Source organism: Kribbella sp. NPDC051587, from assembly GCF_044453945.1.
Classification (GTDB): Bacteria; Actinomycetota; Actinomycetes; order Propionibacteriales; family Kribbellaceae; genus Kribbella.
In genome coordinates this window covers 950,484-1,007,671 of the sequence record NZ_JBITDE010000002.1, presented here as the reverse complement: position 1 = coordinate 1,007,671, position 57,188 = coordinate 950,484, and the positions used below count along the sequence as shown (strand labels likewise).

Annotated in this window: 50 protein-coding genes (2 of these 50 cut by a window edge); 28 read left to right on the top strand and 22 right to left on the bottom strand. The window is 68.0% G+C overall.

The window, feature by feature from the left end; all coding sequences use genetic code 11:
* On the top strand, positions 1–116 hold the 3' portion of the coding sequence (locus tag ACIA49_RS11205; RefSeq protein WP_396376973.1) for a DUF4429 domain-containing protein. Its footprint begins 628 nt before the window's first position; the window shows 116 of its 744 coding nt (coding positions 629–744); the start codon falls outside the window, past its left edge; it ends in the stop codon at positions 114–116.
* Positions 117–118: 2 nt separating this feature from the next.
* On the top strand, positions 119–760 hold the full coding sequence (locus tag ACIA49_RS11200) for a DUF4429 domain-containing protein (RefSeq protein ID WP_396376972.1): 642 nt from the start codon (positions 119–121) through the stop codon (positions 758–760).
* Here ACIA49_RS11200 and ACIA49_RS11195 read toward each other — a convergent pair.
* The 3 genes from ACIA49_RS11195 to ACIA49_RS11185 form a co-directional block, all read right to left on the bottom strand.
* Complete coding sequence (locus ACIA49_RS11195) at positions 757–2,073, bottom strand: MFS transporter (RefSeq protein ID WP_396376971.1); 1,317 nt, start codon at positions 2,071–2,073, stop codon at positions 757–759. The two genes, ACIA49_RS11200 and ACIA49_RS11195, sit on opposite strands and share 4 nt — an antisense overlap.
* The gene (locus ACIA49_RS11190; protein WP_396376970.1) at positions 2,070–2,519 is read right to left on the bottom strand and encodes a MarR family winged helix-turn-helix transcriptional regulator; all 450 of its coding nucleotides are present in this window, start codon (positions 2,517–2,519) and stop codon (positions 2,070–2,072) included. Before ACIA49_RS11190 ends, ACIA49_RS11195 begins: the two co-directional genes overlap by 4 nt.
* 65 nt (positions 2,520–2,584) lie before the next feature.
* Positions 2,585–6,598, bottom strand: coding sequence for an RICIN domain-containing protein (locus tag ACIA49_RS11185; protein WP_396376969.1), 4,014 nt, complete (start codon positions 6,596–6,598; stop codon positions 2,585–2,587).
* A 125-nt stretch (positions 6,599–6,723) separates the two neighbouring features.
* Here ACIA49_RS11185 and ACIA49_RS11180 point away from each other — a divergent pair, with 125 nt between their 5' ends.
* A complete protein-coding gene (locus ACIA49_RS11180; protein ID WP_396376968.1) occupies positions 6,724–7,830 on the top strand; it encodes a hypothetical protein in 1,107 nt (368 codons plus the stop codon).
* Here the strand turns inward: ACIA49_RS11180 and ACIA49_RS11175 are convergent.
* Complete coding sequence (locus tag ACIA49_RS11175) at positions 7,791–9,257, bottom strand: NCS2 family permease (protein WP_396376967.1); 1,467 nt, start codon at positions 9,255–9,257, stop codon at positions 7,791–7,793. The two genes, ACIA49_RS11180 and ACIA49_RS11175, sit on opposite strands and share 40 nt — an antisense overlap.
* Before the next feature lie 80 nt (positions 9,258–9,337).
* Between ACIA49_RS11175 and ACIA49_RS11170 the strand changes: the two genes are divergently transcribed.
* Positions 9,338–9,643, top strand: coding sequence for a DUF2530 domain-containing protein (locus ACIA49_RS11170; RefSeq protein WP_396376966.1), 306 nt, complete (start codon positions 9,338–9,340; stop codon positions 9,641–9,643).
* Positions 9,644–9,717: 74 nt separating this feature from the next.
* Positions 9,718–10,554, top strand: a complete 837-nt coding sequence (locus ACIA49_RS11165) for an SDR family NAD(P)-dependent oxidoreductase (protein ID WP_396376965.1) — start codon at positions 9,718–9,720, stop codon at positions 10,552–10,554.
* Here ACIA49_RS11165 and ACIA49_RS11160 read toward each other — a convergent pair.
* Together ACIA49_RS11160 and ACIA49_RS11155 are read right to left on the bottom strand one after the other, a co-directional pair.
* A complete protein-coding gene (locus tag ACIA49_RS11160; protein WP_396376964.1) occupies positions 10,551–11,057 on the bottom strand; it encodes a MarR family winged helix-turn-helix transcriptional regulator in 507 nt (168 codons plus the stop codon). The two genes, ACIA49_RS11165 and ACIA49_RS11160, sit on opposite strands and share 4 nt — an antisense overlap.
* A 63-nt stretch (positions 11,058–11,120) precedes the next feature.
* Positions 11,121–12,002: a DUF3027 domain-containing protein gene (locus tag ACIA49_RS11155; RefSeq protein WP_396376963.1), complete on the bottom strand. Its 882-nt coding sequence runs from the start codon at positions 12,000–12,002 to the stop codon at positions 11,121–11,123.
* Positions 12,003–12,068: 66 nt separating this feature from the next.
* On the opposite strand from ACIA49_RS11155, the gene ACIA49_RS11150 reads away from it, so the two are divergent.
* Positions 12,069–13,889, top strand: coding sequence for an MFS transporter (locus ACIA49_RS11150; RefSeq protein WP_396376962.1), 1,821 nt, complete (start codon positions 12,069–12,071; stop codon positions 13,887–13,889).
* An 18-nt stretch (positions 13,890–13,907) separates the two neighbouring features.
* On the opposite strand, the gene ACIA49_RS11145 is transcribed toward ACIA49_RS11150, so the two are convergent.
* Positions 13,908–15,428 (bottom strand): MFS transporter, encoded by a 1,521-nt coding sequence (locus tag ACIA49_RS11145; RefSeq protein ID WP_396376961.1) that lies wholly within the window; start codon positions 15,426–15,428, stop codon positions 13,908–13,910.
* A 106-nt stretch (positions 15,429–15,534) separates the two neighbouring features.
* On the opposite strand from ACIA49_RS11145, the gene ACIA49_RS11140 reads away from it, so the two are divergent.
* Positions 15,535–16,251 carry a TetR/AcrR family transcriptional regulator gene (locus tag ACIA49_RS11140; protein ID WP_396376960.1) on the top strand — a complete coding sequence of 239 codons (717 nt, stop codon included), beginning with the start codon at positions 15,535–15,537 and terminating at the stop codon, positions 16,249–16,251.
* A gap of 1 nt (position 16,252) precedes the next feature.
* On the opposite strand, the gene ACIA49_RS11135 is transcribed toward ACIA49_RS11140, so the two are convergent.
* Both ACIA49_RS11135 and larE read right to left on the bottom strand, forming a co-directional pair.
* On the bottom strand, positions 16,253–16,636 hold the full coding sequence (locus ACIA49_RS11135; RefSeq protein WP_344144973.1) for a cold-shock protein: 384 nt from the start codon (positions 16,634–16,636) through the stop codon (positions 16,253–16,255).
* A 100-nt stretch (positions 16,637–16,736) separates the two neighbouring features.
* Positions 16,737–18,206 carry an ATP-dependent sacrificial sulfur transferase LarE gene (gene larE / locus ACIA49_RS11130; RefSeq protein ID WP_396376959.1) on the bottom strand — a complete coding sequence of 490 codons (1,470 nt, stop codon included), beginning with the start codon at positions 18,204–18,206 and terminating at the stop codon, positions 16,737–16,739.
* A gap of 108 nt (positions 18,207–18,314) precedes the next feature.
* Between larE and ACIA49_RS11125 the strand changes: the two genes are divergently transcribed.
* The 3 genes from ACIA49_RS11125 to ACIA49_RS11115 are packed head-to-tail and all read left to right on the top strand — an operon-like array spanning position 18,315 to position 20,837.
* On the top strand, positions 18,315–19,244 hold the full coding sequence (locus ACIA49_RS11125; RefSeq protein ID WP_396376958.1) for a TauD/TfdA dioxygenase family protein: 930 nt from the start codon (positions 18,315–18,317) through the stop codon (positions 19,242–19,244).
* A gap of 55 nt (positions 19,245–19,299) precedes the next feature.
* Complete coding sequence (locus tag ACIA49_RS11120) at positions 19,300–19,887, top strand: TetR/AcrR family transcriptional regulator (protein WP_396376957.1); 588 nt, start codon at positions 19,300–19,302, stop codon at positions 19,885–19,887.
* Entirely contained in the window at positions 19,887–20,837 is a 951-nt protein-coding gene (locus ACIA49_RS11115) for a R2-like ligand-binding oxidase (protein ID WP_396376956.1), read from the top strand. Before ACIA49_RS11120 ends, ACIA49_RS11115 begins: the two co-directional genes overlap by 1 nt.
* Before the next feature lies 1 nt (position 20,838).
* On the opposite strand, the gene ACIA49_RS11110 is transcribed toward ACIA49_RS11115, so the two are convergent.
* Both ACIA49_RS11110 and ACIA49_RS11105 read right to left on the bottom strand, forming a co-directional pair.
* Positions 20,839–21,408, bottom strand: a complete 570-nt coding sequence (locus ACIA49_RS11110) for a collagen-like protein (RefSeq protein WP_396376955.1) — start codon at positions 21,406–21,408, stop codon at positions 20,839–20,841.
* A gap of 117 nt (positions 21,409–21,525) precedes the next feature.
* Positions 21,526–23,148 carry an AMP-binding protein gene (locus tag ACIA49_RS11105; RefSeq protein ID WP_396376954.1) on the bottom strand — a complete coding sequence of 541 codons (1,623 nt, stop codon included), beginning with the start codon at positions 23,146–23,148 and terminating at the stop codon, positions 21,526–21,528.
* Positions 23,149–23,301: 153 nt separating this feature from the next.
* On the opposite strand from ACIA49_RS11105, the gene ACIA49_RS11100 reads away from it, so the two are divergent.
* The 5 genes from ACIA49_RS11100 (at position 23,302) to ACIA49_RS11080 (ending at position 27,902) form a co-directional block, all read left to right on the top strand.
* Positions 23,302–24,762: a restriction endonuclease gene (locus ACIA49_RS11100; protein ID WP_396376953.1), complete on the top strand. Its 1,461-nt coding sequence runs from the start codon at positions 23,302–23,304 to the stop codon at positions 24,760–24,762.
* Between the two features lie 20 nt (positions 24,763–24,782).
* Entirely contained in the window at positions 24,783–25,403 is a 621-nt protein-coding gene (locus ACIA49_RS11095) for an SIMPL domain-containing protein (RefSeq protein ID WP_396376952.1), read from the top strand.
* Positions 25,404–25,465: 62 nt separating this feature from the next.
* Entirely contained in the window at positions 25,466–26,701 is a 1,236-nt protein-coding gene (locus ACIA49_RS11090; RefSeq protein ID WP_396376951.1) for an Nramp family divalent metal transporter, read from the top strand.
* 1 nt (position 26,702) lies between these two features.
* Complete coding sequence (locus ACIA49_RS11085; RefSeq protein ID WP_396376950.1) at positions 26,703–27,488, top strand: metallophosphoesterase; 786 nt, start codon at positions 26,703–26,705, stop codon at positions 27,486–27,488.
* Positions 27,489–27,524: 36 nt separating this feature from the next.
* Complete coding sequence (locus ACIA49_RS11080; RefSeq protein ID WP_396376949.1) at positions 27,525–27,902, top strand: DUF427 domain-containing protein; 378 nt, start codon at positions 27,525–27,527, stop codon at positions 27,900–27,902.
* On the opposite strand, the gene ACIA49_RS11075 is transcribed toward ACIA49_RS11080, so the two are convergent.
* Positions 27,889–28,677, bottom strand: coding sequence for an alpha/beta fold hydrolase (locus tag ACIA49_RS11075; RefSeq protein WP_396376948.1), 789 nt, complete (start codon positions 28,675–28,677; stop codon positions 27,889–27,891). The genes ACIA49_RS11080 and ACIA49_RS11075 overlap by 14 nt on opposite strands.
* A gap of 123 nt (positions 28,678–28,800) precedes the next feature.
* On the opposite strand from ACIA49_RS11075, the gene ACIA49_RS11070 reads away from it, so the two are divergent.
* The 3 genes from ACIA49_RS11070 to ACIA49_RS11060 are packed head-to-tail and all read left to right on the top strand — an operon-like array spanning position 28,801 to position 33,609.
* A complete protein-coding gene (locus ACIA49_RS11070; RefSeq protein ID WP_396376947.1) occupies positions 28,801–29,577 on the top strand; it encodes a GNAT family N-acetyltransferase in 777 nt (258 codons plus the stop codon).
* Positions 29,578–29,621: 44 nt separating this feature from the next.
* Positions 29,622–31,910, top strand: coding sequence for a helicase-associated domain-containing protein (locus ACIA49_RS11065; RefSeq protein ID WP_396376946.1), 2,289 nt, complete (start codon positions 29,622–29,624; stop codon positions 31,908–31,910).
* 58 nt (positions 31,911–31,968) lie between these two features.
* Positions 31,969–33,609: a DNA repair helicase XPB gene (locus tag ACIA49_RS11060; protein ID WP_396376945.1), complete on the top strand. Its 1,641-nt coding sequence runs from the start codon at positions 31,969–31,971 to the stop codon at positions 33,607–33,609.
* Positions 33,610–33,654: 45 nt separating this feature from the next.
* On the opposite strand, the gene ACIA49_RS11055 is transcribed toward ACIA49_RS11060, so the two are convergent.
* The 4 genes from ACIA49_RS11055 to ACIA49_RS11040 form a co-directional block, all read right to left on the bottom strand.
* Complete coding sequence (locus tag ACIA49_RS11055) at positions 33,655–33,957, bottom strand: hypothetical protein (RefSeq protein ID WP_396376944.1); 303 nt, start codon at positions 33,955–33,957, stop codon at positions 33,655–33,657.
* A 90-nt stretch (positions 33,958–34,047) separates the two neighbouring features.
* Positions 34,048–34,746 (bottom strand): FadR/GntR family transcriptional regulator, encoded by a 699-nt coding sequence (locus ACIA49_RS11050; protein ID WP_396376943.1) that lies wholly within the window; start codon positions 34,744–34,746, stop codon positions 34,048–34,050.
* Between the two features lie 25 nt (positions 34,747–34,771).
* A complete protein-coding gene (locus tag ACIA49_RS11045) occupies positions 34,772–35,680 on the bottom strand; it encodes a dihydrodipicolinate synthase family protein (RefSeq protein ID WP_396376942.1) in 909 nt (302 codons plus the stop codon).
* A 16-nt stretch (positions 35,681–35,696) separates the two neighbouring features.
* Positions 35,697–36,722, bottom strand: a complete 1,026-nt coding sequence (locus tag ACIA49_RS11040; protein ID WP_396376941.1) for an exo-alpha-sialidase — start codon at positions 36,720–36,722, stop codon at positions 35,697–35,699.
* Between the two features lie 48 nt (positions 36,723–36,770).
* On the opposite strand from ACIA49_RS11040, the gene ACIA49_RS11035 reads away from it, so the two are divergent.
* The 5 genes from ACIA49_RS11035 to ACIA49_RS11015 all read left to right on the top strand — a co-directional run bounded on the left by ACIA49_RS11035 (position 36,771) and on the right by ACIA49_RS11015 (position 43,105).
* Positions 36,771–38,369 carry an ABC transporter substrate-binding protein gene (locus tag ACIA49_RS11035; RefSeq protein ID WP_396376940.1) on the top strand — a complete coding sequence of 533 codons (1,599 nt, stop codon included), beginning with the start codon at positions 36,771–36,773 and terminating at the stop codon, positions 38,367–38,369.
* The gene (locus tag ACIA49_RS11030; protein ID WP_396376939.1) at positions 38,366–39,274 is read left to right on the top strand and encodes an ABC transporter permease; all 909 of its coding nucleotides are present in this window, start codon (positions 38,366–38,368) and stop codon (positions 39,272–39,274) included. The genes ACIA49_RS11035 and ACIA49_RS11030 overlap by 4 nt, the downstream gene beginning before the upstream one ends.
* A gap of 5 nt (positions 39,275–39,279) precedes the next feature.
* Positions 39,280–40,158 carry a carbohydrate ABC transporter permease gene (locus ACIA49_RS11025; RefSeq protein ID WP_396377185.1) on the top strand — a complete coding sequence of 293 codons (879 nt, stop codon included), beginning with the start codon at positions 39,280–39,282 and terminating at the stop codon, positions 40,156–40,158.
* A 111-nt stretch (positions 40,159–40,269) separates the two neighbouring features.
* A complete protein-coding gene (locus tag ACIA49_RS11020; RefSeq protein ID WP_396376938.1) occupies positions 40,270–41,049 on the top strand; it encodes a phosphatase PAP2 family protein in 780 nt (259 codons plus the stop codon).
* A 37-nt stretch (positions 41,050–41,086) separates the two neighbouring features.
* A complete protein-coding gene (locus ACIA49_RS11015) occupies positions 41,087–43,105 on the top strand; it encodes a HelD family protein (protein ID WP_396376937.1) in 2,019 nt (672 codons plus the stop codon).
* Here ACIA49_RS11015 and ACIA49_RS11010 read toward each other — a convergent pair.
* A complete protein-coding gene (locus ACIA49_RS11010; protein ID WP_396376936.1) occupies positions 43,044–44,198 on the bottom strand; it encodes a fatty acid desaturase family protein in 1,155 nt (384 codons plus the stop codon). The two genes, ACIA49_RS11015 and ACIA49_RS11010, sit on opposite strands and share 62 nt — an antisense overlap.
* Positions 44,199–44,211: 13 nt before the next feature.
* Positions 44,212–45,309: a ferredoxin reductase gene (locus ACIA49_RS11005; RefSeq protein WP_396376935.1), complete on the bottom strand. Its 1,098-nt coding sequence runs from the start codon at positions 45,307–45,309 to the stop codon at positions 44,212–44,214.
* A gap of 84 nt (positions 45,310–45,393) precedes the next feature.
* On the opposite strand from ACIA49_RS11005, the gene ACIA49_RS11000 reads away from it, so the two are divergent.
* Positions 45,394–46,662 (top strand): PucR family transcriptional regulator, encoded by a 1,269-nt coding sequence (locus ACIA49_RS11000; protein ID WP_396376934.1) that lies wholly within the window; start codon positions 45,394–45,396, stop codon positions 46,660–46,662.
* Here ACIA49_RS11000 and ACIA49_RS10995 read toward each other — a convergent pair.
* From ACIA49_RS10995 to ACIA49_RS10985, 3 genes are read right to left on the bottom strand one after another with little or no spacing between them, the layout of a single operon-like run.
* Positions 46,639–48,039 carry a hypothetical protein gene (locus ACIA49_RS10995; RefSeq protein WP_396376933.1) on the bottom strand — a complete coding sequence of 467 codons (1,401 nt, stop codon included), beginning with the start codon at positions 48,037–48,039 and terminating at the stop codon, positions 46,639–46,641. The genes ACIA49_RS11000 and ACIA49_RS10995 overlap by 24 nt on opposite strands.
* On the bottom strand, positions 48,036–49,058 hold the full coding sequence (locus tag ACIA49_RS10990) for a hypothetical protein (RefSeq protein WP_396376932.1): 1,023 nt from the start codon (positions 49,056–49,058) through the stop codon (positions 48,036–48,038). The genes ACIA49_RS10995 and ACIA49_RS10990 overlap by 4 nt, the downstream gene beginning before the upstream one ends.
* Before the next feature lie 15 nt (positions 49,059–49,073).
* Complete coding sequence (locus ACIA49_RS10985) at positions 49,074–50,267, bottom strand: MFS transporter (RefSeq protein ID WP_396376931.1); 1,194 nt, start codon at positions 50,265–50,267, stop codon at positions 49,074–49,076.
* A gap of 89 nt (positions 50,268–50,356) precedes the next feature.
* Here ACIA49_RS10985 and ACIA49_RS10980 point away from each other — a divergent pair, with 89 nt between their 5' ends.
* The 4 genes from ACIA49_RS10980 to tuf all read left to right on the top strand — a co-directional run bounded on the left by ACIA49_RS10980 (position 50,357) and on the right by tuf (position 56,950).
* Positions 50,357–50,668, top strand: a complete 312-nt coding sequence (locus ACIA49_RS10980; RefSeq protein ID WP_396376930.1) for an ArsR/SmtB family transcription factor — start codon at positions 50,357–50,359, stop codon at positions 50,666–50,668.
* 22 nt (positions 50,669–50,690) lie between these two features.
* Complete coding sequence (locus tag ACIA49_RS10975; protein ID WP_396376929.1) at positions 50,691–52,949, top strand: PQQ-binding-like beta-propeller repeat protein; 2,259 nt, start codon at positions 50,691–50,693, stop codon at positions 52,947–52,949.
* A 159-nt stretch (positions 52,950–53,108) separates the two neighbouring features.
* Positions 53,109–55,490 carry a hypothetical protein gene (locus tag ACIA49_RS10970; RefSeq protein ID WP_396376928.1) on the top strand — a complete coding sequence of 794 codons (2,382 nt, stop codon included), beginning with the start codon at positions 53,109–53,111 and terminating at the stop codon, positions 55,488–55,490.
* A gap of 272 nt (positions 55,491–55,762) precedes the next feature.
* A complete protein-coding gene (gene tuf / locus ACIA49_RS10965) occupies positions 55,763–56,950 on the top strand; it encodes an elongation factor Tu (protein WP_396376927.1) in 1,188 nt (395 codons plus the stop codon).
* 16 nt (positions 56,951–56,966) lie between these two features.
* On the opposite strand, the gene ACIA49_RS10960 is transcribed toward tuf, so the two are convergent.
* Positions 56,967–57,188: the 3' portion of a DUF4031 domain-containing protein gene (locus tag ACIA49_RS10960; RefSeq protein WP_396376926.1), read on the bottom strand. It continues 51 nt past the right edge of the window; 222 of the gene's 273 nt are visible here — the last part of the coding sequence; its start codon lies beyond the right edge, outside the window; the stop codon is at positions 56,967–56,969.

The following is a 57,188-nucleotide window of genomic DNA, read 5'->3' as shown; positions in this document are numbered from 1 at the left end:
CTGCCGTCCGCGGGTCGGAGATGCACGATCCGGAGACCATCCTGACCAAGGCTGTCGGTGGCGAGCTCGACGCGCTGTTCTTCGGCGCCAAGTTGCTGTCGCTGATCAACTGGTGACTATGCGACTGCAGACCAACCACGGCGTGCTGGTGTGGGACGGCACCGGCACCATCAGAGTCCGGTACGACGGCCCGCTGGGCGAACGGGTGATCCCGGTCGAGGCTTTGAGCGGCGTACGGGTGTCGACCGACCTCCGGCTCGAACTGCGTGAGCATGCCGATCCGCTGTTGAGCGTGAGCGGCGGATCGTATGCGTCGATCTATCACTTCGAGGTCGCCGATCTGGCGGCGGCCGAGCGGCTCGCGTCCGAGATCAGGATCGCCCGCGCGCGCCGCGCCGTACCGGAGACGGCCGCGTCGACCTGGTTGGTCGCGCCTCCGCTGGCGGCTGACGCGATGGAAGGGAAGGACGCCACGGTCGCGGTCGCGAACGGGTTGCTGATGTTCGCCTACCCGCGGTCGGCGTCCCGGCGGAAGAAGTCGGACGGCAATCCGCGGTCGGTGTCGCTGATGGACATCATCGACGTCGAGTGGCGCCCGCGGGACGGGCGGCATGCCGGTTTCGTCCGGGTCAGTACGGCGCGGACGCCGTTCGAGCGGCCGCGACCGAAGCACGACCCGTCCGCGGTACGGACCGCGGTCGAGGGTGAGACCGACGCGCTGTTCTTCGCCGCGCGCCTGCTGACCCGCATCCAGCCTTAGGCGACGCGCGGACCGGTCTCCTTGACCGGTACGTCGACCACGGCCTTGTCGGCCAGCAGCTCCGTCTGCGGGAGGATCTCGAGGCGCGGGCGGGGCAGCAGGCGGGGACGGATCGACAGACCGCGCCGACGCGAGAAGTACAGGACCGAACCGACCGCGCCGAGCACGGTCAGACCACCGCCGACGATCAGCGAGGACCGGGCGCCGAGCTCCTGCCCGACGAAACCGATCAACGGCGAGCCGATCGTCGAACCACCCATCAGGACCGTCATGTAGAGCGCCATCACCCGGCCGCGCATGGTCGGCTCGATGCTGAGCTGCATGGTCGCGTTCGCCGTGGTCAGCATGGTCAGCGAGGCCAGGCCAACGAACGGCAGCACCAGCGCGAAGGTCAGGTACGACGGCATCACCGCGCTCACGATCTCGAGCAGACCGAACGCGACGGCGGCGCCGATCACCATCCGGGCGCGGATCCGCACCCGGCGGGCCGCCAGGAGCGCGCCGGACAGCGAACCGATCGCGAGGACCGAGCCGAGGATGCCGTACTCCCCCGCGCCCTTGTGGAAGGCCTCGGTCGCCATCAGAGCCGACGTGAGCTGGAAGTTCAGCCCGAACATGCCGGCGAAGGCGACGGTCACCAGGACCATCATCAGATCCGGCCGGCGCCACAGGTAGCGCATGCCGTCGCGGATCATGCCCTTGTCGCGCGCCGCGACCTTCGGGGTGTGCAGCTCCGAGCCGCGCATCAGACGCAGCGACAGGATCACCGCGGCGTAGCTCAGGCCGTTGACGATGATGACCGGGCCGGTGCCGATCCAATGGATCAGGAGGCCGGCCAGTCCGGGGCCGATCAGGCGCGCGGCGTTGAACGAGGCCGAGTTCAGGCCGACCGCATTGGAGAGGTCGTCACGACCGACCATCTCGACCACGAAGGACTGGCGAGCGGGCGCGTCGAACGCCGTACCGATCCCGAAGAGGAACGCGATCACGAAGACGTGCCACGGCTGCACCAGACCGGTGACGGTCAGGATGCCCAGGGTGAGGGCGGCGACCGCCATCCAGACCTGGGTGATCTGGAGCAGCTTGCGCTTCGGGAAGCGGTCGGCGACCAGACCGGCGTACGGGCCGAGCAGGAGGGCGGGGGCGAACTGGAGGCCGGTGACGATACCGAGCGCCGTCCCGGAGTGGGTGAGCTCGAGGACCAGCCAGTCCTGCGCCACCCGCTGCATCCAGGTGCCGACGTTGGAGACGATCGCGCCCGACGCGTACAACCGGAAGTTGCGCACGCGGAAGGCGTGGAACGTGGGGCTCACTTGGCCGCCAGCCGCTCGAGAACAGGTGCTGCCTTACGCAGGATGTCGCGCTCCTCAGGGGTCAGTTGTTTCAGCTTCGCGTGCAGCCACTCGTCGCGGCGCTTGCGGTTGGCAAGGATCAGCCCGTCCGCCTTGCCGGTCAGCTCGACGGTCACCTGACGCTTGTCGGTCGGATGCGGGCGGCGGACCACCAGGCCCGCCTCCTCCATGTTCGAGACGATCCGCGTCATCGACGGCGGCTTGACCTGCTCATGGGCGGCCAGCTCGCCGATCGTCATCAGCTCGTGCTTGCTCAGCGCACCGAGCACCCCGAGCTGGTTCGCGGTCAGGTCGTGACCGGGCTCACGTTGGCGCCGGATCTGTCGCGACAGGCGCAACGTCGACGACCGCAAGGCACTCACGAGCCCCACGTCACTCTTCACCTGCTGCGCTACGACTTCCGGCATATCCTTACCTTAACTCATTACCTTTGCTAACGATAACGAGATTCCGGCAGGTGGTATTCCCGGCCTCAGCCCACCTTGTCGAGCTGCCAGCGCTGACAAGGCCCGTTCCAGTACGGCCAGACCCGGATCTCGGCGCCGTGCGTGGGCACGCAGCCGTCGACGTCGAGCGAGAGACCGGTGTCGGCCTGGTGGATGGTCCAGCCGTCCCCGGCCGGTTCGATCCGCCAGCGCTGGCACTCCGATTCGTCGACCGGGAAGGCGATCACCTGCGCGTGACCCTCGCGGCCGCAGCCGCTGGTCTGCAGCGCCGTGTTCGAGCTGGGGTCGATGATCTGGTAGATGTCGTCGCCGAGCGGCCGGAGCTGCCACTTCTGGCACGCACTGGCCTCGATGTAGTCCCAGGTCCGGACGCCGCTCGCCGGGATGCAGTCCTTGATGTCGAGTGACATGCCGCCGCCCTTGGACGTTATCTTGTACCGGCCGCCCAGCTGCGGGCTGTTCAGCGCGCCACGCAGGACGAACTGCTGCTCGGCGCCTGTCCCGCACGGCTGCTGAACCAGCTTCACACCGTTGCCGCTGGCGCCATCCGCGAGCGCACCGCACTTGCCGCTGTGCGCGAACTTCAGCCGGAAGACCGTGTCGTAACTGCTGCCCTCGACGTACTCGAGGGTGACCTGCTGGTTGCCTTGGTTCAGGCAGTGCCAGAGCAGGATCTTCTCGCCGTCGGCCACGCTCTGGTCGTTCACGTCGAAACAGCGCGCGAGCCCGTCGGCCGGCTTGGGCGCGACGTTCACGTGCACAGCCTGGATCTGGTACTGCTCGGTGCCCGCGATCGGGACGATCCGGAAGCGCTGGTGGAGGCCGCCGAAGCAGTCCCACTGCTGGATGTCGGCCGGTACGCTCTGCGCGGCGCCCGCGACCTCGAGACAGCGTCCACTCTGCCGGGAGACCAGTTCGTACGTCCGGGTCTCGATGTCGTACTTCGGTCCGGTCCCGGCCCCGACTCGCGGTTCGCGCCAAGCCGAGACGGGCGCGGCGAACGTCGTACCGGTAGAGGCCAGCAGCGACACCTCTCGCCCGCCGCCATCAAGGGCAGCGACCAGTACGGCGTCTGCCTTGCCGTCGGCGTTGTAGTCGCCGACCGCCAGGCTGGTCTTCAGCGGGTCGAAGCGCGCGGCGTCCTGCCACCACTGCGAGAGCGTGAACGCGGTACCGCTCGACCGCAGCACCTTCAGCGCGGTCGACTGCGCGCCGTTGTCGTAGACGGCGACCACGTCCTGCTTACCGTCGCCGTCGACGTCACCCGCGACCGCATTGCTCTTGTCCCAGCAGTAGCCGCCGGCGCCGCTGTCGTACCACTGCGCTGCCGCTGCGAAGCCGGTGCCGGTGGATCGGTAGACCTCACCGACCGTGCGGCAACCACCGAGGTTCTTCAGGTTGACCAGATCGGCCTTGCCGTCGCCGTCGACGTCGGCGAGGACGGGCCGGCTCAGTGACCAGTCCCCCGACGCCGCGGCGGTCTGCAGCCACTGAACAGGTGCAGACAGGTTCCCTCCGGGATGCACCATCACCTTCCAGCCGCCGTTGCCGGTGTTGATCTGGACGATGAGGTCGGTCTTGGTGTCGCCGGTGACCTCGGCTGCCAGGATCCGCACGGTTCCGACGGTCCAGGCCTTCGGTGCGCTGCGCCAGATCGGGTTGTTCTGCGTGACGAACCGGTTGCCGTCCGAGGACGCCAGGTACAGACCGACCACTCCGCCCGGCTCGTCGCGCAACACCGCCAGATCGGTACGGCGATCGCCGTCGAAGTCACCGGTGACCACACGGGACTTGGACAGCTGGAATCCACCACTCAGACCGCTGTCCCAGGTGACCGTGCCGCTCGTGAACCCACTGCTCGTCGCCAGGAGCGTCCAGGCCGCGGTCCGACCGAAGCCCTGGTCGAGGGCGAAGGTGAGGTCGGAGCGCCCGTCACCGTTCACGTCGGCCGGTGCCGGTGGGCTCGTCGAGGGTGTGGCCGACTTGGCGTTGAGGTTCTTCGGCCCGACGGGATCACTGACGTTGCCGGCCCGATCGACGGCAGCCACGTAGAGCTTGCGAGTCGGCAGACCCGTGATCGGGTCGGGCCAAACGGTGACCGGCACCGTCGCCGTACCGTCGGAGCCGGCCTTGACAATCTGTGTCAGGCGGCCCTGTTGGGAGCCGTACTGGTACTCCGCGACGTCGGTGTCGCCGTCGGCCGGGTGGAAGGTGACGTAGCCGATGGTCCGCAGCGGGATCACGGCGGAACCCGGAAAGTCGGTCGACGTGACGGTCGGGATACCGGGCGCTTTCGGGTCGACGGTGAAGTAGCAGCGTGGACTGGAAGGGCCGTAATCGGTCTTGTCCGGGTAGACCAGATCGTCGCTGCGGGCGGTGTAGTAATACGTGCCCGCCGGCAGCGTTCCGTCCGGCAGCTCGGGCCAGGCGAAGGCCGAGCCGGAGAAGGTCTGTGCCGACCGGACCGTGTACTGGACGCCGTTGTCACTGGCGCGGTTGATGTTCAACTGGGTCTTCAGCGAGCCGCCGTCCGGATCTGATGCGACGGCGGCGAATGACGGGTGCGACGTACCGATCATGACCGGGGCTGCCGCCGTACCGCAGGGCTTGGGCGAGCTGAAGTTCACCTTGGTCGGCGCCAGCGGCGGGGTGTTGTAGACGATGTCGATCGCGGCCGATTCACCCCGGAACTTCTTCCACTCCCAGCGGTGGTCGGCGTTCTCGTTCGGCGTCCGCAGGCCGAGCGTGACGGTCGCCGCCCGCTGGTCGGCCAATTGCTGGATGAGACCGTTCAGCTGCGCAGTCGCGATCCCCAGCGAGACCGGTGGAGTGTTGTATGCCGACCCCGCGACCCCACCCAGTGCTTCGTACCAGGTGGTGTTGTCCCACGTGACCGGCTGGGACCGGTCGATCGGCGAGGTGCGGTAGAGATCGACGTACGTGTCCGTGCGCGAGCTCGGGGTGTAGATGAGGTCGATCGAGAACCGGCTGCTGATGATCTGCGCGCCGCCGATCGGGCCGAGGTCGAGCCGGTACAGCGAACGGTAGATGTGACCGGAATCGTCGTAGGCCCAGCCGGTCTTTGCGCCTTCGGCGCGGTCGTAGTTCCAGTAGCTCGTCCCCCGGGTGCTCGCATCCTTACCGTTGATGTGGGTCCACATGTCGTCGGCGGCATCCGACCAGGACGGATCGATCGTGATCGGGAACTTGGCGTCCGCGGCGGACAGTAACGATAGATCGGGCCTGAGCAGCAACCGGCCGCCGGCGATCCGGGCGCCGACCGACCGCGTGATGTCGGCGGCGTCCCACATCAGCGCCTGGCCGGTGGTGTAGCGGGCGCGACCGGTCCGATCGGTCGCGGTCAGGCTGCCGTCGGCGCTTGTCGTGAACCGTAGGCCGGTGGTGCTGATCGGCAGCCCCAGCTCACGCAGAGCCGGGTTCATGGCCGCCGCTCTCGTCTTCACGACCAGGAGATGAGCGAAGCCCGCGGCCTCGGCGCGGACCTGGAGATCGACGCCGGGCAAGACTTCCGGGTACGTCGCTGTCGCCCCGGTCAACGTCGGTCGCGGCAACCGGCTGGGCCAACCGAGGCGGAGCTGCTCCTCTTCATTGCCAAGGGCAACCAGATTGGTCGTGCCGCCACCGGAGAGAGTGAGGGGACGGGCCGACGCGACCGGCTGCACCGTTCCGTCGGCGGCGAAATGGAGCGTCGTGTCGACCGGCACCCAGCCCGTGCCACGGCGGACCCGAACCGGCGCCACGCTCTGGTGCAGGGTCCGCCGACCGTCCGGGTTCACGAACACTTGCCGCGACTCGGTCGTCGCAGACGCGAGCTCGACCCGCTTCCCAGTCCGGCGCGCAGTGACCGCGGCAGTCGCCGCCTCCGTCTCCACAGCAGCTTGCTCCACCTGCGGCTGCCCGGCAGGCTGTTGCACCTGCGGCTGGCCGACCGCACGCCCGGACTGCGCGGGCACCACCACCGCGGCCAGCGCGAGGACGAACGACAGCGATCCGAGCGTCAACTTCCTCAACACCGGCATGGTTCTCCTCCAGCTACGGGCGAAATCTCCTCACGGTGGCACTTGCCCCTGCCTGGCACAGGCTTTTCGACTCCGCTCGAAGAGCCGCTTCAGGCGATCCCGAATCACCGGTTAGGGTCACGGGCATGGGGACGACGCCGCGGGAGCTGGGCCGGTACGAGCAGCGGTTCCGGCGGGCCGGGCTGCCGCTGTTCATCGAGGATTTCTCGCCGACGCACGACATCTTCAACCGGGCCGCGCCATTGCTGACGCTGGTGTTCCTGGTCGAGATGCTCGGCGCCACCTCGCTGAAGTGGCTCTGGTGGCAGAACGTCCTGGGGGCGGCCGTCGGCCTGATCATCCTGGTCGGCGCGTTCGGGCTGCTGAACCGCTACCGCCGCCGGCCTTTCTGGTCGTTGCCGACCCGCTTCGGGCTGCCCGAGCTGGCCGTCTTCGTGCTGTTACCGGCACTGCTGCCGTTGGTCCCCGAGAAGCAGTGGCACCAGTTCCTCGGCATTGCCATCGGCAACTTGTTGCTCGTCGGTGCCGTGTACGTCGTCGTGGGCTACGGCCTGATCGCGACGCTCTACTGGAGCGTACGGCGGATCGTCGGTGAGCTGGGGAATTCGCTGGCCAGCCTGGTCCGGGCGCTGCCGTTGCTGCTGGTGTTCTCGCTGGTGCTGTTCATCAACACCGAGATGTGGCAGGTGTTCGCCGGAATGCCGGTGGTGTTCATCGTGCTGTCGGTGCTCGCGTTCACGTTGCTCAGCACGCTGTTTCTGATGGTGCGGCTGCCGAAAGAGCTGGACGCGATCGAGGACGACATGAAGTCGGACCCACCGCTGCGGCGGATCCAGCGCCTGAACCTGAGCGTGAACCTGGTGATCCGGCAATGGGTGCAGGCGTTGGTGGTGAGCACCGGCGTCGGACTGTTCTTCGTTGCCTTCGGCATGCTCTCGATCAGCGCCGACATCTATGCGAAGTGGGGCATCGAGGCCGGGGCGTGGTCGGTGAGCCCCGGCCTGCTCGGTCACAAACTGCTGCTGACCGCGAGCCTGGTGAAGGTTGCCATCGGCATCGCCAACTTCACCGGTCTCTACTACTCGATCGCGCTGCTCACCGACTCGTCGTACCGGGAAGAGTTTCTGGACAACGTCAGCACCGAGCTGCGGGACCTGTTCACAGCTCGGGCCTCCTATCTGGAGTTGCGGGCTCAGGTGAGCCAGTCGGTCAGCGGGCCGATCGCGAAGTAGATCACGAACAGCGCGCTCACGACCCACATCAGCGGGTGCACCTGGCGGGCCTTGCCGCGGACCGTCTTGAGGATCGCGAACGAGACGAAGCCGGCGCCGATACCGGCCGAGATCGAGTACGTGAACGGCATCAGGATGATGGTGAGGAAGGCCGGGAACGCGACCTCGATGTCGTCGAAGTCGATGCCCTTCACCTGGGTCATCATCAGGAACCCGACCAGGATCAGGGCCGGGGTCGCCGCCTCGTACGGGACCAGGGTGACCAGCGGGGCGACCACCATCGCGATCAGGAAGCAGATCCCGGTCACCACGCTGGCCAGGCCGGTGCGTGCGCCTTCACCGACGCCGGACGCGGATTCGATGTACGACGTGTTGCTGGAGACCGAGGCGGCACCACCGGCGGCCGCGGCGACGCTGTCCACGATCAGGATGCGCTGCGCGTTCGGCGGGTTGCCGTCCTTGTCGAGCAGGCCGGCCTCGGCGCCGATCGCGGTCATCGTGCCCATCGTGTCGAAGAAGTCGGCCAGCATCAGCGTGAAGATCAGCAGCAGGGCCGAGATGACGCCGACGGACTTGAACGAGCCGAACAGGTTGAACTCGCCGACCAGGTCGAAGTTCGGCTTGGTGAAGACGTGATCGGGGAGCTTGGGGATGTTCAGACCCCAGCCCGGGTGTTCCGGCGTACCTTTGCCGACCTTCGTCACGGCCTCGATCACGATCGCCAGGATCGTCGCGGCCACGATGCCGATCAGGATCGCGCCCTTCACCTTGCGCACGTACAGGGTGATGATCAGGAGCAGCCCGAAGACGAAGACGAGGACGGGCCAGCCTTTGAGGTTGCCGCCGACACCGAGTTGGACCGGGGGCACACCGCCGGCAACGGGCCGCACGAACCCGGCGTCGACGACCCCGATGAAGGCGATGAACAGGCCGATCCCGACGCTGATCGCGACCTTCAGTTGCACCGGAACCGCTTCAAAGACCGCCTTCCGGAAGCCGGTGAGCACCAGGACCAGGATGATCAGGCCCTCCAGGACCACCAGGCCCATCGCATCGGCCCACGTCATGTCCTCCACCACACTGAACGCGATGAAGGCGTTCAGGCCGAGCCCGCTCGCGAGGGCCAGCGGGAAGTTCGCCACCAGACCCATCAGGATCGTCACGACCCCGGCCACCAGTGCGGTCGCGACCGCCACCTTGGCGATCGCGGCGCCCGCGTCCAACCCACCACCGATGAGCTGACCGTCGCTGTCATTGGTCGAGCTGAGGATCAGCGGGTTCAGCACCACGATGTAGGCCATCGTGAAGAACGTGACGAGCCCGCCGCGCACCTCGCGACCGAGCGTGGACCCCCGTTGGGTGATCTTGAAGAAGGAGTCGAAGGGATTCGAGCCGGAGCGAGCCGACGTGTCCTGGAGCGAACTCATGACGGCATGGTGCCAGGTTCAACCACTCCGGTGCGAGCACTAACGGCAACCTCTTCGAGCGGTACGACTATGGTGGTCCCGTGACGGAGGAGCAGCCCGCGCCCAAGAAGCGCACCGACCCCACCAGCCAGCTGGCCCGCGGTGAGTTGGTCCACGCCGAGGTGAAGCCCCTCGACCTGTCCGGCATTCCCACCGTCATCGTCGGGATCGCCCTGTGGGCGGTGGCCTTCGTGGTCCTGCTCTTCTTCCGCTCCACGCTCGAGCGCGACGGCCTCGAGTGGTGGATCTGGGCGGCCGCCGCCGGCTTCGGCCTCGGCTGGATCGGCCTCTGGTACTGCACCCGCCGCTGGAACAAGATCAAGGCCGGCGAGCCCGTCCGCGACTGATCCCGGCCCGGGTTCCCCGAGCGGTTGGGCTTTGTTCTCAAATACTGTCGGTGGGGACAGCTTATGGTGTCGCCATGGACACTAAAACGTGGTTGATCACCGGCGGGACGCCGGGTGGGTTCGGGTTGACGTTCGCGGACGCCGTACTGGCTCGGGGTGAGCGGGTGGCGATCACCTCGCGACGGCCGAAGGAACTCGCCGAGTGGGCGGCGCCGTACGGGGCTGATGTGTTGGTCCTTGAGGTGGACGTGACGGACGCGGAGCAGGTGCGGTCCGCGGTGGCGGCGGCCGAGGAGCGGTTCGGGGGGATCGACGTCCTGGTGAACAACGCGGGGCGTGGGTGGTACGGGTCGATCGAGGGGATGCCCGAGGAGGACGTACGGCGGTCGTTGGAGCTGAACTTCTTCGCGGTGCTGACGGTCACGCGGGCGGTGCTGCCGGGAATGCGGGCGCGCGGCGACGGGTGGATCGTGAACATGTCGTCGGTCGCGGGGCTGCGCGGGATCAACGGGTTCGGGTACTACTCGGCAGCGAAGTTCGCGCTCGAGGGAGTGACCGAGGTGCTGCGGGAGGAGGTGGCCGCGTTCGGGATCAAGGTGCTGGCGGTTGAGCCGGGCGCGTTCCGGACCCGGGCCTACGCGGGGTTTGCCGATGAGCCGTTGCGGGAGACGGTCGACGCGTACCTGCCGCAACTGGAGGCGGTACGGAAGGCGATGATCGACCAGGACGGCAACCAGCCGGGTGATCCGGTGCGCGGAGTTGCCGCCGTACTGGCTGCGCTTGAGCTGGAGTCGCCACCGCATCGGCTCGTCCTGGGCAGCGGCGGGTTCGACGCGGCGGTCGGGACGCTTGAGGCGAACCTGGCGGATATCCGGTCGGGTGAATCGCTGTCGCGAGGTGCGGACTTCTAGTCGGTACGGCGGTTGAGGCCGTCGCGGCGCATGTCCTCGGCGGCCGCGACCGCGTCGGTGGTGAAGCGTTTGGTGAGCTCGGTGTAGCGGGCGATGTCGCGGGTCGACCACCGGGCCAGCACCTGCGCGATCATGTCGTCGCCGAGGTCGTAGATGTGCCGCGCGGCCTCCGTGCCCTCGGCCGTCAACGAGATCCGGGTCGAGCGGGTGTCGTCCGGATCGGTCTCGCGGGCGACCAGTCCGCCGCTCTCCAGGCGCTTGACGATCTTGCTGATGTTCGACGCGCCGGTCCCCATCGCCTGGGCCAGCTCACCGGCCCGCATCGGCTGCGCGGCCAAGAGGTGGCGCAGCGCCTGATGGGCCGGCTGGTCGATCGGCTCACCGCTCGCGGTCAGGATCTCCCGCTGCAGACCGGGCGACTCCCACAAGAGGATCAACGCACTCAGGCTCGCCAGCAACTCCGACCGGTACGGAAAGTCCCCCGCCTCCCGCAACTCACCCATCCCCGCACCCTACCGACCCCGTCGGCAAGAACACGTAGTAGGGCTGACCGGGGCGGGCCTGGGTCAGGCTTCGGTGGCTTCTACTTCGTCGTCGGAGGTGGGTTCGGCGGCGGCTTCGACCTCGGTGTGGACGGCGTCGGCTTCGGCGGCCTCGTCGTCGGTGGCCAGCTCCAGGGAGTCGTAGCCGGTGGTGTCGAAGGCGTGGTCGGCGACCGGGGGTTCGGCGAGGTCGATGATGGCGTCGGAGTGGGCTCCGCAGCCGTAGTCGAAGGCGACGACGCGGCCTTCACCGGGGGCCATCTCGTTGGCGCAGACACCGAAGGAGCGGCCGAGGCTGTCGCCGAGGCGGATCCAGTAGCCGCAGCCGTTGCACTTGTAGGGGACGGCCTGGGCGATCGGGGAGGCCGGGCCGAAGTCGCCGGCGGACCAGCGCTCGGCGGCGTCGTCGCGACCGAAGACCGACAGGACGCGCTCGCGGCCGAGGCCGAGCTCCTCGACGACCTCGAGGACGTCCTCGGGGGCACCGGTCTCGGTGAAGCCGGGCTCCAGGCGCGGGTCGTCGGCCGGCGTCGGGAACAGGTCGCCGGGGCGCAGGTCGCCGGGCTGGACGCGCTCGGACCACGGCACCCACACCGGCGCGACGATCGCCTCGTCGCCCGGAAGCATGACGACCTCGTTGACGGTGACCGTCTTCGCGCGGGAGGCGCGGGTCAGCGTGACCGCCCAGCGCCAGCCCCGGTAGCCCGGGTGCGCGGAGGCGAAGTAGTGCGTGACGAGGCGCTCACCCTCGACCAGGTGACCGAGGTACTCGCCGATCTGCGCGGCGCCGGCCTCGTCGATCGCGGCCTCACGGGCAGGGTCGACCGCCGCGACACAGACCGCGTCGGCCTTGGCGCGCACAGGTTCCGGAGTTCTGAGGGCAGTCACGGTCGCCCATTCTCGCATGCCCGGAGCGCTCTCACGAACGCGCCGTGACTGCAGTCTGTCCCCCACAGGAGGCAGGATGGAGGTATGCAGACGCCAGACCCCGCCGATCCCCGGCCGACACCCTCCGGCACACCGCCGCCCGGTGCCGCCCGCGACGGCCGTTCGGCGCCTCCACGAGGCAGTACGACGGGCGCAGCCGGCGCCAAGAAGTCGGCCGGTGAGCGGGTCGGCGCAGCCCGGGAACGACTCGGTACGGCGGGGCGCAAGTTCGGCCGGGCCTCGAAGGTAGGGGCCAACGGAGTCGCGGCAGCCTCCAAGAAGACAGCGAACGTCGGCGGCACTCTCGGCCGCTGGACCGGCCGACGCATCAGCGGCCTGACCGGAGCGCAGGGCGCCCGCGAGTCAGGCCTGCAGCGACTGATCGAGCTTGGCGCAGTGAACGCAGCCGGTGACACAGCGTTCGCCGTATCGCTCGCCGGGACAGTCTTCTTCACCGTGCCAAGCGACCAGGCACGGGACCGAGTCGCACTGTTCCTCCTCCTGACGATGGCACCGTTCGCATTGATGGCTCCGCTGATCGGCCCGATTCTGGACCGGTTCCGGCACGGCCGGCGATGGGCGATCGGCGCGACGCTCGGCGCCCGCGGGTTCCTGGTGTGGGGACTGGCCGGGTCGATTACCGACAGCAGTTCGGTCTGGCTGTACCCAGCGGCCCTCGGCTGTCTGGTCGCGTCCAAGGCATACGGCGTGACCCGGGCGTCCGCCGTACCGAGGCTGCTTCCGAAAGAGATCACCCTCGTCACCGCCAACTCGCGGATCTCGCTGGCCGGTGTCGCCGGTGCGACGATCGGCGCCGGCATCGCGGGGGCGTTCGCGGCGATCGGGCCGCAGTGGTCGCTGCGCTGGGCCGCCGTCGTGTACCTGGTCGGCCTGATCCTGGCGATCCGGCTGCCGGCCGCGGTCGACTCACCGGCCGGCGAAGAAGTCACCGGTACGGCGGGGCGCGAGATGCGGCGCAAGGCGATCACCGAAGCGGTCGCCCGGGGGATCAGGTGCAACCTCGGACTGCGGTTCGTCTCCGGGTTCCTGACCATGTACCTGGCCTTCCTGCTCCGCGACCAGCCACTGGCCGGGATCAACGGGACGGTCGCCGCCGGTGCGGTGGTCGCCGCGGCCGGGATCGGGAACAGCCTCGGCACCCTGGCCGGATCGTTGCTCAAGGCCCGTAAACCCGAGGCCGTCGTCCTGGTCGTGCTGCTCGCCGACGCCACGATCGCCGTCCTGGTGGCGGTCTTCTACGGGTTCCCGTTGCTGATCGCGCTCGGCCTGATCGCGGGCTCGTGCAGCTCGCTGGGCAAGCTGTCGCTGGACGCGATGATCCAGCGCGACGTCCCCGAATCCGTCCGTACGTCGGTCTTCGCGCGCTCGGAGACCGTCCTGCAACTCTCGTGGGTGATCGGTGGCGGCTGCGGCATCGTGCTGCCGCTCATCCCCCGCCTCGGCTTCGGGTTCCTGGCCGCGGTCCTGCTGGTCGCCGTCTTCCTCGTGCTGCGGATGAAACCGTCCGGTGTTCCCGGCGTCGGCGGCCGCAAGCCGGGCGGGCCGCGCCCCCGCGGACCGCAACCCAAGAAGCCGGCGCCGGCCTCGGACAAGCCGTCCGGTACGACGCGGACGATCCTCACCACGAGCATCGCCGAGCAACGCGCCCATCGCACCGATCACCCCGACGAACCGCTCAACGAGCCGACCATCGAAGTACCGACTGACGGCAAGCCGCCGGTCGGCCAGTGGTGGAGCGGTCAGCCCGACGACGACGCCGACGACACCCTCGAGGACCAGGCTCCCTGGTCCCAGGAGCCGACGGTGGAGAACCACCGTCGGCCCCACGATCCCCCACGCCGCTGACCGCCGTACCGAACCCGATCATTGGTCGGCGGTGGCGAGCTCCGGAGCAGCCGTCGGCTGGGCGGTACGGCGGAGGGTGAGGGTGGTGACGACCGCGGTTGCCAGCAGTAGGACAGCGCCCACCACCGAGATGGTGTTGAGGGAGTGGGTGAAGGCCTGGCGGGCGGCGGCCAGCAGGGCGTCGGCTGCGGCGGTCGGGAGGTGTGAGGCAGCGGCCGTGGCTGCGGGGAGGCCTTCGCGGAGAGGCGCGATGGCGTTGGCAGGCAGGTCGGCCCGGTAGGCCGCCGTACCGATGGAGCCGAGTACTGCGATGCCGAGCGCGCCGCCGAACTCACTGCAGGTCTCCATCACCGCAGACGCCGAGCCGGCGCGCTCCGGGGACACTGAGCCGACGATGGCCTCGGTGACCAGGGACATCACCATCACCAGGCCGGCGGCCAGCAGGCCGGCGCCGATCAGAATCACTGCGAGCGAGGACTCCACCCGGACCTGAGTCAGTACGACGAAGCCGCCGGCTCCCAGCACGAAGGCACCACCCGTCACGTACGCACGGTCGAACCGCTTGGCCAGTGCGGTCGCGAGCGGAGCCGCACCGCCGACGACCACGGACGGGGCGAGCGACCAGAGTGCTGCGTGCAGCGGCGACAACCCCTGCACCAGCTGCAGGTACTGGGTCATGAAGACCGCGTTGCCGACCAGGGCCAGCGTGCCGATCGTGTTCGCCGCCAGCGAGCCGCTGAAGGCCCGGTTGCGGAACATCGCCAGCTCGATCATCGGGTACGCCGCGGTCCGCTGCCGCTGCACGAACAGCACCCCGAAGATCAGCCCGGCCACGATCGCGACCACCGGCAGCGAAGCGAACCCGTGGGCGGCCAGCTCCTTGATTCCCCAGATGATCGGCAGTACGGCGGCCAACGACAGCACCGAGCCGAGAAGGTCGAACCGTCCACCGGTCGGCGCCTTGAACTCCGGCAGCAGCACCGGCGCGAGAACCAGCAGCAGAAGCATCGCCGGGGTGTTCGCGAGGAAGACCGAACCCCACCAGAAGTGCTCCAGGAGGAACCCGCCGAAGACCGGCCCGAGCGAGATCCCGCCCATCATCACCGCACTCCAGAAGGCGATCGCCTTCTGCCGCTGGCCGGCGTCGTGGAACATGTTGCGGATCAGCGCCAGCGTCGACGGCATCAAGGTCGCGCCACCGATCCCCAGCACCGCCCGTGCCGCGATCAGCTGCTCCGGGTTCTGCGCGTACGCCGCCGCGACCGAGGCGAGCCCGAACGCGACCGCACCGAAGATCAGCAGCCGGCGCCGCCCGATCCGGTCGCCGAGCGACCCCATCGTGATCAGCAGCCCGGCCAGCACGAATCCGTAGATGTCGAAGATCCACAGCTGCTCGGTCGCGGTCACCCCGAGATCCCCCGAGATGTACGGAACCGCGAAGTACAGGACCGACACGTCCATCGAGACCAGCAACAGCGGCAGCGCGAGTACTCCGAGCGCGATCCACTCCTTCCGCCCCGCCCGTTCCGTCGTACGCATAACCCCTCCAGAGGATCTGTATATGACGCACACTGTGTGCGCCATACGCAGACCATAGCGAGATCTGTCTATGATGTAAACAGTCGAATCGGGAGAGGGTGCACAGATGGAGCTACCGCGGGTGCTGGAGCAGCTCTGGGGCGTCGAGGGGCCGGCGCGGCCGGGGCCGAAGCCGACCTTCCAGCTGAGCGACATCGGCGCGGCCGCGGTCGAGTTGGCCGACAGCGGCGGACTGGCGGCGGTCTCGATGAGCAAGTTGGCGTCCGCGCTCGGCTTCACGACGATGTCGCTCTACCGGTACGTCGATTCCAAGGACGACCTCTACACCGTGATGATCGAGTACGCGTTCGGCGAGGCACCGCCGCTGACCGGGTCCGACTGGCGCAGCCGGATGACGGTGTGGGCCGAGGCGTTCCGCGACGGGCTGCGTCGGCACCCCTGGATCCTGCAGGTGCCGATCAACGAGCCGCCGCTGTCACCCAACCAGCTCAGCTGGATGGAGTCGGCGCTGCAGGCGTTCCACGACACACCGCTCACGGCGGACGAGAAGCTGTCGGCGATGCTGCTGGTGAACATCTACATCCGGGGCGCCGTCCAGCTCACGCTCTACCAGTTCACCAAGTCGCCCGAGGAGGCCGCGGCGGCCGACCGGCGGTACGGCGAGCGGCTGCAGTTCCTGGCGACCGACGAGCGGTTCCCGGTGATCGCCGCCACGATGCGACGGCCGGACGAGATGGGCGCCGACTTCGGCACCGACGGGTTCGCCGACGGCGGCCTGGAGACCGTGCTCGACGGCATCCAGGCCCGCATCGACAAGAAGTGACTCAGACGTCGAGTTTGTCGGCGACGCCGCGCAGTACCGTCGCGACCTGGCGGGCGGCCTTGCCGTCGGGCTGCCGGCCGCGGCGGTAGTTCTCGCCGAGGTTGTCGAGGAGCTTGATCAGGTCCTCGATGACGAGCTGCATCTCCTCCGGCTTCGGCCGCATCGCCTTCGCCACCGACGGCGGCGGGTCGATCAGCCGGACCTGCAGCGCCTGCTCACCCTTGCGGCCCTCGACGACACCGAACTCGACCTTCTGGCCCGGCTTGAGGTTGGTCACTCCGGCCGGCAGGGCCTCGGCGCGCACGTACACGTCGCCGCCCTCCTCCTTGCTGAGGAAGCCGAACCCCTTCTCGGAGTCGTACCACTTGACCTTGCCTACGGGCACGGGAACCTCTTCAGAGTCAATCGTCGGAAAACCGAAGCGAGCGGGCGGCCCGATCGGCTACCCAGGGTACGTGAACGGGGCGCTCAGCGCCCGTGGAAAATTACCGGTACTTGTCGGGATCCTTCAGCCGCTCGTTCATCGACCCGGACCGGAATCCGCGCGCGTCCACCCGGGCCGCCGTGAACCCCTCGGCGATCACCGCGTCGACCAGCTCCTGGTGGTCGACCTGAGCGATCAGCTCGTGGTCGATCTCGATACTCGCCGCCTCCCCCAGATCCCGGACGCGCACGTTCTGCACCCCGTACGACGACAGTCGCGACCGCACTGCCTCCTCGGCTCGGTCAACCCGGGCCAGCAGGTTCGGCGTGATCCGGATCCCGTACGCGATCCGGCTGGACAGGCAGGCCGCGGCCGGCTTGTCCGACGTCGCCAGCCCCCAACTCCGCGAGGCCTCGCGGATCTGCGCCTTTGTCAGCCGTGCATCCTTCAACGGGGTGATCGCGCCGCGCTCGTGCGCGGCCCGGATCCCCGGCCGGAAGCCGGCGATCGCGTCGTCGGCGTTCGTCCCGGTCGCGATGGCGGTGATCCCGAACTCGTCGGCGATCGGCTGCAGCGTCTCGACCAGCTCGGCCTTGCAGAAGTAGCAGCGGTCCCCCGCGTTGGCCTGGTAGCCCTCGCGGTCCATCTCATGCGTGTGCGGCGTGACGTGCCGAACGCCGAGCCCGTCGGCGAACCGCGCAGCCGGCTCCAGCTCCGCGTCCGGGAGGCTCGGCGAGATCGCCGTCGCGGCCACCACGTTCGCCGGGCCGATCGCCCGGGCCGCGGCCGCCAGCAGGAACGCCGAGTCGGCACCACCGCTGAACGCGACGACGAGCTTGTCGTAGCTCGACAACCGCTTCATCAACGCTTCCAGCCGCTGCTCGAGCACATACGCCTCGAGCCAGGCCGGGAACTCGGTCAGATCATTCAGTACGACGTCCGCGCCGTACGCGCGAAGTTCGTCAGCCGTGAACGGCCCGGTCGCGACCGACACGGCGACCGCACCGGCAGCATGCGCTCCGTCGATATCGGCCGTGTGGTCACCGACGTAGATACCCGCGTGATGCTCACGGAGCGCCGCACCCTTCTCGGCTCCGTGCAGGTCACCGACCGGCTCGTCGACGTCCAGCCCGAGGTGCTCGAGGTGCAGCCGCACGGACGGCGTGTGCTTGGCCGACACGACCATCGTCCGCCCGCGCAGCGCCCGGATGGCGGCCAGCGACTCGGTCACGCCGGGCAGCGGCAGGCTCCCGGTGATCGCGTGATCGGGGTAGTGCTCGCGGTACCGCGTGACCATCGCGTCGATCTGCTCCGGGGGGAACCAGTTCGACATCTCCCAGGTCAGCGGCGGCCCGAGCCGGCTCACCACCAGCTCGGAGTCGATGGGGACGCCGGTCTCCGCGGCGAGCAGGTCCCAGACCAGCTGGATCCCCGGCCGCGAGTCGATCAGCGTCATGTCCAGGTCGAACCCGACCACGAGCTCCGGGACGTCGAAGGTCGCGGGAGCGGGCTGGATCTCGGCGGTTGACACGTCCCCAACCCTACGTCCTGCCGCCGACAAGGCGATCTCGCATCCCGAAACGGCCTCAAAGTCTACTGAACCAGTTGGATTATGGGGGTCAACCCACTGGAGGCACTCATGACCGCTCAGCTCGAAGCCCCCGCGATCACCGTCAGCAAGGTCGGTGGCGCGATCGGCGCCGTGATCGGCAACGTCCGGCTCGGCGGGGACCTGGCCGCGGAGACCGTGGCCGCGATCCGGCAGGCCCTGCTCGACCACAAGGTGATCTTCTTCCGCGAGCAGGACGAACTGGACGACGCCGGCCAGCTCGCCTTCGCGCGCCTGCTCGGTACGCCGACGCTCGCGCACCCGACCTCGAAGAGCCTCGACGGCGCGGCCAACGTGCTGCCGATCGACTCCGACTACAGCAAGGCGAACAGCTGGCACACCGACGTCACGTTCGTCGACCGCATCCCCGCGATCAGCCTGCTGCGTGCGGTGACACTCCCGGCGTACGGCGGCAACACCACCTGGGCGAACACAGTCTCGGCGTACGCGGCTCTTCCGGAGTCCTTGAAGGCACTGGTCGATCGGCTGTGGGCAGTGCACAGCAACGTGTACGACTACGCCGGGCATGCGGACGAGGGCCGGATCGGCGGCGTCGACGTGAAGTTCCAGGAACACCACAAGGAGTTCGAGTCCAAGCTGTTCGAGACCGAGCACCCGGTGGTCCGCGTACACCCGGAGACCGGTGAGCGCTCGCTGGTCCTCGGACATTTTGTACGGCGTTTTGTCGGCCTGAGCAGCACGGAGACGTCAGCGCTGTTCCAGCTGCTGCAGAACCGGATCACGAATTTGGACAACACGGTCCGCTGGCAGTGGCAGCCGGGTGACCTGGCGATCTGGGACAACCGCGCGACCCAGCACTACGGCGTCGCCGACTACGACGACCAGGTGCGCCGGTTGCACCGCATCACGCTGGCGGGCGACGTACCGGTGAGTGTCGACGGTGTCCGCAGCACGCCGCGGACGGGCGATGCGACGCACTTCTCCTCACTTGACAGCTGAAGAGTCTTTGTTCGATCTCTTGACACTCTCGATGTTTTTGTAAACCATCGGGGGCATGGACTCGTTCGCGGACCGGACCAAGCGACGGCTGCACGACGAGCTGCTCGATGCTGCGTACGAGGCGATCGTCGCCGGCGGGTACGACGGACTCCGGATGGCCGAGGTGGCTCGGCGTACCGGAGTGTCCCGGCAGACCGTCTACAACGAGTTCAGCGACAAGTGGGGGCTGCTGCAGGCAGTCACCAATCGCGAGACGGAACGGTTCCTGCTGGACGTGAACGCGGCACTCGCCGAACAGCCCGATCCGATCGGCGGCTTGCAGGCCGCGGTCGCCCGGGCGCTCACACTGGCCGGGGAGAACCCGCTGGTGAAGGCGATGCTGGGACAGCCGGGATCGGACCAGGCCAGCCAGCTGCTGACCACACGGGGGCAGCAGCTGCTGGAGGTGAGCCACCAGGCGCTGGATGCCCACGTCCGTGAGCACTGGCCCGAGGTGCCACCAGAGGACGCGACCAGCTGCGTCGACATCGCCTTGCGCGTTGTCATCAGCCACATCGTCACGCCGGGTCCCCCACCGGACACTGTGGCTGCGCAGCTGGCTCGCGTCCTCAGTCCTTTCCTGGCGCAGTCAAGGAGGCAGTGATGACCAATCCGTTGCACCGACAGGGTTTCAGCTCGTTGAAGTCCGGTGGCTTCAACTGGGACGCACTGCCGCTACGACTGTTCGACAAGGGCAACCGCAAGTTCTGGAATCCCCGCGACATCGACTTCAGCCAGGACGCGAAGGACTGGCAGGGCATGAGCGAGAACGACAAGGACAACGCGCTCATGCTGTGCTCACAGTTCATCGCTGGTGAGGAGGCGGTCACCGAGGACCTGCAGCCGTTCCTGCAAGCCATGGCAGCAGAGGGCCGCTTCGGTGACGAGATGTACCTGACGCAGTTCTGTTTCGAGGAGGCCAAGCACACTGCGGTCTTCCGGCTCTGGCTGGACGCAGTAGGTGTCACAGAAGACCTCCACCGGTACGTCGAGACCAATCCGGGCTACCGGGCGATCTTCTACGAGGCCCTGCCCGTGGCACTCAAGTCACTGGCCGACGACCCGTCACCAGCCAACCAGGTGCGCGCCTCGGTCACCTACAACCATGTGGTCGAAGGAACGCTCGCACTGACCGGCTACCACGCGTGGAACCTGCTCTGTACGTCGCGCGGCATTCTGCCCGGCATGCAGGAGCTCATCCGCCGCATCGGTGACGACGAGCGCCGCCACATGGCGTGGGGCACTTTTACTTGCCGCAGGCACGTAGCCGGCGACGAGTCGAACTGGAAGGTCGTCACCGACACCATGGAGGAGCTGCTACCGCACGCGCTCGTCCAGATCCAGTGGGCGCTCGACAACTCCCCCGAGCTCCCACCGGAGATCAACCCGACCGCACTGATGACGTACGCCGGCGACCGGGCCACCCGGCGTCTGGGCGCCATCGAGTCCGCCGTCGGCGCGGACGTAGCCGGCATCGACCTGGACTACTCCCCCGAGAAGCTGGAAGACGTGTTCGGCGACGAGGACTCCGCTGCCCTCGCCGCCGTCCGGTAGCTCAGCAGTTGACCGTGATGGAGAAGTCGGCGGCGACCGCCGGATCCCAGCCCTGGATGAAGAACGCCACATCGAGCTCATTCGTCGGAAGACCGAAGCTGTCCACCGCACCATAGGCATTGTTCACCGCAGTGACCTGCGCCGCGCACTGGTCGACCGGCCGGTCGAAGGTGACCCGGTAGTGGTGGTCGTTCCGGATGAGGGCACCGGTGACATGCCGCTGGCTGGCCACGGTCACCTTGTACACATCGACCCCGCCACCGTCGCGCGTCTGCACCTTGCCCCACAACGTGTTGTCGGCACCCGCCGGCCCCTGCGGACCTTGTGCACCCGCTGGTCCGGCGGGACCGACTGCACCGGCCGGGCCGGGGACGCCGCGCTGGTTCCAGCTCATGGGCCGCTCCAGCGACGTACAGGTCTGCTTCTTGGCCGGGTCGATCACCCGGACCAGCCCAGTGAGCTTGCCGACGCAGGCAGAGACGGTCGGCTCAGGTTCAGCCGCCGCCGACGCAACCGTGCCGATGGCCAGCAGGGACGTGGCCACCGCACCGATCTTGAGGATTGTTCGCATGCCCTCAGCCTGCGAACCAGCCTTCAGCCAGTCTTAAAACTTCCGTACGAACACCCCGCGCCTTCTTCGCCTTCGCGTCGTTCAGCACCCTGTGGGCCTTCGGTCTTGGTGCGCTCGTTACGACAGTCCGAGCAGGCCGAGCGACTTCTCGCGCATCTCGACCTTGCGGATCTTGCCGGTGACGGTCATCGGGAAGTCGTCGACGAGCAGCACGTACTTGGGGATCTTGAAGCGGGCCAGCTTGCCGGTGGCGAACTCGCGGACGGCGTCGGCGTCGAGTGGCTCGGCGCCGTCCTTGAGCTTGATCCAGGCGCAGAGCTCCTCGCCGTACTTCTCGTCGGGTACGCCGATCACCTGGACGTCGGCGATGGCGGGGTGCGTGTAGAGGAACTCCTCGACCTCACGGGGGTACACGTTCTCGCCGCCGCGGATGACCAGGTCCTTGATCCGGCCGACGATGTTGACGTAGCCGTCCTCGCGCATCGTTGCCAGGTCGCCGGTGTGCATCCAGCGGGCCTGGTCGATCGCCTCAGCGGTCTTCTCCGGCTCGTCCCAGTAGCCGAGCATCACGGAGTACCCGCGGGTGCACAGCTCGCCGGGCTCACCGCGCTCGACCACCAGACCAGTGGCCGGGTCCACGAGCTTCACCTCGACATGTGGCATCACCCGACCGACAGTCGACGTACGGCGGTCCAGGTCGTCGTCACGCCGGGTCTGCGTGGACACGGGCGACGTTTCGGTCATGCCGTAGCAGATGGCGACCTCGGCCATGTGCATGTCGGCAACACAGCGCTTCATCACCTCGACCGGGCACGGTGAGCCGGCCATCACCCCAGTGCGCAGTGTGGACAGGTCATAGTCGCTGAAGTTCGGTAGTCCCAGTTCGGCGATGAACATCGTCGGTACGCCGTACAGACCGGTGCAGCGCTCGTCCTGGACCGCCTGGAGAGTGGTAGCCGGGTCGAACGCCGGACCGGGGATCACCATGCACGCACCGTGCGTCGTACAGCCCAGGTTGGCCATCACCATGCCGAAGCAGTGGTAGAAGGGCACGGGGATACACAGCCGGTCCTCTGCGGTGAAGGCGATCGTCTCGGTGACGAAGAAGCCGTTGTTGAGGATGTTGTGGTGGCTGAGCGTCGCGCCCTTCGGGAAGCCTGTGGTGCCGCTCGTGTACTGGATGTTGATCGGGTCGTCGAAGGAGAGCTCTTCGGTGCGCTGCTGCAGCTCTTCGTCGGTCACCCGGTCGGCTGCGTCGCGCAGGCTGTCCCAGTCACCTGTGCCGATGTAGACGGTCTCTTCGAGCGCTGGGCAGTTCGGGCGCACCTCGTCGACCATGGCTCGGTAGTTGCTGGTCTTGAACTCGGTGGCGGAGATCAGCAGCCGCACGCCGGACTGGTTGAGCGCATAGGCCAGTTCGTGGGTCCGGTACGCCGGATTGAGGTTCACCAGGATCGCGCCCATCGTGGCGGTCGCGTATTGCGTGATGGTCCACTCGGCGCAGTTCGGAGCCCAGATGCCGACCCGGTCGCCCTTCGCGATCCCTCGTGCCAGCAGGCCTTTCGCCACCCGGTCGACCTCGGCGCCCAGCTCGGTGTACGTCCAGCGTCGGCCGGTCTGGACCTCCACGAGCGCCTCGCGATCGCCGTACCGGGCGACGGTCCGGCTGAGGTTGGCGCCGATCGTCTCGCCCAGCAACGGCATGTCGGAGGTCCCGGAGGCATACGAAGGCAGGCTCATGCCTGTCATCGTGACCCGGGTCCGATGCCTGTGCAACCGCACGTGCGGCAGGAAACAGGGGGTGGACGGCAAGCAATGTCCTTGCCAACTCTGCGTCACGACGGTCGCGCTGTGTCATTGGACCGTTACAGTGAACGGGAGAGGTGTGAGGCGATGGGCCGATCCGCCGAAGGTCACCGCAGCGACCGTCCGCCCGGACGTACCGCCGAGGCGGCACAACGGACCGCTGCGGTGACCGACCATGTCCGGGACCTGGGCAACATCCTGGCCGATGCACTCGCGATCGATGTGCACGGCACCGACCTGCAGACCCTGAAACGGACACCCCGCCGGGCGCCGCCCGCCGTACCGGCAGCCGACCTGACAGCGCGTCCCGGACCGGTCTGGGACGCGTTCCTGCCCCAGTCGCCGGGACGGCTCCGCTGGTGGGGAGCCGAACGCCGCTACGCGCGTCGGCTGGCCGCAGCCGAGGACAGGTTCGCGGAAGCGATCGAGCGGCACCGGGCCGCCGAGCAGAACCGCCGCGACCGCGTGGCTCGCGCTGTGCGTGAGCAGGTCGAGCAGCAGCGCCGGCTGGACGAGGCGACCGCAGAGCAGCACGCCCGGGTCGACGCGTACCAGCGTGCAGTGGAGAACCATGACCGCGCTGCCGTCACGCGGTACTTCACCAAGGCGCTGGAGCGAGTGACTGAACCACCTGACTTCCCTCGTCGACGCCGGGTCGGTTACGTGCCCGAATCGACCTTGCTGGCCATCGAATGGGACTTGCCGGATATGAGCGTCGTACCGGCTGAGGCGTCGTACCGATATGACCGTGTGGCCGACGCAGTGGTGGCAGAGCCGCGGCCGGAGAAGGAGGTGCGGCTGCTGTACCAGCAGCTCGTTGCCCAGCTCGCACTGCGCGCGCTGCACCTCGTCTTCGGCAGCGACCGGTACGGCGTCGTCGACACCGTCGTGTTCAACGGCATGGTCGAGTCGGTGGACCTACCGACCGGCCAGACCGTGCGACCGTGTCTGATCACCCTGCGGGCAACGCGTGAGCAGTTCCAGGACCTCGTGCTCGACCAGCTCGACCCAGTCGCCTGTGTGCGCCACTACTTCGCCGCTGAGGTCTCCCGGCATCCGGAGGAGTTGCAGCCGGTCGAGCCGGTTCTGGACTTCGACCTGGCCGATCCGCGCACGGTCGAACCGATCGACGTCCTGAGTGAGATCGACAGCCGGCCCAACCTGCTGGATCTGAGCCCGGAGTCCTTCGAGCACCTGGTCCAGAATCTCTTGACCCGCATGGGCCTTGAGACCCGCCTCTTCCGGCTGGGCACCGACGGCGGCATCGACTGTGTCGCCTACGACCCGCGCCCGATCACCGGCGGCAAGTTCGTCGTCCAGGCCAAGCTCTGGACCCGCACCGTCCCGCCCTCCGCCGTCCGCGACCTCTTCGGCACCGTGCTCGACGCCGGCGCCACCAAAGGCATCCTCATCACCACCAGCGGCTTCGGACCGACCAGCTACCAGTTCGCCACCGGCAAACCGCTCCAGCTCATCGACGGCACCGCACTGCTCTCCCTGTGCCACCTGCACAACATCCCGGCCCGCATCATCCCCAGGGCTAGCTGATCGATGCCAGACTGGCTGGCATGGAAACTGGGGTAACGGTTGTCGGATCAGGTCAGGTCAGTACGGCGCCCGACGTACTGCGGGTGTCGATGAGCGTCGAGCACGTCGCGGCGGATGTGGCGGCCGCGGTCGCGCAGGTGGCCGAGCGCACGGATGCAGTGGTTGCTGCGCTGCGCGAGCAGGGCGTTGAGGCGTCTGACATCGGTACGACGACGGTGAACGTCTACCAGGAGTACCGCGAGCCGGGAACCGCTGCCGCGTACCGGGGCTCGCACCAGCTCATCGTGACCACCCGGGACCTCACTGGCTTCGGCACGCTGCTCAACGCGGCAGTGGGCGCCGCCGGGAACAACCTGAACCTGCAGTCGCTGCAGTTCGACGTACAGGACAAGACCGCGCTGCTGACCCAGGCCCGTGAGCTCGCGTTCCGCCAGGCGCAGGAGAAGGGCACCGAGCTCGCCACCCTGGCCGGCTACTCACTCGGCTCGGTCACAGCGATCAGTGAGACCGACAACCACGCCCCCATCCGCGGCGAGGCGCTGAGCATGGCGGCCAAGGCCTTCGACGCCGCCTCCCTCAACATCACCCCCGGCGACCACTCCGTCGAGGTTTCCCTCGAAGTGCACTTCTCCTGGGCCTGAGACGCCTGTCTCAAAGCTGGAACCGGGGTTGCGCTGTTGACTCCGTCGTAGAGACTTCTCTCATGTATGCACCGGCGCCACTGAGGCGGCAGTTGAACCGGTCCGGGCTGTTGCTGCTCGGACCGGCGTTCGTTGCGGCGGTCGCCTACGTCGATCCGGGGAACTTCGCGACCAACATCGCGGCCGGTGCGACCTACGGCTACCTGCTGTGCTGGGTGGTCGTCGGAGCGAACCTGATGGCCGTGCTGGTGCAGTATCTGGCGGCCAAGGCGAGTATCGCGACCGGACTGACGCTGCCGCAGCTGTGCCGCGAGCACTTCAAGCGGTCCACGTCGACCGGGCTGTGGGCCCAAGCCGAGCTGGTGGCGGTCGCGACCGACCTGGCCGAGGTGGTCGGCGGTGCGATCGCGCTGAACCTGCTCTTCGGTATTCCGTTGCTGCTGGGCGGTGTGATCACCGGTGTGGTCTCGTTCGGGTTGCTGATCTACCAGTCCAAGCGGGGGCAGCGGCCGTTCGAGGCTGCGATCATCGGGCTGCTGGCCGTCGTTCTGGTCGGTTTCGTGGTCTCCACGATCAACTCCGAGCCCTCGGCCTCCGGTGTGCTCGGCGGCCTGGTCCCGCGGCTGGACGGCACGCAGTCACTGGTGCTGGCGGCCGGCATGCTCGGCGCCACCGTCATGCCGCATGCGATCTGGTTGCACGGTGCACTGGTCACAGACCGGCACTGGAAGTCGATTCGCTCGACCGCGGGCAAGCAGCGGGTGCTGCGCGCCACCCGCACCGACGTGGCCATCGCCATGGCACTGGCCGGCGCGGTCAACCTGGCCATGGTCGTTCTGGCCGCCGCTGCGCTCAACGGCTCGGGTGCCGACTCGCTGGACGCTGCTCACGTAGCAATCGGTGACCGGCTCGGTCATTTCTCCGCACTGCTGTTCGCACTCGCCCTGTTGGCCAGCGGGTTCGCCTCCTCGTCGGTCGGCACCTACGCCGGTTCGGTCATCCTGGACGGCTTCTGGAAGCGCAAGGTCTCGCTGTCGCTGCGCCGCCTCATCACTCTCGTCCCGGCTCTGGCCATCCTGGCCATCGGCATCGACCCCAGCCGAGCGCTGGTGGTCTCCCAGGTCGTGCTGAGCTTCGGCATCCCGTGCGCCCTGTGGCCACTGGTCCGGTTGACCGCTTCCCGGCGCGTCATGGGCAGCCTTGTCAACCGCAAAGCGACTACTCTCGCGGCATGCCTGGTAGCCACCGCCGTGACCGCGCTGAGCGTCGTACTGATTGTGCTGACCGTTCGGGGCTGACATGACGCGCGTCTTCGCCGTCAGTGACATCCACGGGCACCCGGACAAACTGCAGGCGTCGCTGCTGGCGGCGGGCCTGACCGATGCTGAGGGCAACTGGTCCGGTACGGACGCCCGGCTCTGGGTGCTCGGCGACTTCTTCGACCGCGGCCCGGACGGGATCGGCGCCCTGCGCTTCGTCCGCGGTCTGGTCGAGCAGGCGCCGGCCGGCGCGGTCAACGTACTGCTCGGCAACCACGAGATCCTCGCGCTGGGGATGCGCAAGTTCGGTGACACCTTCGTGCCGCACGACGGCATCACCAGCCGCAGCTTCGAGCGGTCCTGGGCCCTGAACGGCGGCCAGGACCGTGACCAGGAGCTGCTCACCGACGACGACGCCGCCTGGCTACTGGAGCAGCCCCTGCTCGCCCTGGACGCCGACCACCTGCTGATGCACTCCGACACCGCGGAGTACGTCGAGTGGGGCGACACCCTCGAGCAGATCAACACCCGGGCCCGCACCGACCTGCACACCGACGACATCGTGGTCTGGTGGGAGATCTGGCGCCGGATGACGTCGCGCTACGCCTTCCGCGGCGTGAGCGGTCCGGAGGTGGCCCGCATCATGCTCCAGGCCCTCGGCGGCCGCCGGATCGTGCACGGCCACAGCATCGTGGCCGACATGCTGCACATCTCCCCCGAGTTCCTCACCGGCCCCCACCTGTACGCCGACGGCCTGGTCCTCGGGATCGACGGCGGAGCCTTCGACGGCGGCCCCTGCCTGGTCGTGGAGCTCGAGCAGCCGTAGGGAATGCACCCCGGCCGCCGTCGGTTGTCATCCGTCATGGCTGAGAAGACGCGCAAGATCCCAGGTCCGGACCACCCGATCACCATCGCGAAGAACCCGGACCGGGTGGTGGTGAGGCTCGGCGACCAGGTGCTGGCGGACAGCAGGGACGCGCTGTCGCTGCAGGAGTCGACGTACCCGGCGGCGCAGTACCTCCCCCGCGACGACGTCGACTTCAGCCTGCTGGAGCGCACCGAGCACACGACGTACTGCCCGTACAAGGGCGACGCGTCGTACTACAGCATCCTGCCCGCGGGCGAGGACGGGGTGAACGCGGTGTGGACCTACGAGCAGCCGTACGACGCGGTCGCCGACATCCGTGAGTACGTGGCGTTCTACCCGAACAAGGTCTCCATCGAGATCATCGTCGACTGACGTCCTGCCCGCGCAGGAACGTCCGCAGGACGGGTGCGAGGAACTCCGGCGGTACGACGTGGTTCTGGTCGGCGAGTTCGATCAGTGCGGCCGCCCGGAGCTCCTTGACGACCCGGTAGCCGGCGTCGACCATGAACGGCGGTGAGGCGGTGCCGGCCAGCACCAGCGTCGGCTGGTTGATCTTCGCCAGCAGCTCGGTCGGCAGGCGGCCGCCCGGAGCGCCGTAGTCCATGACGGCGAAGTCGTAGGCGAGCGTCGGGCCGAGTTCGGCCGTGCCGGGCACGCCAGCAATCTCGACGGCCGCTGCCATCGGCATGCCCGTCATCAGCAGGAACGTCTGGACCGCCTCCTGGTTGCGGCCCTCCCGCAGCAGCTCCAGCACCCGGCCACCGTCTTCGCTGGAGTCGGCGTCGTCCGGCCCGTACGGCGGCTCGTGCAGCACCACCTTGGTGAACGGCAGTCCGCTGCTCGCGGCAATCGCGGTCAGTCCGGCGCCAGACGAGTGGCCGTACACGGCCGCAGTGCCGCCCAGTGCGGTCAGCAGCGCGGCGATGTCCTCCACCTCGCGCTCCACGGCGTACGGCGTGCTGTCACCGGACTCGCCGCGGCCACGCCGGTCGTAGCTGATCACGTCGAACTCGTTGGCCAACGCGAGTGCGAGCGGCTTCAGCGCGTTCCGATCGCAGAGTGCGCCCGGCACGAGGACGAGCGGTCGTCCGCTGCCCATCCGCTCGTAGGCGATCGTCGTACCGTCGGCAGACGTCACATGCTCCATCGAAGTCCTCCCGGAAGGTGATCTCACACTCCTACGTCGGAGCTGTCCGGCAGAACTCGACATGTTTCACCGGAGGACGAAATTCGTGGCGCTGACCTCGAAGTGGTGATTCACTGCGTGGCCATGATCACCAGAGTCGACGAGTACCTGCACTCGGTCCCGCTGTCCAACGCCGAGGCCGAGGAGATCGGTCCGTTCACCTTGTTCCGCAGTACGACGATCTGGCCGTACTACGCGCGCCCCCGGGCCGGTGTGACGGTGGAGCCGGCCGACATCGAGGCAGTCCGCGCCCGGTGCGCGGAGCTGGAGCTCCCGCTGAGTTTCGAGTGGGTGGTCGAGGCCTGTCCCTCGCTGGGACCGGCAGCGACCAAGGCGGGCCTCACGGTGATCGAGCACCCACTGCTGGTGATGGAGAAGGCGGACTTCAAGCCTGCGACGGCAGACGCCCGCGTCGAGATCCTGCCCGTGGAGCCCTCGGTCATCCGGGAGGGACGAGGCCTGCAGAACGTGGCCTTCAGCGACGGCGGGACTGCGGTCGGCAGTGGCGGCCCGGCCGAACGGGACGCAGCAGCCACCGAGCTGACCGAAGCGTTCATCGAGGGCCTTGCGGACCGGCAGCGTCGAGGCGTCACAGTGTCGGCCGGGGCGTTCACCGACGAGGGAATGGTCGCCTGCGGCCAGCACCAGCCGGTCGGGACGGCCTCGGAGATCGTCGGCGTCGCCACGCTGCCCTCGATGCGCCGCCGCGGGTTGGCGGCGGCAGTGACCTCGGTACTCGTCGAGAACGCCTTCGACAACGGCGTGGAGCTGATGCTGCTCTCGGCGGAGAGTGACGCGGTCGCGGCCGTCTACGAGCGCGTCGGCTTCCACCGGATCGGGTTCGCCGGGGCCGCGGAGTAACCAGTGGTTAGTGATCGGGTCGGATGGGCCGTACCGTTGGAGGGATGACCACGTCCGAGCGGTACCGCCCACGCACCCTCGCAGAGGCGCTGCGCACCTGGGACGACACTGCCCTCGGGACGCTGCTCCGGCACCGGCCTGACCTGGCCATGCCGATCCCGGCCGACACCAGTCAGCTCGCTGCCCGGGCCACCACGAACGCTTCGGCGGCCCGGGCGATCAACCGGCTCGACGAGTTCGGTGTCGATCTGCTGGAGTCGCTGTCGGCGCTGCCGGAGCCGGTGTCCCTGGCCGACCTGGCAGCGGGCGTCGGCCAGCCGGTGGAGATCGTCCAGCCCCGAGTGGCCGAGCTGCTGGACCTCGCTCTGGTCTGGGGCACCGAGGACGACCTGCGGCTGATCCGCTCGGTCCACGAGCTGCTCGGTCCGACACCGGCCGGGCTAGGACCGATCACCACCCGGCACTTCGGCGATCTGGACAAGCTGATCGAGGACGCTGGTCCGGAAGCGCGTGAGGTGCTCGACAAGCTCACCTGGGGTCCTCCGACCGGCACGGTCGAGAAGGCCGAGCGTCCGGTGACCATCGCATCCGCACGGACCCCGGTCGAGCGGTTGCTCGCGCGTGGCCTCGTCGTACCGCGTGATCCGAACACCGTCGTGCTGCCGCGGCAGATCGGCCTGCATCTGCGGGGCGGGCGAGTGCTCGCGTCGACGCGGCCGACACCGCCGCCGCTGGACGGCAAGACAGTCATGGCGTCGATCGTCGACCGGGCCGCGGCCGGAGCCGCGCTGGACCTGGTTCGCCAGGTCGACCGAGCGCTGGAGCAGCTTGGCATCGAGCCGCCGCCCGTACTGCGGACCGGCGGGATCGGGGTCCGTGAGCTGCGCAGTCTGGCCGGGAAGGTCGGTGCGGAGGAGTCGACGACCGCAGCGGTGCTTGAGATCGCGTACGCCGCCGGACTGGTCGCGGCCGTCGAGGTCGGGACCAATGAGCTCTGGCTGCCGACGAACGCGTACGACGACTGGCTCGAACTGGATCTGGCGCATCGCTGGGCCCAGCTCGTCACAGCCTGGTTCGGCGGACTACGAGCGATCGGACTGATCGGTCGTCGAGACTCTGGTGGTGCCACGGCTGCTGCACGCGAGCGCCTCATCAACGCGCTCGCCCCGGACTTGGAGCGCCTGCTGGCGCCAGAGGTTCGGGTCCTGACGCTGAACGCGCTAGGCCAGACAGCCACCGGGATTGCCCCCGCCACGCACTCGGTGGTCACCTGGGTGGCCTGGCATCGACCGCGGCGCGGTGGACAGTTCCGCGACGAGCTGGTCGAGTGGGCGCTCACCGAAGCCGCACTGCTTGGTCTGACTGGTCTCGGCGCGTTGGCGACCCATGGCCGGCCACTCCTGGAGCAGGAGCCGACGGTCGATGACCTGGCCGAGGCAATCCGCCCGCTCGTACCGGAGCCAGTGTCTGAAATCCTCCTGCAGGCCGACCTGACCGCAGTCGCTCCTGGCCCGCTGGTGCGATCCGTGCAGGACGACCTGTCCGCGATGGCGGACGTGGAGTCGCAAGGCGGCGCTGCGGTCTACCGCTTCAGTGAGGCCTCAGTACGGCGTGCCTTCGACCTCGGCCGGACCGCGGACCAACTGCACAAGTGGCTGGCCGAGCACTCGCGGACACCGATCCCGCAGCCGCTGTCGTACCTGATCGACGACGTGGCCCGGCGACACGGCGTACTGCGGCTGGGGACGGCGTCGACGTACCTGCGGTGTGACGACGAGGACGTGCTCAACCAGCTGGTGAACTCGAACCTGCCGGGGGTGCGGTTCCGCCGGCTAGCGCCGACGGTGGTCGTCTCACCGTCACCGCCGGACATGGTGCTGAGCCGGTTGCGTGAAGCCGGACTGGCGCCACTGGCTGAGACCTTTGACGGCGTGGTGCATGTGAGCACGGCTGCGACTCGACGTGGTGAGCCACCGCGCCGCCGTACCAGCCGGGACTTCGCTGACAGCACCATCGACCTCACACCCGACCAGGTGAAGGCTGTCATCGAGAAGGTTCGGAGCGGTGACAAGCTGGCCGCGGACCGGCCGACGGACGACGGAGCCGCCGAGCCCTCGGCACCTGCGGAGACGATCGCGATCCTCACCAACGCCGCCGAGGCGCACACGCGCACCTGGATCTCCTACGTGGATCACAACGGCACCGCTTCCGAGCGGATCGTCGAGCCCACGCGGGTCGCCGACGGCTGGCTCACGGCCTACGACCCCAGCACGAACCAGCCCCACACCTACGCCCTGCACCGCATCTCCACCGCCCGGGTCGTCGAAGGCTGACTCCTGGTTTGGCGGGTAGGGGCACAATGGAGGGTCGGGCGACGAATGGGAGCTACGGGTGACGGACGGGCCGTTGATCGTGCAGTCGGACAAGACTCTGCTGTTGGAGACTGCGCATCCGGATTCTGGTGAGTGCCGCAAGGCCATTGCGCCGTTCTCCGAGCTGGAGCGGGCTCCTGAGCATGTGCACACCTACCGGCTGACTCCGCTCGGCCTGTGGAACGCACGGGCTGCTGGGCATGACGCGGAGCAGGTCATCGACGTACTGCTGCGCTACAGCCGCTATCCGGTACCGCACTCGCTCCTCGTGGACATCGCGGAGACTCTGGATCGCTATGGCCGGCTGCGGTTGGAGAAGCACCCGCAGCACGGACTGGTGCTGGTGACGACCGACCGTCCGGTGCTGGAGGAGGTGCTGCGCTCGGCGAAGGTGAAGCCGATGCTGGGCGCGCGGATCGACGACGACACCGTGCTGGTGCACCCGTCAGAGCGCGGTCACCTCAAGCAGACGCTGCTGAAGCTCGGCTGGCCGGCTGAGGACCTCGCCGGGTACGTCGATGGCGAAGCGCACCAGATCGAGCTGGTGAAGGACGGGTGGGAGCTGCGCCCGTACCAGGAGCAGGCGGTCGAGTCGTTCTGGCACGGTGGCTCGGGCGTCGTCGTACTGCCTTGTGGTGCTGGTAAAACGATCGTCGGCGCCGCTGCGATGGCACAGGCCTCGGCGACCACGCTGATCCTCGTCACGAACACGGTGTCGGCCCGGCAGTGGAAAGACGAGCTGCTCAAGCGCACCAGCCTCACCGAGGACGAGATCGGCGAGTACTCCGGTGCCCGCAAGGAGATCCGGCCGGTCACGATCGCGACGTACCAGGTGATGACCACGCGCCGGAAGGGCGTCTACACGCACCTGGAGCTGTTCGACGCGCGTGACTGGGGCCTCATCGTGTACGACGAGGTGCACCTGCTGCCCGCACCGATCTTCCGGATGACCGCCGACCTGCAGACCCGCCGGCGCATCGGTCTCACCGCCACTCTGGTCCGTGAGGACGGCCGCGAGGGTGACGTGTTCTCCCTGATCGGCCCGAAGCGGTACGACGCGCCCTGGAAGGACATCGAGGCACAGGGCTGGATCGCTCCGGCGGACTGCATCGAGGTGCGCGTCGACCTGGAGCAGACCGAGCGCTTCGTCTACGCGACCGCCGAGCCCGAGGACCGCTACCGCCTGGCGGCGTCCACGCCGGCCAAGTCCCGGCTGGTCCGCCGCATCGCCGACCACCACGCAGGTGAGCCATTGCTGGTCATCGGTCAGTACATCGACCAGCTGGACGAGCTGGGCGAACGACTCGAGTGTCCAGTCATCAAGGGCGAGACCACCGTCAAGGAGCGCCAGCGTCTGTTCCAGGCGTTCCGCACCGGTGAGATCACCCGCCTGGTCGTCTCCAAGGTCGCCAACTTCTCCATCGACCTCCCCGAGGCCTCCGTGGCCATCCAGGTCTCCGGCACCTTCGGCTCCCGCCAGGAGGAGGCCCAGCGCCTCGGCCGCGTCCTCCGCCCCAAGGGCGACGGTCGCACCGCCCGCTTCTACTCCATCGTCGCCCGCGACACCATCGACGCCGAGTTCGCCGCCCACCGCCAGCGCTTCCTCGCCGAGCAGGGCTACGCCTACACCATCGTCGACGCCGAGAACCTCTTCGCCTGAGGGGAACCCGCGGGTGCGCCATAGCGACGCACCCGCGGCCGGTACCTACGGCGAGGTGGCGATCAACCGCGTGTTCACCACAGAACCGGATGGGCAGTAGGCACTCGAGTAGTTCCCCACGGTGACCCACGGGCCCTGGCGGCGCTCACCGTTGGAGCAGTCCGTCACCGCGGAGTAGTAGTGGTCGCCTGGGTCGAGTGAATTGCACTTGGCCACCCAGACCGTGCCATGCCCATCGACATAGCTGTCCGGGCAGGACGGCGCGGCCTGTGCCGTCGTCGCCGTCACGGTCGTCAGTGCTGCCGCGACGCCGCCGACCGCCATGGCGGCAGCAAGAATCCTTCGCATACGCATCTCCCTCTCGTCGTGGTTTCCGCGTTCAGGTGAAACGTTAGAAACCAAGAGGTTCACCGAAGGTGATTCGGAGTGCGCGCTCTGTTATGAGGCAGTGAGCCGGGTGTGGATGCCGTTGAAGTGGGACTTCATGGAGCGGGCGAAGGCGTCGGGGTCGCCGGACTGCAGTTTCTGGAGCAGGTCGCGGTGCCAGGCGGCAGCGTCGGCTGGGGTGTAGCGGGCACCGGGGAGGCGCGCGTCGACGTCGGCGAAGGTGCGCCAGAAGACTGAGAGCAGGTCGATGACCAGGGCGTTGCCCAGGGGCTCGTAGAGGGCCTGGTGGAAGGCCCAGTCCTCGTCGGGGAAGTAGCTGCCTGCGGTGGCCTTGGACTCCATCCGCTGGACGAGCTCTTCGAGCCCTTCGGCGCCGTGGGTGCTGAAGTGCGCGACGACGTCCTCGGCCAGGCCGACCTCGAGGGCCTGCCGGACCTCCAGGACGTTCTGTACGTCGCGGAGGTCTCCGGCCATCGACTGGGACATCCGGAACGCCAGACCGTCCTCCAGGGACTGCAGCGACACCTCACCGACGTACGTGCCGTAGCCATGGCGGATCTCGATGATGCCGACCGCCTGCAGCGCCTTCATCGCCTCGCGCAGTGGATGCCGGCCGACGCCGAGCTGCGCCATCAGGTCCTGCTCGTTCGGCAGCGGGTCGCCGGCCTTCAGCCCGCGCTCGAGGATGTAGGACTTCATCTGGTCGCGAATGAAGCTCTGGTTCCCCGCCGCACCACGTGCCCTCGTCACAACCATCCACCTCCGATAAGGATGGTCAGTGTAATCCGGCCTGCTCCAGTAGCGGCCGGATCGCCGCGATCTCCGCCTCGTCGAGGGGGATGCCCGGGTACGCCGTGACCGGGCACTCGATCACCCCGAGCAGGTACAGCGCCGCTTTGAAGGCGCCCAGCGCCGCGGAGCTCGCCCCCATCCGGGACCGGTCCGCCACGTCCACGATGTCGAACAGCCGGATCAGTCGCTCCTGCTCGGCCCACGCCTCCGCACTGGACGCAGCGAAGAGCCGCACGTAGCCAGCAGGGTCCACGTTCCCCAACCCCGGTACGACGCCGTCCACGCCGAACGCCAATGCGGAGTCGACCGCCACCTCTGACCCGGTCATGATCGCGAACTGCTTCAGACCCGCCTCACGCCGTTCCATCACCAGCCGGCGCAGACTGGGCTCCTGCCCGCTGGAGTCCTTCACACCAGCGATCACCCCAGCCTGGGCAAGCGAAATGACCAGTGACGTCGGCAGCTTCGTCCCAACCCGCACTGGAATGTCGTAGGCGTACATCGGCGTCCCACCAGCGTGCGCAGCCAACCGCGTGAAGTGGCGCTCAATCTCCGCCGGGTGCGTTGCCGCGTAGAACGGTGCTGTAGCGACCAGTCCGTCCACACCGGCCTTCAGAGCCGCGGAAACGTGCGCACCGACCCGTGCGGTCGACGCGTCGATCACTCCGGCCAGCACTGGCACCTGACCGGCCACCTCACCTACAACCGTCTCCAACACCACCTGCCGTTGTTCGTCGGTCAGAAACGTCCCCTCACCAGAGGTACCGAGAACGAACAGCCCGTTCACTCCCCCGGCCAACTGGTACTGGATCAACCGGGCCAGCGAACCGGTGTCCACGTCGTACGACGAAGTGAACGGTGTGACGAGCGGCGGTACGACACCAGACAGCAAGGCGGTCTCCTAGTGATCAAAGGGTGAAGGCGGCAAAGCGCAGAGCAGCGAACGACGAGGTCTCACCGGCCTCGTAGAAGATCCCCACCGACCCGTCGGCCAGCAGCACCAGATCGGAGTACCCGGCCATCCCGGGATGCACGACCAGCAAGGGCTCCCACGACGCACCGGCGTCGGAGCTCACGAAGACGGTCAGCTCCCGGCGGGCCGTCGGGTCGATCGGTGTCGACAGCAACAATCGCCCGTCGGGCAGCGTCAGCACGCTCCCCTGGATCCCCGGTGCTGTGACCTCCGGGATCCCCGCGTACGGCGCGTCGAGCGTCGTACCGCCGTCTGACGACCACGCGTGGACCCGGGCCGGTCCTGTGCCCAGGTGGTTGCGTGCATTGAAGTAGAGCCGGCCGTCGGGAAGCTCCGCGACCGCAGTCTCGTTGGCGTTGATCTCCGGCCCGTCATTGCGATCGACGAACCCCACCGACCAGGTGTGGCCGCCGTCGTCGCTCACGATGCAGTGGCCGCCGTTCACGCCGGCTGACACCTCAGAGTGGTTCGCGGGCACCACCAAACGCCCACTGTGCAAGGCGATCGCGTGACACGGTCCGGTCGCGTACCAGCCCCAGTCCGCCGGTTTCACCTGTTCGGTGATCTCCACCGCCGCGCTCCACGTCGTACCGTCATCGGCTGACCGCTGCACGAAGACGCGTCGGCCGTCGCGCTCCCGCACGAGCGCCGACTCAACGGCCTCGGCGTCGTTCTGCACCGACACCAGTACGACGTCTCCGCTGGCCGGGTCGAAGACTGGCGCCGGGTTCCCACAGGTCTTCCCAGCCACAGCCAGCACGACCTGCAGCGGCTGCCAGGTCAGTCCGCCGTCGAGTGAGCGCCGCAGTACCAACTCGATCTCCCCCGCGTCCCCGGACCCGTGCCGCCGGCCCTCGCAGAATGCGAGCACCAGCTGACCCCGCGCCACCACAGCTGGGATGCGGAACGTGTGATAGCCGCTCCCGGCAGGCTCGAAGACAACGCTCGGTCTTGAAGACATAGGACGTACTATGTCATCGTGTGGCCTTCCAAGGGAAGGTGAGGCTTCATGTCCATCAGCAGACGCTCGTTCCTCGGCGGTGGACTGGCCGCCGCCGCTGTCGCGGTCACCGGGTGCTCGTCCGGTCCGAAGAACACCGCGGCCGCCAACCGCTCCGTCGCCCTGCCCGCCTTCACCAAGTACGCCGGTGTCGCTCCGGACCTCCCTGGCGACAGCGTGGTCCTGGACGCCTTCCTGAAGTACCCCGCGAACCCGGTCCGGGCCATCGCCGAGGCACCTGGTGACGGGAAGCCCGTCACGTTCCTCACGAACATCCCTGGCGCCATCCCGCCCGCAGCGGACCGGAACGAGTTCTGGCAGGCCCTGAACGACCGACTCGGTTCCGAGCTGCAGATCAGCATGGCGTCCAACGACGAGTACAAGGACAAGTTCGCCACCCGCCTCGCCGGCGGTGACCTACCGGACATCCTCAACATCCCGGTGGACACCGCACAGATCCCTGGCTTGGTGAAGGCCAAGTGCCTGGACCTCACCGAGCAGCTGTCCGGGGACGCGATCAAGAAGTACCCGTTCCTGGCGAACATCCCGGCCGTCTACTGGAAGGGCTGCGTCTTCAACGGCGCCATCTATGGCGTCCCCGTCCCGCGGGGGATGTCCCGGACGTCATTGGCGCTCTACCGCGAGGACCTGCTCGCTGCGAAGGGCATCAAGAACCCTGCGCCGAAGAACTTCGAGGAGTTCTTCGGCCTGGCCAAGGAGCTCACCGCCGCCAAGCAGAACAAGTGGGCCTGGACCCGGGTGCCGCTGTCCACGATCCGCCAGATGCTCGACGTACCGAATGTCTGGAAGGAGGCGGGCGGCAAGTTCAGCTCCAGCTACGAACACGAGGCCAATCAGGAGGCGCTCGAGGCGGCGCGCAAGATGGTCGCTGCCGGCATGATCAACCCGGATGCGTTCAACGACAAGGCCAGTGCACGCAAGCAGTGGTTCAACGGTGGCACTGCGGCCTTCGACTACGACAGCTTCGTCGCCTGGAACCAGTACTACGCCGACAACACCGCAGGCGACTCGTTCGCGGTCAACATGCTCGACGTCCCCGGCTTCGACGGTGGTGAAGGCAGTCCGTGGATGGGTGGCGCACTGAACAACGTCACCGCCTTCAGCAAGGACAGCAAGCACACCCCTGACACCCTGCTCAAGATCGCCAACTGGATGGCCGCACCGTTCGGCACCGAGGAGTACCTGTTCCGCAAGTACGGCGTCGCTGGCCGCCACTACGCCTTGCAGGGCACGGATCCCGTACCCACCAAGGTGGGAGTCGTCGAGACCGGCATCGGCCTGCAGTACATCAGCGACTCACCTCTGGCGCTCTACTGGGCCGGCAAGCCCGAGGTGCCGCGCAAGCAGCACGCAATCCAGCAGAAGATCGCCAAGCGCCTCGTGTACGACGCGTCGTACGGCCTGTACTCGGACACCCAGTCGAAGAAGCAGGCGCAGCTCGCAAAGACCCTGACCGACCTGGAGAGTCAGATCGTCCAAGGCAAGAAGCCTGTCTCGGACTGGACGGCCGGAGTGGCGGACTGGAAGTCAGCAGGGGGCGACAAGATCCGCTCCGAGCTCGAGCAGGCGCTGGCGGAGAGTAAATGAGCCTCTGGCACCGCCTGGGTCGTGACCGAGTCCTGCTGCTGTTCGCGCTGCCAGGTGCCGCCCTGATCATCGCGTTCCACTACGTGCCGCTGCTGGGTAACGTGATCGCCTTCAAGGACTACCAGCCGTTCCTGGGGATCGGCAGCAGCGACTGGTCCGGCTGGTCCAACTTCGCGGTGATCTTCAACGGCGATCCGGCGTTTCTGCGCGCTCTGAAGAACACACTGGTCCTGACCGCGCTGCAGTCGGTCTTTGTCTTCCCAGCACCGATTCTGCTGGCCCTACTGCTGAACTCGTTGTTCTCCGAGCGGATCAAGCGGATAGCGCAGAGCATCCTCTACCTGCCGCACTTCATGTCCTGGGTGATCGTGGTGGCACTGTTCCAGCAGATGCTCGGCGGCAGCGGCCTACTGAACAACTACCTGCGCTCACACGACCTGGCGACGCTCAACATCATCGGCAACTCCGAACTGTTCCACGTGCTGCTCACGTCGCAGATCATCTGGAAGGACACCGGCTGGGCGACCATCCTGTTTCTGGCCGCACTGTCCCAGATCGACTCGCGGTTGTACGAGGCGGCCAGTGTGGACGGCGCGACCCGGATGAAGCAGCTCTGGCACGTCACGCTGCCAGGACTGCGCGGAATCATCATCCTGCTGTTCATCCTGCGCCTTGGCGACTCGCTGACCGTCGGCTTCGAGCAGATCATCCTGCAGCAGCAGGCGGTCGGCCGCGACATCAGCGAGGTCCTCGACACTTACGTCTACAACAACGGTGTCCTAGGAGGCGCGTGGGGCGTCGCAGCAGCGGTGGGCCTGGTGAAGGGGCTCGTCGGCGTCGCACTGGTCCTCACTGCGAACAAAGTCGCCCACATCTTCGGTGAGCAAGGGGTGTACAGCCGGTGAGCCGCATGATCGTCCAAGGCGTCCCCGCACCTTCCTGGCCGATGCGGGTCTTCAAAGGCCTTGTCCTGCTGGTGTTCTGCGCGGTGGTGATCATCCCGTTCGTCGGAGTGATCTCCACCAGCGTCGCGCCGAACAAACAGATCAACGAGTCCGGCGGACTGGTCCTGTTGCCCGACTCGATCGACTTCGCGGCGTACCGGTCGCTGTTCGCAGGTGGGGTGGTGACGCAGGCGCTGCTGATCAGCGTGTTCGTCACCGTGGTCGGAACTCTGCTCAGCCTGACCGTGTCGTGTCTGCTGGCCTATGCGCTGTCCCGGCCGGCCTTTGTGGCCGGACGGCCGATCCTGCTGGTGGTGCTGTTCAGCATGCTGTTCTCACCCGGCATCATCCCGACGTACCTGGTGGTGAAGGGCGCTGGTCTGCTGGACAGCATCTGGGCGCTGATCGTGCCCACCATGGTCAGCGCCTTCAATGTAGTGGTGCTGCGGGCGTTCTTCATGAACCTGCCCGGTGAGCTGATCGAGAGCGCCCGGATGGACGGTGCCGGCGAGCTCAAGACGTTCGGGTACGTCGTCCTGCCGCTGTCGAAGGCGGTGTTGTCAGTGATCGGGCTGTTCTACGCGGTGGCCTACTGGAACGCGTTCTTCTCCGCACTGCTCTACCTGAACGACAGCAAGCTCTGGCCGCTGCAACTGGTCCTGCGAACGTACGTCATCAACGACACCCAGCTGGGCAGTGCGGAGCTCGGTACCGAGCTACTGCCACCGCAAGCCTCGATCCAGATGGCGATCCTGGTGGTGTCGATCGTCCCGATCCTGGTGATCTACCCGTTCCTGCAGCGGCACTTCGCGAAGGGCGTGCTGACCGGTGCCGTGAAGGGCTGATCTCGGCGGCGTATCGGCCCTGTCACAAAGAGTTCCCCGGGGGTTGCCCAGGGCAACGTCAGGGTTGCGCCTGGGCAAATCCTGAGGGAACAGCTAGTACCGTCGAAAGGTATGGGGACGCAAGCTGCAGAGCGGGTGGGGACAGCAGGGGAGCAGCGTCGGACGACGGTCTGGCGAGTGATTCGGGAGGCGGTGCTGCTGGCGACCCTGTTCGGGGTCTACAGCGCCGGGCGGCAGATCGCCGCCAAGCACACCGGGTCCGCGTTCGACCATGCCCACGAGGTGCTGTCGTTCCAGAACTGGCTCCACCTCCCCAACGAGGCGACGATCCAGCAGGCGGCGCTCAGCCTCCCCCATCTGGTCCAGTCAGCGAACCTGTACTACGCCTCCGTGCATGCGCCGCTGACCGGGGCCGTACTGCTCTGGCTGAGCATCTGGCGACCGAAGGCGTACTCGAACGTGCGGTGGACCATCGCAGCGCTGACCGGACTCGCACTGATCGGTCACATCGCGTTCCCACTCGCACCACCGCGGATGATGCCCGGGTTCGTCGACACCGGCCTGGTGTTCGACCAGTCCGTGTACGGCGCGGACCGGTCCGGCAGCGTGGTGAACCAGTTCGCCGCCATGCCGAGCCTGCACGTCGGGTGGGCGGCCCTGATCGCCCTGTCGATGATCCTGATCACCCGGTCCCGCTGGCGCTGGCTCTGGCTCGCGCACCCGATCATCACGTTCGCAGTGGTGGTGATGACCGCCAACCACTACTGGCTCGACGGAATCGTCGCCCTGGTGCTGCTCGCGGCCTGTCTGCCGCTGCTGCTCCGGCGGGGACTGCACGACGACCTGCCGCGGGCGCGTAATTCGGTACCGATCCGGCAGGTGCTCAAGTAACGTAGCCGGGCTCCCCACCCCCTGCTGGAGGTCACTCATGCCCGCAGACACGTCCGACACCCTCCAAGCCGAGCAGAACCATCTGAAGACCTCCCGGGCCGCACTGGCCCAGATGCGGGAGAAGACCGGCGCCCTGGAGATCCACAGTGCGGACCCGGTCAGCGAGGAGTTCCTGAAGGCCGCGATCTGGCGGCGGATGAAGGAGCTGGAGGACGACCCGGAGGTCCCGCTGTTCTTCGGGCGGCTGGACTACGTCGACCCGGCCCCGGAGACGTTCCACATCGGCCGCCGGCACGTGAACGACGCCATGGGCGAGCCACTGGTGGTGGACTGGCGAGCAGACATCTCCGTGCCGTTCTACCGGGCCAGCCGGACCGAACCGATGGGGGTCGGCCACCGGCGCCGCTTCGGCTTCACGCACGGCGAGATGACCGCGTTCGAAGACGAGGACCTGACCACCGCCGCCCCCGTCGAGGACCACAGCGACATCCTGGACGCCGAGATCGAGCGGCCGCGCTCCGGTCCGATGCGTGACATCGTGGCGACCATCCAGCCCGAGCAGGACGTCATCGTCCGGGCCGGCGTCGAGCAGACGATCTGCGTCCAGGGTGCACCCGGTACCGGTAAGACCGCGGTCGGACTGCACAGGGCGGCGTACCTGCTCTATGCCTACCGGGACCAGCTCAGCCGGGCCGGTGTGCTCGTGGTCGGCCCGAACGCGAGCTTCCTGCGCTACATCGGCGACGTGCTCCCCGCACTGGGCGAGATCGAGGCCAAGCAGACCACCGTCGAAGAGCTGGTCGCACACGTCCGCGTGGCCGGGCCGGGTCCCGCAGCGCTCGACGTACTCAAGGGCGATGGCCGGATGGCGGAGGTGCTGCACCGGGCCGTCTGGTCGCAGGTGCGGACGCCGGAGGAGGCACTGGTCGTCCCACGCGGCTCACACCGGTGGCGGGTCGCTGCCTACCAGGCTGAGGAGCTGGTCACTGAACTCCGCACCCGGGGCATCCGGTACGGCGCCGGCCGGGCGATGTTGCCGCAGCGGCTGGCGCACGCCGTACTGCTGCGGATGGAGGCGGCCGGTGACTCGCCGGACGACCGGGTACAGGACGCAGTCGCGCGCAGCCGTCCGGTCAAGCAGTACGCCGAGGCTCTGTGGCCGGCAGTGGATCCGGCCAAGATGCTGTTCCGCCTCTTTACTGAGCCGGAGCTGCTTGCTGAGCACGCCGAAGGCATTCTGACCGCCGAAGAGCAGGCGATGCTGATCTGGGAGAAGGCACCGCGGTCGGCGGGTGCGGCCAAGTGGTCGGTTGCCGATGCCACTCTGATCGACGAGATCGCCGACCTGGTCGACCGGACGCCGTCACTCGGCCACGTCGTACTGGATGAGGCGCAGGATCTGTCCGCGATGCAGCTGCGTGCCGTCGGCCGCAGGTGCTCGACCGGATCGATGACAGTGCTCGGTGACATCGCGCAGGGCACCACTCCGTGGGCCACCCCGTCGTGGGAGGAGGCCCTCAAGCACCTGGGCAAGACTGGCGCCCACACCGAGGAACTGACCGCAGGCTTCCGCGTCCCCGGTCAAGTGATCGAGTACGCCGCTCTCCTGCTCCCGCTCATCGCACCACACCTCACACCGCCGACCGCCGTACGACGGGCGCGCGGTGAACTCAGCATCACCCGGGTGGACGACAGCCTGGCAGCCGCGGTGAAGACAGTGGGCGACGTGTCGAGCCGTCCGGGCTCCATCGGCCTGATCGTTCCCGATGCGCTCGTCCCGGCCGCCCGGAAGGCGCTGCACGAGCAGGGGCTCACCTTCGCCGTACTGGGTGACGAGGACGACGCCGAGTCGCACCTGGACGTCGTACCGGCTTCACTCGCCAAGGGTCTCGAGTTCGACCACGTGGTGCTGGTGGAGCCGGCTGGGATCGTGGCTGGTGAGGCCGACGAGCGCACCGGCCTCCGCCGGCTCTACGTCTGCCTCACCCGAGCCGTCACCTCGCTGGCAGTGCTCCATAGCGAGGACCTGCCGACCGTCCTAGCGACCGCAGCCTAGAGCCGAAGTCGTTCGGCAGCGAGAGCCGGAACACCTTCGCCCACGCCGAGGCGACCTGCTTCGGCAGCGGACCGGTGGTGTAGCGCAGGTTGTACTCGTCGAAGATCGCTCGCACCTTCGGTGCGATCTCCTGGTACCGGTTGCTCGGCAGGTCCGGGAACAGGTGGTGCTCGATCTGGAACGACAGGTTGCCGGTCATGATGTGCATCGCCCGGCTGCCGCTGATGTTGGCCGAGCCGAGCATCTGCCGCAGGTACCACTCGCCGCGCGTCTCACCGTCGATGGACTTCTTCTCGAACGTCTCGACGCCCTCCGGGAAGTGCCCGCACATGATCACCGAGTGGGACCAGACGTTGCGGACCACGTTGGCGACCGCGTTGGCAGCCAACGTGTGCAGGACCGACGGCCCCGACAGCAGCGGGTGCACGACGTAGTCCTTGGTCATCTGGCCGCGGATCTTCTTCAGCACCTGCTTGGTGCGCGCCTTGAAGCCGGGGTCCTGGCGGCGCTCCTTGGTGGCCAGGTTCTTCCCCAGCTCCAGGTCGTACGCCGCGATGCCGTACTCGAAGAACATCGCGTTGACGAAGTTCCAGAACGGTTGCGCCAGGTACAGCGGGTACCAGCGCTGGTCCTCGTCGACCCGCATGATGCCGTAGCCGAGGTCGTTGTCCTTGCCCACCACGTTCGTAAAGGTGTGGTGCAGGTTGTTGTGCGCGTGCTTCCACTGCTCGGCCGGCGACGCGTGGTCCCACTCGTAGCTGGTCGAGTGGATCTTCGGATCCCGCATCCAGTCCCACTGGCCGTGCAGGACGTTGTGACCGATCTCCATGTTCTCCAGGATCTTGGCCACCGACAGCCCCGCGGTACCGATCAGCCAGGCCGGCGGGAACAGCGACAGCAGCAGCACCGCACGGCTGCCCAGCTCCAGCTTGCGCTGCACACTGATCACCTTGCGGATGTACGCCGCGTCGCGGGTGCCACGCGTGGCCAGGACCTCGTCGCGGATCGCGTCGAGCCGGCGGCCGATCTCCTCGATGTCTTCGGGAGACAGGTGCGCGATCGGGTTGGCGGCCTTCTTCTGGATAACAGTCACAGGGGTCTCTTTCTCAACAGTCGATGTCGCAGGCACCGGCCGCGGCCGAGATGCAGGTCTGGATGAGTACGCCGTCGCCGGGTGCGGCGGTGGTGACCTCGCCCGAGCGGAGGTCACGCACCGAGCCAGAGCGCAGCGGGAGCACGCAGGAGAAGCAGATGCCCATCCGGCAGCCGGACGGCATCAGTACGCCGTTCTGCTCGCCGGCGTCGAGGATCGGCGTCGTACCGTCGAGCTCAAGGGTGGTCCCGGTCGCCGAGAAGGTGACGCTGCCGCCCTCTCCCGGCTCAGCCAGCGCAGTACGGAATCGCTCGGTGTGCAGCTCGCCGATCTCCTCGAGCGACGCCCACTGCTCCTCGATCGCGTCGAGCAGGCCGGCCGGGCCACAGGCCCACGTCTCCCGCTCCGCCAGATCCGGTACGACGTCCGCCAGCGCGGCGACGTCAAGCCTGCCGTGCGTATCGGTGTGCTGCTCGACCAGCCGCAGGTGCCCGGCGGCAGCGTAGTCGCGCAGCTCGTCACCAAAGATCACGTCGTCGGCCCGAGCCTCGGAGTGCACCAGCACTGCGTCCTCGAACCGGCCAAGGCCTGCGCGCAGCATGCCCATCACCGGGGTGATGCCGCTGCCGCCGGTGATGAACAGGATCTTGCGCGGCGCCGGGTTCGGCAGCACGAAGTCCCCGACCGCCTGATCGAGGTGCACCAGCTGACCCGGCCGCAGCTCCTGCGAGAGGTGCGCACTGACCACACCGTCCGGGACTGCCTTGGCAGTGATGGTGATCAGTCCGTCGCCCGGTGCGGAGGTCAGCGAGTAGGAGCGCCACAACCGGACGCCGTCGACGTCGAGCCCGATCCGGACGTACTGCCCGGGCTGGTGCCCGCGCCAGGCCTGGCCAGGCCGCAGTACGACGGTCACCGCGTTGCAGTTCTCCGGACGGACGTCGACCACCCGGGCGCGCAGGTCGGCGCCGGCCCGGAGCGGACGGAACATGTCGAGGTAGTCGGCGGGGTCACGCGGGTGGGTGGCCGCCGACGCAACCTGCCAGACCCGGTCACGCAGCCGGTCGCGGAACGTCTGCCGCGCGCGGGGGTCAGCAGCAAAGGTCGTCATACCTTCCAGCATCCTCGACCCAAGGTGTAGTTTCATGACCAAAGATGGTGAATCTGAAACCCGATGTTGTTCGGAGAGAACAGTTTGTCCGACTCTGACCCCACGCGGCACGCCAGCCGGACGGCCCGCGGAGCCGCCGAGCTCAAGCTCGGCGAAGCGGCAATCGCTCTCCTCCGGGCCCGGCTGGCGGAGATCGCCGGCCGCACGGTGACGGCGATCATCGTCGAGGTTCCGGGGTACACCAACGCGCTGGCCGGACCGATGGGAGCCAAGATCGAGAGCGCCGTCCAGCTCGCCCTTGGCGGCTTCCTCCGACTGGCCGGCAGCGGTGCGGCCGGTACGCCGCTCGCGCCGACGCTCGAAGGCGCGTACGCGCTGGGTCGCGGCGAGGCCCGGAGCGGCCGGAGCATGGATGCCTTGCTCGCCGCCTATCGCGTCGGCGCCCGGGTGTCGTGGCGGGAGCTCTCCCGTACCGCTGTCGAGGCTGGCCTGCCGGCCGAGACCTTGGCCAAGTTCGCGGAGCTCGTCTTCGCCTACATCGACGAGCTGTCCGCGGCGAGTGTCTCCGGCCACACCGACGAGCTGGCCACCACCGGCCGGGTCCGGCAGCGCTACCTCCAAGCGCTGAGCCGCAGCCTCTTGCTGGGCGAGGCCCCCGAGCACCTGATCGGAAAAGCCCAGCAAGCCGACTGGGAGCCGCCGCGGACTCTGACGGCCGTGATCCTGCCGAGCGCACAGCTCAGAGCCATCCTCGGTGCGCTCGACCCACGAACCCTGCATCCCGAGGACGACCTGGCCGAGCTCGGCGATCTCACTGCTGCACCGGGTGAGGACGACGCGACCGAGCTCGGCGTGCTGATGCTCCCCGATGCTGACGGCTCAGCCCGGACCACCCTGCTGCGAAGCCTTCGCGGCCGCCAGGCCATCGTCGGTCCCGCCCAACCGTGGACGACGGTCCGGACGTCGTACCTGCGCGCTCTCCAGGCCCACAGACTCCGGCTCACCGCCGACGCCGATGCAGCGGTCGATACCGACAGCCACCTGGCGACGCTGGTCGTCACGTCCGACCCGACGGCTCTCGAGGATCTCCGCCGACACGTGCTGGCACCACTCGCGGACCTCCGCCCGACCACGGCAGAGCGCCTCACCGAGACACTGCGCGAATGGCTGCTGCACCTGGGCCGCCGCGACGACGTCGCCGCGGCGCTGCACATCCACCCGCAGACCGTCCGCTACCGCATGACACAGCTACGTCAGCTCTTCGGTCCCCGGCTGGACGACCCGCAGACCGTGCTCGACCTGACCATCGCCTTGGCCGTGCCGACGACCTCAGAAACCGCGGGACCCGCCTGAGCGACGCGACGACCGTCGCGAGGAGCCACCGCCGCTGGACCTGGTCCGGGACGACCAGGACCGCCGCGAGGATCCACTCGACCAACTGCTGTCGTTATCGTCGCTGGACGACGAACCCGCGGACGACGACCAACTGCTGACCGACGAACCCACGTCGGAGCTCCAGCGCCCGAAGCGGGCACCCGCCCGGCGAGAGGCCCAGCGGGACCGCATGCGATCGCCAGCCCGCCGAGCGTCCTCGTCCGGGAACCACCAGCGTCGTCCGTCGCCCTGCGACCAGTAGCCGTCGATGTAGGCGGCCATCTCCTCGCCGAATGTCCAGTAGGGCCTGGGATCCCGCCATAGCTTGACCATGCGGACCTGGGGCTCCTCACCGGCCACTGCGCGCTGCTTGCAGGCGGCACACACGTCGACCTCGCGCACGTTGCCACCCTCAGGCTCGAAGTTCACCTGGTCCGTGCTGGGCCCGTGCCGCGGGTCGAAGAAGCAGGGTGCCGTCGGCTTCGGTATCGGCTGCCCAGCACGCACGGCGTCGATGCACACCAGCCCGTAGCGCGCGGAACCCAGCAGGGTCGTCACCGCCTCGATGTCGGCGTCACCCTTGGCCGCGTCCAACCGGTGCCGTGCCTTCTCGACTGTGTCGAGCACGTCCTTGGACAGCTTCGCCTGCTGCGGCTCGTTCGTCGTGGGCAGTGCTGCCACTTGCTGCGACAGCGCGATGATCTCCTCGTTCAGCATCGGCTGCGTGACAGCCAGGTGCTCCTTTTCATCCTTGCGACGTGCCCGCCGTGCTCCGAGGGTGACCGTGCCCCACCACAGGCCGAACAGGCCGGCCACTCCGCCTGCCCACGGCGCTACGTCGATGTACCAAGGGTCGTCGACCACCTGTGCCCGCTGAATGAAGCGCGCCAGCATGCGGTCGTAGTCCGGCGCACAGCAGTCAACGGCCTGATCCACTGCATCACCCACGTGGTACGTCGGGCCATGGTCGGCTCGCTGGACCGCATGGAAGCCACGGCCTTTGCTCTCCGACCTCGCATCGACCAGGACGGCGTACACGCCTTCGACGCCGACCCGGTCGTACAGCTGGTCGGCGATCTCCTCGCCTTCCCACGCCAGGGTCGAGTAGTACCCGGACTTCGAGATCTTCGTGGCCGGGATGACGGCGATCCGGATCGGCGCCGCGGCGCCCTTCGCCGCTGCACTCAGTTCAGCGACCTCACTGGAGCTCAGCTGGCTGACGTCGGGGTCGACCCACACTCCCGGGTCACCAAGGTGTGAGGCCACCTCGTTCATGTAGGCATCTGGCGTGGTCGCTGCCTGTGCCGGGAGCACTGGGATCACCACGAGAGCGAGTACTGCGAGCAGACGCTTCATCGCTTGCTCCTCGAGAGTCGGGTCTCACATGCCTTGCAGACAGGGATCTCTCGCGGCTGCCCGCCGCCCGGCGTGTACATCCAGTCAGTCACCGAGACGCCATGTGCTGGGTCGAAGAAGCACAGGGCCCGACGCGGCGGGGCTGGCGTGCCTGCAACCCGTGCCTGCGCACAAGCGAGTCGCCAGCGCCCGTACTCGACGCGCGCACGTACATCCACCAGCTCGTCGTCGTCCAGGTCACCGTTGACCACGCGACCGGCATCGGCGTACGCATCCAGTGCTGCTTGCACATCTGCCGCAGTGGCTGTGACATCCATGCCCTCCAGACGCACGTCTGCGGCATCCAGTTCCTCACCGAACCGTGTGACGTCCTCACGCGCCAGCGCTTGCCGCTCGGTCAGGGTGTCGGCCTCATCCGGCAGCACGTCGTACGACGGTCGGTACAGCGCCGGACCCGACTCCGTGGCCGGCCGTGCCTTCCACCAACGCCGGACCAGTCCGAGTCCCGCGAGCAGCACCAAGACCAGCAGCCCGAGCCAAATCCAGCCAGGCGGACCATCTGAGGCTTTCGGGACGTTGAGTTGGTCCAGCACTCCGTTGAGGGTGCCGACCGGATCGGACCGGCTGTGCCTGGCCAGCTCCTCGCTCAGAATGTTCGCGATCGGGGTGTCGACACCGACCGCACTCCCCCAGATCAGCGCGCCGCCGAAGACGACCAGATAGATACCGTCGGCGGCCTGCTTGTCGACCAGTGCGTCGACGTAGGCCTTGGCCGCTGCACCGTTGTCGCTACCGCCGTTGTTCAGCACTGCCGCCGGCACCACGGCGATCCGGATGGCCGGGACCCGCCCGTCGACCCGGTCCTTCAGCTCATCCGCATCCCGATCCGGGACCAGCGCGCGCTGAGTGGGATCGACGTACACAGGTGAGCTCTTCCACCCGTCGACAACCGGAGCGGGATCAGCCGCCGCTCCGGTCATCGTGGTGGTCAGCAGTATCAGGGCGGCCAGCAATCGCATGGCCGCTACCTTGCCCTAGCTGGAGGGCAGAACCGCGACAGGCTCCGCTTCGACATGCTCCAGGTCTTCGATGTCTTCCAGAGCTGGGTCGCGGCGAAGGGTGAAGGTCAGGCCGAGCACGATCAGCGACAGTACGGCGGCCAGCGGCGGCAGGTAGCGCAGTCCCGCCACCTGGATGACCAGACCGCCGACCACTGCGGACAGACCGGCGCCCAGGTAGATCGCAGAGGCGTTGAGAGCGATCAGGAGTCCACCGCCGAGCTCAAGCAGCAGGTTCTGGATCGGCGGGTTGAAGGCCCAGGTGAACATGCCCCAGACGAACAGGGCCACGCCCGCACCCACAGTGCTGCGGGCTGTCAGGTCCAGCGTGCTGACTGCGAGGACGATGCCGATCAGCAACACGATGAGCGTGCGGATGCTGCCGAAGCGATCGGTGGCGCGTCCACCGAGCAGGTTGCCGACCACGGCGCCCACGCCGTACACGAGAAGCAGGATGCCGGTGACGTTGCCGGTCAGACCGGCCGTCTCCTTCAGCAGCGGCACGATGTAGATGTAGACGCTGAAGGCGCCGAGCACACCCAGCACCGACATCAGCAGCACGATCTGCACGCGACGGTCAGCCAGTCCGGCGAACCGCTCACGCAGGCTGACCACAGGTGGTGCAGCGACCTTCGGTAGCGCGGAGCGCTCGACCACGGCGACCAGCACCGCCACGATCGCGATCAGCGCGAACACACCCTTGTAGCCAAGCGTCGGGCCGAGCAGGCTGCCGGCCGGCACGCCTAGCACCAGAGCGAACGTCAGACCGCCGAACACGACCGCCACCGCGCGACCGCGCTCTTCAGGTGGCAGGAGGCCAGTGGCGAACAGCGTGGCCGCCGGCGTGTACGCAGCGGCGCCGAACGCGGCCACCACTCGCCCGGCCATCAGCACCGGGTAGTTGGTCGCCACGGCGGCGATCAGGTTGCCCAGCGCGGCCAGAACGAGTGCAGCGATCAGGAGAGTACGACGCTCCCACCGGCCGGTCAGCGTCGCCAGGATCGGCGCACCGATCGCGTAGGCGAGCGAGAACGCGGTGGCGAGCTGACCGGCGGCGGTCAGCGAGACATGGAGTTCGGAGCTGACATCGGGCAGCACACCGGACACGACATACGCGCTGGTGCCGACCGCGAACGCACCAGCACCGAGCAGGTAGATCCGTGCGGACATGAGGTCCTTCCCCGGGAAGATTCGAGTAGTTCGATGATGATCGTACTACGAAAGTCATCGAACTTCGACAACCGTCGTACTATGGACCCATGACCAGGAAACAGCTCCCCCAGCCGGACCGGGCGGAGATCCGCGTCGAGACGGTCCTGCAGGCCCTCGGCGAGCCGGTACGACTGCAGATCGTCCGCGCGCTCGCGGACACCCCGGAGGGCATCGCCTGCGGCGAGATCGAGCTGCCCGTCACCCCCTCCACCCGCGCCCACCACCTGCGCACCCTGCGCGAGGCCGGCGTCCTGAGCACTCACACCGAGGGCACCCGGCGGATCAGCAGGCTGCGCCGCGAGGACCTCGACGCGCTCTACCCGGGGCTGCTGACCGGAGTCCTGTCCGCCGAGCAGTAGGAGCGACTGGCAGACTGGCGCAGTGGTCGAGCTACGCGCGCGCTGGGATGGCCTGGTGCCCGGTCCTGGTGAACTCGCCGACGCGCTGATCACCCGGTACGTCGAGCGCAACAGGCGCGCCTATCGCGACCACTACCTCGAGACCGTGCTGGCCGCGCTGGAATCGCTCATCCAGCTGTCGACCGACCCTTCGTCGGTCCGGCTGGCGGCCTGGTTCCACCGTGCCGTCCATGAACCAGGTGGCACCCCGGCCGAGGACGCCGAGGCCTCTGCGCACCTGGCAGAGGAGCTACTGCCGCAGTACGGCATAGAACCGATCAGAGTCGCCGAAGTCGCCCGCCTGGTTCGCTTGACCGGCGAGCTGGCCGCTCCCGCGACCGATACCTACGCACCACCACGGCGAGACGCGAATGGCGACGTACTGCTCGATGCAGTGAACGCCATTCTGTCCGCCGACCCAGTCCGGTACGCAGTTCACGTCGCCGAGGTACGACGCGACGCGGGCGACCGCCGGAGCGCACTGGAGCAGCGGTACGACGATGTCCGCGAACTGCTCGATGGTCACCTCTACCGAACCCAGCTGGCCCGGCAGCGCCTCGGACCGGTCGCCCGGGTCAACCTCGAGACAGAGCTGGCCGGTCTCGACAGTGAACTGCCAGCGCCCTGGCGTGGTTGGCAGCAGGCCGCACTGACCGCCACAGCAACGTTCTGTGCGATCGGCTCCACTGTGGTCGCCATCGCAGCCGCCGGTGCTTCCTGGGAGATTCCCACTTCACAGGGCGAGGCCAGCTGGCCACCTGTCGCCTTGGCACTACTGGCGTTCATCAGCGCGCCGGTGCTGTTCCGCTGCGCGCGCAGCTCCAGTCAACGAGCCTGTCTGATCGCAGGCGCGGTAGTGGCAGTAGCCGTCACCGGTCTCCTGATTGCTTGGGCACAAGCCCCACGGACCAACCCAGCACTCGGCGTCGGCCTCCGAGTCCCGCTGCTCTTCGCCGCTCTGCTGCTCTTACTGCTGGCTGGCGGTGCTGCGCTTGCTGCGTCCCTCCTGCGCACGAGGACCGCACGGTTCCTTCCGAGCCGGAATCTCGGTCAGCAGCTCGCGTGGCTCGCCGTACCAGGGGTCGTTGCCCTTGCTCTGCTGCTGATCGTCCAGCCGCTGGCCCGCAACTACGTGCTGAGCTCGAACGAGCGAGTCGACCGATCGCCCCGGCCGGCCGGTAAGGCCACGCCGTCCGTCCTGAACGGCACAGTCGCCTGGGTGAGCAAGGCGACCTTCGGCGCAGGAGCCGAAGAGGCGATCAGCACGCAGTACGGCATCGCGATCCCCCGGCCGAACGGCGTGGTCGACATGCTCGACGCTGCGACCGGTGATCTGCGCTGGCGCTATACCCGGTCCGACTCCGACGACCGCCCCACCATCGTCGCTACCGGCGACGGCGCCTACGTGCTCGCGCAGTTCCCTGATGTCGGCTATCTGCTGCTCGACGCCAACACCGGTCAGCGCAAAGCCGCCTGGGCCGGCCGGACGCGTGGCCACCTCATCCAGCAGGCGCAGCCGTTGCTGACCGGCGAGCCGGCCACTCACGGCTCTGACAAGCTGCACGGCCTTGACCCGAACGGCCACGAGAGGTGGACCTTCGAACCGGGTGACTGCTCGGACCTCGATGCGGTTGCCTCCACGGACGCAGTGCTCGCGTTCCTCGGCAACTGCGGCGACGAGCCCGATGCGATGACCGGACTGGACCTGAAGTCCGGCAAGAAGCTGTGGACCAAGACTGCGACCGACACCTACCGGCGTCCGGTCGTCGCGGGCGGACTGGTCGTGGTGGCCGAGCCGGGCGGCGACTCCGACGTACCGGCTGCTCTGACGGCTATCGAACCGCGCACCGGCGCTATCAAGTGGCGCTGGCCGGTACCGCAGACCTGGGCCTGCCGGACGCTGCTGAACGCCGCCGGCCGGTACCTGGTCGTTGTGGACTGCCCAGGCCCGAGCACGATCGAGAACCGGCACACCGTGGTCACTGCGATCGACACCGTCACCGGGAAGACCGCCTGGCAGGTCACTGCTCGTGTCGACCCGCGATCCAAGGTCGCGGTCACCGCGGACGGCCGGGTCGTCTCCCTCAGCCGGGACACCGAAACCTGCTGGGCCAATGTCATCGAACGCACCGGATTCCGCCAGGTCCGGTTACCCCTCGGAATCACCTGCAGTCGCGACGCCTACGCGGTCGGTAATCAGGTCCTGGTGACCGGGGACAACGCTGTCATCGCCTTGCGCTAACTCAGTGTGATCCAGAACGCAAGGCCGGCAGGGCAATCCGGCCCTTCCCGCACGCTGCGAAGCGGTCAGGTGACGAGCCGGTATCGCTTTGGCCACGACCGTCTCCGGGAGCCCCAGATCGGTCGGCCGGGACTCCATCCGGGTGCGAGACTCGCAGCCATGGACCTGCGCGACCAGTGGAATCGCCTGCTGCCGCACGCGCAGCCGTTGGGCGATGATCTGCTGGCTCGTTACGCAGAGCAACATCGGCACTATCACGATCAGCGGCACCTGGCCGAGGTTCTGCGCACGGTGGACGAGCTCGCCGACGCCGCCGACGACGCGGACACCGTCCGGCTGGCCGCCTGGTTCCACGACGCGATCTACGACCCGCAGGCCGAGCCCGGGGAGAACGAAGAGGTCTCGGCCCAGCTGGCCGAGCTCGAGCTCGCCGCGTACGGCGTCGACGCCGCCAAGGTCGAGGAGGTCGGCCGGCTGGTCCGGCTGACTGCCAAGCATGACAGCGCCCCCGACGACCGGAACGGCGCTGTGCTCTGCGACGCCGACCTGCGCATCCTGAGCATGCCCGCGGACCGGTACGACGAGTACGCGGCCGGCATCCGGCAGGAGTACGCGCATATCGACGACCGGGACTTCGCCCGCGGCCGGATGTCGTTCTTGCAAGGCCTGGCCGAGACCGAGCTCTATGCGACCGGTCCGGGTCACGACGCCTGGGAGCGCGCCGCGCGCGCCAATATCGACCGGGAGCTCGACTCCTGGGGCCCTAAGGCGGCCCGTCCGATCGGCGGGCTGATCCCGGTCGTGTACTTCGGTGCTGCCCTCGGTGCGGTCGTGGCCGCGTCGGTACTGCTCGGCCGCGGCCTCGGCGCCGCGTCGAAGTGGCCCGCCGACCCGTCCGACGTCACTGGCTTCCCGGTGTGGACTCCGGTCGCCGGAACCGCAATAGCAACCGCACTGGCCTGCGCGTGGTTCCGACGGGCCCGACAGCGCCTACTCGCCATTCCGGCACTCGTGTTCGCGGTGGTCGGTGTGGTCGCAGTCGGGATCTGCTGGTGGCGTTGGCCGGCGGCACAGCCCGGTGCTGCGATGTCCGAGCGCTGGCCGTACCTGATGCTCGCCTCGATCTCACTCATGCTCTCGGCCGGACTGCTGGCGCTGGCACGCCGGCTCCGCCGCGCACCGCCGTACTCGCAGGCTCCGCCGCAGTGGCTGGGTGTTGCTGCCACTGCCGTCTGTGGAGCTCTGCTGGCCTGGATTGTGGTGTCTGCTGGTGAGCCGTTCGTGCAGGCCCGGCTGGAGACGGCCAACACAGTCAGTACGACGACCACGGCCGAACCCACGCAGGTGCCGGTGCAGTTCGACGGCACACTCGCTTGGACGCGCGAAGTCCCCGCAGCCGGTGCCATTGCCGGTACGGCGGGCGGAGTGGCCGAGTTGCGCCAGGACGGCGTGGTCATGTCGGACGCGAACTCCGGCCAGATCCGCTGGCGGTACGCCCGGGCAGATGTCGACGACGCAGCCTCCAGCGGCTCGAAGGGCCTGCTCGTCTCCGGCGACGGCCGCACCGTCGCCGCCAACCTCCCGTACGCCGGGAATCGCGCACCGACCGGTATCGACCTGCCGACGTACGCAGTCCTGAACGCAGTGACTGGTGAGGTGCTGACCGAGGTTCACACCGACGGACGGGCGCTTGCGGTCAACCAGGACCAACTGCTGATCGCCGAAGGCAATTACGTCGCTGCCCATGGCGTAAGCAACCCGACGCACTGGCGGACGCAGCTGCGCTGCAACGTGATCCAGGGCGAGTTGATGAACGACCAGGCGGTCGTGGTCGACGCCTGCCCCGGCAACGGCGCGGTGGTTCGCGGCCTGGACCTGAAGACCGGTGACCAGCGCTGGGAGGTCGACCTGGCACAGCGCTTCGACCTGAGTACCGAGCTGGACCCGGACACCTGGGTCGGCGACCTGGTCGCCGTACCGGACACCCGTGAGGTCTCCGGTCTGATCTGGACCGCTGCTGCGGGCGGCACGCTCTACCAGTGGTCGATCGACGTCGGCGAGGGCCGGATCAGCTGGACCACCCCGGTACCGGGCACTCTGCGGCCACGACTCGGTCAAGCCTCCTGCGACGCACAGCTCGCCGCAACGCACGCGTCACTCGTGCTGATCACCTGCCGGAACGCGACAGACCCGACGCAGCCCCAGACGTACGACGTAGCTGCAGCGAACCCGGCGGACGGCACTCCGCAGTGGCATCACCTGCTGGACGTACCGCCGAAGCTGCAGCAGCCCGAGTACCCCCGTGACGGCTTCGCGCTGCTGCCGGACGGGCGTGTGATCACCCTGATGCCGCAGCCGAACGGCAGCTGCTCACCGGTGATGATCGGTCCCGCAGGTATCCAGCCGCGACCGATCCTGCCCGGCCCGACCGCAGCGTCGGTGGCGCGCTCCGAAGAGGTCACCTGCAACAAGCCGGTCACCACAGTGGCCGGGGCGCGGCCCGTCTTCTCCGACGGCACCCGCCTGTTCGCCCTGAACTAGCTCGTCGGGAATTACGTTGCCGTGGGCGCTGTTACTCCCTAACGTGATCCGCATGTACCGCGTGGTTTTCGAGCAGAACCTGTCAGGCGCCGGCCTGACGGGCGCTCCCACGTGGGCTGCCGCGTCAGTCGATAGCCGACCCTCTTCCTGCTGATCAGGACCCGCGGAGGAGGGTGGCCCGAGACCGGCCCCCTTCCGCGCGGTGACAGCGCCGGAAGGCCAGCCGGAGGGTCCTGGCTCAGTCAATTCTTCTGACCAGCAAGGGAAAACTCATGGCCAAGAGCCAGTTCGTGCGGTCCAAGCCGCACCTCAACATCGGGACGATGGGTCACGTCGACCACGGCAAGACCACGCTGACCGCTGCCATCACCAAGGTGCTCGCCGAGCGCGACCCGGTGGCCAACTCCTTCGTCGCGTTCGACGGGATCGACCGGGCGCCGGAGGAGGTCGCGCGGGGGATCACGATCAACATCAGCCACGTGGAGTACGAGACCGCATCCCGCCACTACGCGCACGTCGACATGCCCGGTCACGCCGACTACGTGAAGAACATGATCACCGGTGCCGCGCAGGTGGACGCCGCGATCCTGGTCGTGTCCGCACAGGACGGTGCGATGCCGCAGACGCGTGAGCACGTGTTGCTCGCGCAGCGCGTCGGCGTGCCGTACCTGGTGGTCGCGCTGAACAAGGCGGACACCGTCGACGACCCCGAGCTGCTCGACCTGGTCGAGCTGGAGGTCCGTGAACTCCTGTCGGAGTACGGCTTCCCGGGCGACGACGTACCGGTGGTGCGCGTCTCCGGCCTGAAGGCGCTGGAGGGCGACCCGCAGTGGACCGCTGCGATCGGCGAGCTGCTGGACGCGGTCGACAGCTATGTGCCGACGCCGGAGCGGGAGCTGACCGAGCCGTTCCTGATGCCGATCGAGGGCGTGCTCACGATCAGCGGCCGGGGCACGGTCGTCACCGGTGCGGTGGAGCGTGGCACGTTGCACGTCGGTGCAGCCGTCGACGTGGTCGGTCTCGGCCAGACCGTCAGCAGCACGGCGATCGGGATCGAGACGTTCGGCAAGACACTGGAGACAGTGCAGGCCGGTGACAACGCGGCGATCCTGCTCCGTGGTGTGAAGCGGGACGAGGTCCGTCGCGGCATGGTGGTCGCAGTCCCCGGCACGGTGCGTCCGCACCGCGCGTTCCGGGCCACACTGCACGCACTGACCACCGCCGAGGGTGGCCGGCACACGCCGTTCGCCGCGGACTACCGGCCGCAGTTCTACTTCCGGACCACGGACGTGTCCGGTGGTATCGACCTCGGCACGACCACACAGGTCATGCCGGGTGACACGGTCGACCTGGCCGTGGAGCTGGTGAAGCCGGTCGCCATGAACGTCGGCCTCGGCTTCGCAGTCCGCGAAGGCGGTCACACCGTCGCCGCGGGCACAGTCACCGAACTGCTCGACTAGCAGGCAGCCCCCGACCTCAACTGGTTGGGGGCTGTTGCCTTTTGCGGTGCCGGAGACCTGCGGCGGTGATGCGGCGGACCAGCTCACGACTGGACACCGGTACGGCGCCGGCGGCGACCAGGTCGTCGTACCGGTCACTGGGTACGTCGTAGTGGTCGCGATCGAATCCGCGCGCCGGAATGCCGGCCGCCTTGGCGAAGGCGTGCAGCTCCTCATGCGACTCGTCGCTGACCAGGTG

Coding starts and splice junctions, on each gene's coding strand:
- ACIA49_RS11200 (WP_396376972.1), top strand. CDS start 119: ATGCGACTGCAGACCAACCACGGCGTGCTGGTGTGGGACGGCACCGGC.
- ACIA49_RS11190 (WP_396376970.1), bottom strand. CDS start 2,519: ATGCCGGAAGTCGTAGCGCAGCAGGTGAAGAGTGACGTGGGGCTCGTG.
- ACIA49_RS11185 (WP_396376969.1), bottom strand. CDS start 6,598: ATGCCGGTGTTGAGGAAGTTGACGCTCGGATCGCTGTCGTTCGTCCTC.
- ACIA49_RS11180 (WP_396376968.1), top strand. CDS start 6,724: ATGGGGACGACGCCGCGGGAGCTGGGCCGGTACGAGCAGCGGTTCCGG.
- ACIA49_RS11175 (WP_396376967.1), bottom strand. CDS start 9,257: ATGAGTTCGCTCCAGGACACGTCGGCTCGCTCCGGCTCGAATCCCTTC.
- ACIA49_RS11165 (WP_396376965.1), top strand. CDS start 9,718: ATGGACACTAAAACGTGGTTGATCACCGGCGGGACGCCGGGTGGGTTC.
- ACIA49_RS11160 (WP_396376964.1), bottom strand. CDS start 11,057: ATGGGTGAGTTGCGGGAGGCGGGGGACTTTCCGTACCGGTCGGAGTTG.
- ACIA49_RS11155 (WP_396376963.1), bottom strand. CDS start 12,002: ATGCGAGAATGGGCGACCGTGACTGCCCTCAGAACTCCGGAACCTGTG.
- ACIA49_RS11150 (WP_396376962.1), top strand. CDS start 12,069: ATGCAGACGCCAGACCCCGCCGATCCCCGGCCGACACCCTCCGGCACA.
- ACIA49_RS11145 (WP_396376961.1), bottom strand. CDS start 15,428: ATGCGTACGACGGAACGGGCGGGGCGGAAGGAGTGGATCGCGCTCGGA.
- ACIA49_RS11140 (WP_396376960.1), top strand. CDS start 15,535: ATGGAGCTACCGCGGGTGCTGGAGCAGCTCTGGGGCGTCGAGGGGCCG.
- ACIA49_RS11125 (WP_396376958.1), top strand. CDS start 18,315: ATGACCGCTCAGCTCGAAGCCCCCGCGATCACCGTCAGCAAGGTCGGT.
- ACIA49_RS11120 (WP_396376957.1), top strand. CDS start 19,300: ATGGACTCGTTCGCGGACCGGACCAAGCGACGGCTGCACGACGAGCTG.
- ACIA49_RS11115 (WP_396376956.1), top strand. CDS start 19,887: ATGACCAATCCGTTGCACCGACAGGGTTTCAGCTCGTTGAAGTCCGGT.
- ACIA49_RS11110 (WP_396376955.1), bottom strand. CDS start 21,408: ATGCGAACAATCCTCAAGATCGGTGCGGTGGCCACGTCCCTGCTGGCC.
- ACIA49_RS11105 (WP_396376954.1), bottom strand. CDS start 23,148: ATGAGCCTGCCTTCGTATGCCTCCGGGACCTCCGACATGCCGTTGCTG.
- ACIA49_RS11100 (WP_396376953.1), top strand. CDS start 23,302: ATGGGCCGATCCGCCGAAGGTCACCGCAGCGACCGTCCGCCCGGACGT.
- ACIA49_RS11095 (WP_396376952.1), top strand. CDS start 24,783: ATGGAAACTGGGGTAACGGTTGTCGGATCAGGTCAGGTCAGTACGGCG.
- ACIA49_RS11090 (WP_396376951.1), top strand. CDS start 25,466: ATGTATGCACCGGCGCCACTGAGGCGGCAGTTGAACCGGTCCGGGCTG.
- ACIA49_RS11085 (WP_396376950.1), top strand. CDS start 26,703: ATGACGCGCGTCTTCGCCGTCAGTGACATCCACGGGCACCCGGACAAA.
- ACIA49_RS11080 (WP_396376949.1), top strand. CDS start 27,525: ATGGCTGAGAAGACGCGCAAGATCCCAGGTCCGGACCACCCGATCACC.
- ACIA49_RS11075 (WP_396376948.1), bottom strand. CDS start 28,677: ATGGAGCATGTGACGTCTGCCGACGGTACGACGATCGCCTACGAGCGG.
- ACIA49_RS11070 (WP_396376947.1), top strand. CDS start 28,801: ATGATCACCAGAGTCGACGAGTACCTGCACTCGGTCCCGCTGTCCAAC.
- ACIA49_RS11065 (WP_396376946.1), top strand. CDS start 29,622: ATGACCACGTCCGAGCGGTACCGCCCACGCACCCTCGCAGAGGCGCTG.
- ACIA49_RS11055 (WP_396376944.1), bottom strand. CDS start 33,957: ATGCGAAGGATTCTTGCTGCCGCCATGGCGGTCGGCGGCGTCGCGGCA.
- ACIA49_RS11040 (WP_396376941.1), bottom strand. CDS start 36,722: ATGTCTTCAAGACCGAGCGTTGTCTTCGAGCCTGCCGGGAGCGGCTAT.
- ACIA49_RS11035 (WP_396376940.1), top strand. CDS start 36,771: ATGTCCATCAGCAGACGCTCGTTCCTCGGCGGTGGACTGGCCGCCGCC.
- ACIA49_RS11030 (WP_396376939.1), top strand. CDS start 38,366: ATGAGCCTCTGGCACCGCCTGGGTCGTGACCGAGTCCTGCTGCTGTTC.
- ACIA49_RS11025 (WP_396377185.1), top strand. CDS start 39,280: ATGATCGTCCAAGGCGTCCCCGCACCTTCCTGGCCGATGCGGGTCTTC.
- ACIA49_RS11020 (WP_396376938.1), top strand. CDS start 40,270: ATGGGGACGCAAGCTGCAGAGCGGGTGGGGACAGCAGGGGAGCAGCGT.
- ACIA49_RS11015 (WP_396376937.1), top strand. CDS start 41,087: ATGCCCGCAGACACGTCCGACACCCTCCAAGCCGAGCAGAACCATCTG.
- ACIA49_RS11005 (WP_396376935.1), bottom strand. CDS start 45,309: ATGACGACCTTTGCTGCTGACCCCCGCGCGCGGCAGACGTTCCGCGAC.
- ACIA49_RS10995 (WP_396376933.1), bottom strand. CDS start 48,039: ATGAAGCGTCTGCTCGCAGTACTCGCTCTCGTGGTGATCCCAGTGCTC.
- ACIA49_RS10990 (WP_396376932.1), bottom strand. CDS start 49,058: ATGCGATTGCTGGCCGCCCTGATACTGCTGACCACCACGATGACCGGA.
- ACIA49_RS10985 (WP_396376931.1), bottom strand. CDS start 50,267: ATGTCCGCACGGATCTACCTGCTCGGTGCTGGTGCGTTCGCGGTCGGC.
- ACIA49_RS10980 (WP_396376930.1), top strand. CDS start 50,357: ATGACCAGGAAACAGCTCCCCCAGCCGGACCGGGCGGAGATCCGCGTC.
- ACIA49_RS10970 (WP_396376928.1), top strand. CDS start 53,109: ATGGACCTGCGCGACCAGTGGAATCGCCTGCTGCCGCACGCGCAGCCG.
- tuf (WP_396376927.1), top strand. CDS start 55,763: ATGGCCAAGAGCCAGTTCGTGCGGTCCAAGCCGCACCTCAACATCGGG.